This window comes from Sphingorhabdus arenilitoris (genome assembly GCF_042651485.1).
Lineage (GTDB): Bacteria > Pseudomonadota > Alphaproteobacteria > Sphingomonadales > Sphingomonadaceae > Sphingorhabdus_B > Sphingorhabdus_B arenilitoris.
In genome coordinates this window covers 283,874-341,544 of record NZ_JBHSDH010000013.1, presented here as the reverse complement: position 1 = coordinate 341,544, position 57,671 = coordinate 283,874, and the positions used below count along the sequence as shown (strand labels likewise).

General features: G+C 54.3%; 55 protein-coding genes and 1 pseudogene (2 of these 56 running past the window's edge). 24 read left to right on the top strand and 32 right to left on the bottom strand.

Annotated features, from left to right (window positions below; genetic code table 11):
• Positions 1-398 carry the 5' end (the start) of a 2-oxoacid:acceptor oxidoreductase subunit alpha gene (locus ACFOWX_RS05755; protein WP_381422177.1) on the bottom strand. 1,474 nt of this gene lie to the left of the window's left edge, so 398 of the gene's 1,872 nt are visible here — the first part of the coding sequence; it begins with the start codon at positions 396-398; its stop codon lies off the left edge, out of view.
• Between the two features lie 201 nt (positions 399-599).
• Between ACFOWX_RS05755 and ACFOWX_RS05750 the strand changes: the two genes are divergently transcribed.
• Both ACFOWX_RS05750 and ACFOWX_RS05745 read left to right on the top strand, forming a co-directional pair.
• Positions 600-1,547 carry an alpha/beta hydrolase gene (locus ACFOWX_RS05750; protein ID WP_381422175.1) on the top strand — a complete coding sequence of 316 codons (948 nt, stop codon included), beginning with the start codon at positions 600-602 and terminating at the stop codon, positions 1,545-1,547.
• A gap of 2 nt (positions 1,548-1,549) precedes the next feature.
• A complete protein-coding gene (locus ACFOWX_RS05745; RefSeq protein ID WP_381422173.1) occupies positions 1,550-2,029 on the top strand; it encodes an RNA pyrophosphohydrolase in 480 nt (159 codons plus the stop codon).
• A 28-nt stretch (positions 2,030-2,057) separates the two neighbouring features.
• Here ACFOWX_RS05745 and ACFOWX_RS05740 read toward each other — a convergent pair whose 3' ends face one another.
• Genes ACFOWX_RS05740 through ACFOWX_RS05725 form a run of 4 tightly spaced genes read right to left on the bottom strand, consistent with a single transcriptional unit; the run spans position 2,058 to position 6,821 of the window.
• Positions 2,058-2,624, bottom strand: coding sequence for a tetratricopeptide repeat protein (locus ACFOWX_RS05740; protein ID WP_381422171.1), 567 nt, complete (start codon positions 2,622-2,624; stop codon positions 2,058-2,060).
• Positions 2,621-3,802, bottom strand: coding sequence for an RsmB/NOP family class I SAM-dependent RNA methyltransferase (locus ACFOWX_RS05735; protein WP_381422169.1), 1,182 nt, complete (start codon positions 3,800-3,802; stop codon positions 2,621-2,623). Before ACFOWX_RS05735 ends, ACFOWX_RS05740 begins: the two co-directional genes overlap by 4 nt.
• 6 nt (positions 3,803-3,808) lie before the next feature.
• Positions 3,809-5,269 (bottom strand): IMP dehydrogenase, encoded by a 1,461-nt coding sequence (guaB, locus tag ACFOWX_RS05730; RefSeq protein ID WP_381422167.1) that lies wholly within the window; start codon positions 5,267-5,269, stop codon positions 3,809-3,811.
• A gap of 58 nt (positions 5,270-5,327) precedes the next feature.
• Positions 5,328-6,821 (bottom strand): M28 family peptidase, encoded by a 1,494-nt coding sequence (locus ACFOWX_RS05725; RefSeq protein ID WP_381422165.1) that lies wholly within the window; start codon positions 6,819-6,821, stop codon positions 5,328-5,330.
• A 258-nt stretch (positions 6,822-7,079) separates the two neighbouring features.
• Between ACFOWX_RS05725 and ACFOWX_RS05720 the strand changes: the two genes are divergently transcribed.
• On the top strand, positions 7,080-7,973 hold the full coding sequence (locus ACFOWX_RS05720; RefSeq protein WP_381424934.1) for an SPFH domain-containing protein: 894 nt from the start codon (positions 7,080-7,082) through the stop codon (positions 7,971-7,973).
• A gap of 16 nt (positions 7,974-7,989) precedes the next feature.
• Positions 7,990-8,445 (top strand): NfeD family protein, encoded by a 456-nt coding sequence (locus ACFOWX_RS05715; RefSeq protein WP_381422163.1) that lies wholly within the window; start codon positions 7,990-7,992, stop codon positions 8,443-8,445.
• 59 nt (positions 8,446-8,504) lie between these two features.
• On the opposite strand, the gene ACFOWX_RS05710 is transcribed toward ACFOWX_RS05715, so the two are convergent.
• On the bottom strand, positions 8,505-9,083 hold the full coding sequence (locus ACFOWX_RS05710; RefSeq protein ID WP_381422161.1) for a DUF937 domain-containing protein: 579 nt from the start codon (positions 9,081-9,083) through the stop codon (positions 8,505-8,507).
• Between the two features lie 170 nt (positions 9,084-9,253).
• On the opposite strand from ACFOWX_RS05710, the gene ACFOWX_RS05705 reads away from it, so the two are divergent.
• Entirely contained in the window at positions 9,254-9,670 is a 417-nt protein-coding gene (locus ACFOWX_RS05705; protein ID WP_381422159.1) for a DUF3597 domain-containing protein, read from the top strand.
• Between the two features lie 86 nt (positions 9,671-9,756).
• Here ACFOWX_RS05705 and ACFOWX_RS05700 read toward each other — a convergent pair whose 3' ends face one another.
• A complete protein-coding gene (locus ACFOWX_RS05700; RefSeq protein WP_381422157.1) occupies positions 9,757-10,119 on the bottom strand; it encodes a hypothetical protein in 363 nt (120 codons plus the stop codon).
• 126 nt (positions 10,120-10,245) lie between these two features.
• Here ACFOWX_RS05700 and ACFOWX_RS05695 point away from each other — a divergent pair, with 126 nt between their 5' ends.
• The 8 genes from ACFOWX_RS05695 (at position 10,246) to ACFOWX_RS05660 (ending at position 16,240) form a co-directional block, all read left to right on the top strand.
• On the top strand, positions 10,246-10,956 hold the full coding sequence (locus tag ACFOWX_RS05695) for a response regulator (protein ID WP_381422155.1): 711 nt from the start codon (positions 10,246-10,248) through the stop codon (positions 10,954-10,956).
• On the top strand, positions 10,925-12,514 hold the full coding sequence (locus tag ACFOWX_RS05690) for a sensor histidine kinase (RefSeq protein WP_381422153.1): 1,590 nt from the start codon (positions 10,925-10,927) through the stop codon (positions 12,512-12,514). Before ACFOWX_RS05695 ends, ACFOWX_RS05690 begins: the two co-directional genes overlap by 32 nt.
• 5 nt (positions 12,515-12,519) lie before the next feature.
• Positions 12,520-12,978 (top strand): HPr kinase/phosphorylase, encoded by a 459-nt coding sequence (locus tag ACFOWX_RS05685; RefSeq protein ID WP_381422152.1) that lies wholly within the window; start codon positions 12,520-12,522, stop codon positions 12,976-12,978.
• A gap of 26 nt (positions 12,979-13,004) precedes the next feature.
• On the top strand, positions 13,005-13,937 hold the full coding sequence (gene rapZ, locus ACFOWX_RS05680) for an RNase adapter RapZ (protein ID WP_381422150.1): 933 nt from the start codon (positions 13,005-13,007) through the stop codon (positions 13,935-13,937).
• 34 nt (positions 13,938-13,971) lie between these two features.
• A complete protein-coding gene (locus ACFOWX_RS05675) occupies positions 13,972-14,376 on the top strand; it encodes a PTS sugar transporter subunit IIA (protein ID WP_381422148.1) in 405 nt (134 codons plus the stop codon).
• Positions 14,373-14,651: an HPr family phosphocarrier protein gene (locus tag ACFOWX_RS05670; protein WP_381422146.1), complete on the top strand. Its 279-nt coding sequence runs from the start codon at positions 14,373-14,375 to the stop codon at positions 14,649-14,651. Before ACFOWX_RS05675 ends, ACFOWX_RS05670 begins: the two co-directional genes overlap by 4 nt.
• Positions 14,652-14,662: 11 nt before the next feature.
• Positions 14,663-15,466 (top strand): TrmH family RNA methyltransferase, encoded by an 804-nt coding sequence (locus ACFOWX_RS05665; RefSeq protein WP_381422144.1) that lies wholly within the window; start codon positions 14,663-14,665, stop codon positions 15,464-15,466.
• A gap of 66 nt (positions 15,467-15,532) precedes the next feature.
• Entirely contained in the window at positions 15,533-16,240 is a 708-nt protein-coding gene (locus ACFOWX_RS05660) for an META domain-containing protein (RefSeq protein WP_381422142.1), read from the top strand.
• Positions 16,241-16,284: 44 nt separating this feature from the next.
• Here ACFOWX_RS05660 and rmuC read toward each other — a convergent pair whose 3' ends face one another.
• The 4 genes from rmuC to ACFOWX_RS05640 all read right to left on the bottom strand — a co-directional run bounded on the left by rmuC (position 16,285) and on the right by ACFOWX_RS05640 (position 19,824).
• Entirely contained in the window at positions 16,285-17,667 is a 1,383-nt protein-coding gene (gene rmuC / locus ACFOWX_RS05655; RefSeq protein ID WP_381422140.1) for a DNA recombination protein RmuC, read from the bottom strand.
• A gap of 56 nt (positions 17,668-17,723) precedes the next feature.
• Positions 17,724-18,503, bottom strand: coding sequence for a CDP-alcohol phosphatidyltransferase family protein (locus tag ACFOWX_RS05650; protein ID WP_381422138.1), 780 nt, complete (start codon positions 18,501-18,503; stop codon positions 17,724-17,726).
• Positions 18,503-19,237 carry a phosphatidylserine decarboxylase gene (locus ACFOWX_RS05645; RefSeq protein ID WP_381422137.1) on the bottom strand — a complete coding sequence of 245 codons (735 nt, stop codon included), beginning with the start codon at positions 19,235-19,237 and terminating at the stop codon, positions 18,503-18,505. Before ACFOWX_RS05645 ends, ACFOWX_RS05650 begins: the two co-directional genes overlap by 1 nt.
• 98 nt (positions 19,238-19,335) lie before the next feature.
• Positions 19,336-19,824, bottom strand: coding sequence for a hypothetical protein (locus ACFOWX_RS05640; RefSeq protein WP_381422136.1), 489 nt, complete (start codon positions 19,822-19,824; stop codon positions 19,336-19,338).
• Between the two features lie 241 nt (positions 19,825-20,065).
• Here ACFOWX_RS05640 and ACFOWX_RS05635 point away from each other — a divergent pair, with 241 nt between their 5' ends.
• Genes ACFOWX_RS05635 through ACFOWX_RS05620 form a run of 4 tightly spaced genes read left to right on the top strand, consistent with a single transcriptional unit; the run spans position 20,066 to position 27,022 of the window.
• On the top strand, positions 20,066-21,286 hold the full coding sequence (locus ACFOWX_RS05635) for an NADP-dependent isocitrate dehydrogenase (RefSeq protein WP_381422134.1): 1,221 nt from the start codon (positions 20,066-20,068) through the stop codon (positions 21,284-21,286).
• Between the two features lie 52 nt (positions 21,287-21,338).
• Positions 21,339-22,997, top strand: a complete 1,659-nt coding sequence (locus tag ACFOWX_RS05630) for a GNAT family N-acetyltransferase (protein ID WP_381422132.1) — start codon at positions 21,339-21,341, stop codon at positions 22,995-22,997.
• A gap of 50 nt (positions 22,998-23,047) precedes the next feature.
• Positions 23,048-24,826, top strand: coding sequence for a cation:proton antiporter domain-containing protein (locus ACFOWX_RS05625; RefSeq protein ID WP_381422130.1), 1,779 nt, complete (start codon positions 23,048-23,050; stop codon positions 24,824-24,826).
• Between the two features lie 21 nt (positions 24,827-24,847).
• The gene (locus tag ACFOWX_RS05620; RefSeq protein WP_381422128.1) at positions 24,848-27,022 is read left to right on the top strand and encodes a prolyl oligopeptidase family serine peptidase; all 2,175 of its coding nucleotides are present in this window, start codon (positions 24,848-24,850) and stop codon (positions 27,020-27,022) included.
• Positions 27,023-27,076: 54 nt separating this feature from the next.
• Here ACFOWX_RS05620 and ACFOWX_RS05615 read toward each other — a convergent pair whose 3' ends face one another.
• From ACFOWX_RS05615 to dapA, 9 genes are all read right to left on the bottom strand, one after another.
• Positions 27,077-27,565, bottom strand: coding sequence for a hypothetical protein (locus ACFOWX_RS05615; RefSeq protein ID WP_381422127.1), 489 nt, complete (start codon positions 27,563-27,565; stop codon positions 27,077-27,079).
• Positions 27,562-30,210, bottom strand: a complete 2,649-nt coding sequence (gene alaS, locus ACFOWX_RS05610) for an alanine--tRNA ligase (protein ID WP_381422125.1) — start codon at positions 30,208-30,210, stop codon at positions 27,562-27,564. The genes ACFOWX_RS05615 and alaS overlap by 4 nt, the downstream gene beginning before the upstream one ends.
• Before the next feature lie 120 nt (positions 30,211-30,330).
• A complete protein-coding gene (locus tag ACFOWX_RS05605; RefSeq protein ID WP_381422123.1) occupies positions 30,331-30,957 on the bottom strand; it encodes a glutathione S-transferase family protein in 627 nt (208 codons plus the stop codon).
• 341 nt (positions 30,958-31,298) lie between these two features.
• Complete coding sequence (gene recA / locus ACFOWX_RS05600; RefSeq protein ID WP_381422122.1) at positions 31,299-32,381, bottom strand: recombinase RecA; 1,083 nt, start codon at positions 32,379-32,381, stop codon at positions 31,299-31,301.
• Positions 32,382-32,492: 111 nt separating this feature from the next.
• Complete coding sequence (locus ACFOWX_RS05595) at positions 32,493-34,820, bottom strand: hybrid sensor histidine kinase/response regulator (protein WP_381424932.1); 2,328 nt, start codon at positions 34,818-34,820, stop codon at positions 32,493-32,495.
• Between the two features lie 102 nt (positions 34,821-34,922).
• Positions 34,923-37,031, bottom strand: a complete 2,109-nt coding sequence (locus ACFOWX_RS05590) for a M13 family metallopeptidase (RefSeq protein ID WP_381422120.1) — start codon at positions 37,029-37,031, stop codon at positions 34,923-34,925.
• A 53-nt stretch (positions 37,032-37,084) separates the two neighbouring features.
• Positions 37,085-37,654 (bottom strand): DUF2062 domain-containing protein, encoded by a 570-nt coding sequence (locus ACFOWX_RS05585; protein WP_381422118.1) that lies wholly within the window; start codon positions 37,652-37,654, stop codon positions 37,085-37,087.
• Positions 37,641-38,123: an SsrA-binding protein SmpB gene (smpB, locus tag ACFOWX_RS05580; protein ID WP_381422116.1), complete on the bottom strand. Its 483-nt coding sequence runs from the start codon at positions 38,121-38,123 to the stop codon at positions 37,641-37,643. The genes ACFOWX_RS05585 and smpB overlap by 14 nt, the downstream gene beginning before the upstream one ends.
• On the bottom strand, positions 38,123-38,998 hold the full coding sequence (gene dapA, locus ACFOWX_RS05575) for a 4-hydroxy-tetrahydrodipicolinate synthase (RefSeq protein ID WP_381422115.1): 876 nt from the start codon (positions 38,996-38,998) through the stop codon (positions 38,123-38,125). Before dapA ends, smpB begins: the two co-directional genes overlap by 1 nt.
• An 89-nt stretch (positions 38,999-39,087) precedes the next feature.
• Between dapA and ACFOWX_RS05570 the strand changes: the two genes are divergently transcribed.
• Together ACFOWX_RS05570 and greB are read left to right on the top strand one after the other, a co-directional pair.
• Positions 39,088-41,106: a lytic transglycosylase domain-containing protein gene (locus tag ACFOWX_RS05570; RefSeq protein ID WP_381422114.1), complete on the top strand. Its 2,019-nt coding sequence runs from the start codon at positions 39,088-39,090 to the stop codon at positions 41,104-41,106.
• Between the two features lie 6 nt (positions 41,107-41,112).
• Positions 41,113-41,622, top strand: a complete 510-nt coding sequence (greB, locus tag ACFOWX_RS05565) for a transcription elongation factor GreB (protein ID WP_381422112.1) — start codon at positions 41,113-41,115, stop codon at positions 41,620-41,622.
• A 33-nt stretch (positions 41,623-41,655) separates the two neighbouring features.
• Here the strand turns inward: greB and ACFOWX_RS05560 are convergent, their stop codons facing one another.
• Positions 41,656-42,432 (bottom strand): polyphosphate kinase 2 family protein, encoded by a 777-nt coding sequence (locus ACFOWX_RS05560; RefSeq protein WP_381422110.1) that lies wholly within the window; start codon positions 42,430-42,432, stop codon positions 41,656-41,658.
• A 79-nt stretch (positions 42,433-42,511) separates the two neighbouring features.
• Positions 42,512-44,290, bottom strand: coding sequence for an aspartate--tRNA ligase (gene aspS, locus ACFOWX_RS05555; protein ID WP_381422109.1), 1,779 nt, complete (start codon positions 44,288-44,290; stop codon positions 42,512-42,514).
• A 104-nt stretch (positions 44,291-44,394) separates the two neighbouring features.
• On the opposite strand from aspS, the gene rnd reads away from it, so the two are divergent.
• A complete protein-coding gene (gene rnd / locus ACFOWX_RS05550; protein ID WP_381422107.1) occupies positions 44,395-45,570 on the top strand; it encodes a ribonuclease D in 1,176 nt (391 codons plus the stop codon).
• A gap of 165 nt (positions 45,571-45,735) precedes the next feature.
• Here rnd and ACFOWX_RS05545 read toward each other — a convergent pair whose 3' ends face one another.
• Together ACFOWX_RS05545 and ACFOWX_RS05540 are read right to left on the bottom strand one after the other, a co-directional pair.
• The gene (locus tag ACFOWX_RS05545; RefSeq protein ID WP_381422105.1) at positions 45,736-46,335 is read right to left on the bottom strand and encodes an ATPase; all 600 of its coding nucleotides are present in this window, start codon (positions 46,333-46,335) and stop codon (positions 45,736-45,738) included.
• Between the two features lie 30 nt (positions 46,336-46,365).
• The gene (locus ACFOWX_RS05540; RefSeq protein ID WP_381422103.1) at positions 46,366-47,529 is read right to left on the bottom strand and encodes a heavy-metal-associated domain-containing protein; all 1,164 of its coding nucleotides are present in this window, start codon (positions 47,527-47,529) and stop codon (positions 46,366-46,368) included.
• Between the two features lie 62 nt (positions 47,530-47,591).
• Between ACFOWX_RS05540 and purM the strand changes: the two genes are divergently transcribed.
• The 4 genes and pseudogenes from purM to ACFOWX_RS05520 all read left to right on the top strand — a co-directional run.
• Positions 47,592-48,698: a phosphoribosylformylglycinamidine cyclo-ligase gene (gene purM / locus ACFOWX_RS05535; RefSeq protein ID WP_381422101.1), complete on the top strand. Its 1,107-nt coding sequence runs from the start codon at positions 47,592-47,594 to the stop codon at positions 48,696-48,698.
• Complete coding sequence (purN, locus tag ACFOWX_RS05530; RefSeq protein ID WP_381422099.1) at positions 48,691-49,665, top strand: phosphoribosylglycinamide formyltransferase; 975 nt, start codon at positions 48,691-48,693, stop codon at positions 49,663-49,665. Before purM ends, purN begins: the two co-directional genes overlap by 8 nt.
• Before the next feature lie 208 nt (positions 49,666-49,873).
• Complete coding sequence (locus ACFOWX_RS05525; protein WP_381422097.1) at positions 49,874-50,278, top strand: hypothetical protein; 405 nt, start codon at positions 49,874-49,876, stop codon at positions 50,276-50,278.
• A gap of 121 nt (positions 50,279-50,399) precedes the next feature.
• A pseudogene (locus ACFOWX_RS05520) lies at positions 50,400-50,528 on the top strand (type II toxin-antitoxin system CcdA family antitoxin); the annotation flags it as partial.
• A 125-nt stretch (positions 50,529-50,653) separates the two neighbouring features.
• On the opposite strand, the gene hemN reads toward ACFOWX_RS05520, so the two are convergent.
• The 8 genes from hemN to ccoO form a co-directional block, all read right to left on the bottom strand.
• Positions 50,654-51,991 (bottom strand): oxygen-independent coproporphyrinogen III oxidase, encoded by a 1,338-nt coding sequence (gene hemN, locus ACFOWX_RS05515; RefSeq protein ID WP_381422095.1) that lies wholly within the window; start codon positions 51,989-51,991, stop codon positions 50,654-50,656.
• A 219-nt stretch (positions 51,992-52,210) separates the two neighbouring features.
• On the bottom strand, positions 52,211-52,372 hold the full coding sequence (gene ccoS / locus ACFOWX_RS05510) for a cbb3-type cytochrome oxidase assembly protein CcoS (protein WP_381422093.1): 162 nt from the start codon (positions 52,370-52,372) through the stop codon (positions 52,211-52,213).
• Positions 52,369-54,306: a copper-translocating P-type ATPase gene (locus ACFOWX_RS05505; protein ID WP_381424930.1), complete on the bottom strand. Its 1,938-nt coding sequence runs from the start codon at positions 54,304-54,306 to the stop codon at positions 52,369-52,371. The genes ccoS and ACFOWX_RS05505 overlap by 4 nt, the downstream gene beginning before the upstream one ends.
• A 188-nt stretch (positions 54,307-54,494) precedes the next feature.
• On the bottom strand, positions 54,495-54,974 hold the full coding sequence (locus ACFOWX_RS05500) for a FixH family protein (protein ID WP_381422091.1): 480 nt from the start codon (positions 54,972-54,974) through the stop codon (positions 54,495-54,497).
• Positions 54,971-56,431 carry a cytochrome c oxidase accessory protein CcoG gene (ccoG, locus tag ACFOWX_RS05495; protein WP_381422089.1) on the bottom strand — a complete coding sequence of 487 codons (1,461 nt, stop codon included), beginning with the start codon at positions 56,429-56,431 and terminating at the stop codon, positions 54,971-54,973. The genes ACFOWX_RS05500 and ccoG overlap by 4 nt, the downstream gene beginning before the upstream one ends.
• The gene (ccoP, locus tag ACFOWX_RS05490; RefSeq protein WP_381424927.1) at positions 56,415-57,341 is read right to left on the bottom strand and encodes a cytochrome-c oxidase, cbb3-type subunit III; all 927 of its coding nucleotides are present in this window, start codon (positions 57,339-57,341) and stop codon (positions 56,415-56,417) included. Before ccoP ends, ccoG begins: the two co-directional genes overlap by 17 nt.
• Positions 57,331-57,495, bottom strand: a complete 165-nt coding sequence (locus ACFOWX_RS05485) for a cbb3-type cytochrome c oxidase subunit 3 (protein ID WP_381422087.1) — start codon at positions 57,493-57,495, stop codon at positions 57,331-57,333. Before ACFOWX_RS05485 ends, ccoP begins: the two co-directional genes overlap by 11 nt.
• Positions 57,492-57,671: the 3' end of a cytochrome-c oxidase, cbb3-type subunit II gene (gene ccoO, locus ACFOWX_RS05480; RefSeq protein ID WP_381424926.1), read on the bottom strand. Its footprint extends 585 nt past the window's final position; 180 of the gene's 765 nt are visible here — the last part of the coding sequence; its start codon lies beyond the right edge, outside the window; its stop codon occupies positions 57,492-57,494. Before ccoO ends, ACFOWX_RS05485 begins: the two co-directional genes overlap by 4 nt.

Sequence of the window (57,671 nt, the reverse complement as noted above, 5' to 3'; positions counted from 1 at the left end):
GTCTCATATTTGGCCTTATCGAGGTTACGCTTTGAAAACTCACCCGAATCCGCGATGATAAGCCCGCCTTCCCGCAAAGCAGGAACATTGGTTTTGAGCGCAGCGGGGTTCATTGCGACCAGCACATCTGGCTGATCGCCCGCGGTATCAATCGCCTCGCTGCCGAAATTAATTTGGAAAGCCGACACACCAAACAGCGTCCCTTGCGGCGCGCGGATTTCTGCCGGAAAATCCGGGAAGGTCGCAAAATCATTGCCTGCCAGTGCCGATGACAGCGTAAACTGCCCTCCGGTTAACTGCATCCCGTCACCGCTATCGCCGGCGAAGCGGACGACGACGGCATCGGATTGTTGTGTTTTTGGGGTCTCGGGCGCTTCTTCTTTTAACGCAGTGGCCATTTAGGGAACCTGTTTCCTGTTTCTATCAATATCCAAAAGCCTAGGCCGTTTCTGGCACAAGCGCAATTTAGAAAAATGTGTGTCTGACAAAGCAAAACTGATGTGAAAAATTTAGTGCGGGTTTTTCCCTAATGGCGTTAAGGCTGTCATGACCATACCAAAAATGATAAGCCGAATAACGGAATTGAGGGAGATTTAGCGATGGGTGATCACGGCGAAAGAGATGATGTTGCGGCTTTTTTGAAATTTCTGAATGCGCTGCCCGGGCCGCGCACCCATGAAGTTCCGCCAGCAGAAGCACGAACAATGATGGCAGCGATGCGCGACGTGGCCGATGCGCCGGTTGGCGAATTGGCAGTAAACCGCATCATCGAAATACCGGGCCCCGCTGGCCCAATGAAAGCGCAGATTTTCGATATAATGGAAAACCGAGGACCAGGGCCAGTGATGGTTTTTTACCATGGTGGCGGCTTTGTCATTGGCGACTTGTTTGTGTATGAGCCTTATTGTGCGGAGGCCGCGCGGCAACTCCAACTGCCGGTGATATCAATCGACTATCGCCTCGCCCCTGAACATCCTTTTCCCGCCGCCACCGATGATTGCGAGGCGGCGACGCGCTGGATTGCGGAAAGCCCGCCGGAACTGGGTTTTCAGGTGACGGGCTTAATTACGTCAGGCGATAGTGCGGGCGGCAATTTGACCATCGTAACCACTATGGCCCTGCGCGATAAACCGGCGGCGGTTCCGGTAATATTGCAGCATCCGATTTATCCCGTCGTATCCGACCATGGCGATTGGCAAAGCGTGCGCGATTATTCCGAAGGTCATTTGCTGACCAAAGATATGATGGATTGGTTCACTCGCCAATATGCAGCGGACATGACCGACTATCGCGGCGCGCCATTGTTATTTGACCAAAGCGGAATGCCGCCCAGCGTTGTGACCACCGCCAGCCTCGATCCGCTTCGTGATCAGGGTTTGGCCTATGTCGAGGCGCTCAAAAACGCGGGTGTCAAGGTGCAGCATGTTAGCGCCGATGGCAATATTCACGGCCATATCAACCTGCGTAAGGGCATCCCGTCATCGCAGGCTGACATTGACAATTATATGCAGGCGGTAAAGGCGATGCTGTCAGAGGTTACGGCTTAGTTATGGCGGACTTTGACTCATTACCCTACCGGCCATGCGCGGGCATCATGCTGGCGAATGAAAATGGTCAGATTTTTGTCGGCCGGCGCATTGACAATCCGGGCAGCGAAGCATGGCAAATGCCGCAAGGCGGAATTGACGACGGCGAAACAGCAGATGACGCAGCTATCCGCGAATTACAGGAGGAAACCGGAATTGCGCCCGCATTGGTCGACGTGATCGCGCGAACCAAAGAGGAATATTATTACGACCTTCCCCCTGAATTGATCGGCAAATTATGGCAGGGCCGCTGGCGGGGGCAAAGACAATATTGGTTCCTGATGCGGTTTCGCGGTAATGACGCCGACATAAATATTAAAACCCGCCATCCCGAATTTTCTGCTTGGAAATGGAGCGAGCCTGATATGGTCCCCAAGTTGATTGTCCCATTCAAACGTCATTTATATGAACGGGTTATCGCGGAATTTTTGGACCTTATCTAGGTCAGAAGGAAGTGTCCTGACCCTCGGCTCAATTATCCGCTTTTTCTGGTTCTTCCGCGACGGGTTTAATGTCGACTGCGCTAGCTTGCATAACTGGTTTTTTGCCAGCTTTATCTATTGCAACCGCCAATTTGTCGACAGCAGTGCAGTTGGTCTGGCACAGCAATTTTAACCGAGCGAGATTATTTTTGGCTTGATCAACCGCCCCCTTGGCCAACATGGTTTCGGCTTGTTCAGTGAGCGCAATCTGATCATTAGGTTCAATTTCAAGCACTTCTTTATAAAATCTAATCGCTTTTCCATTCAGACCTTTTGATCGAACAACCCGCGCCATTTCCAGATAGGCTCCGCGATTTCGCGGATCGACGGCCAGCGCGCTTTCATACCAGCTAACGGCCTCCTCCAGCTCATTGGCCTTTACGGCAGCATTGCCCTGCTCCATCAAAGAAATGGATATGGGATTTATGTCATCGTCGGCTTTTTTGCCAATACCCGCGCTCGACAGCATGGCGAGGCATAGCGACAAAGCGATTGCAGCAGGCGAAAAGCGCATGATTTTTTCCCAAATGGTTTCTCTATCGGATTTTGCTATCATAGCTTTTGCAGCCTTGCCATGAAAAACCCGTCCGACCCATCATGAAATGGGGTCAGGATGATGCCCTCGCCCGACGCCCTGCCCGCTCTTATCGCGGGGTCTTGCGCTTTCCAACCCGGGTTGGCCGATAAAAACTGCGCGATTTGACCGGCGCCCTCAACCTCCAACAAGGAACAAACCGCATAGACCAAATGACCAGCGGGGCGAACCATTTTGGCGGCATATTCCATAATTCTCGCCTGTTCCGCCACGACAGCACCCAGCCGTGATTCATTCAACCGCCAGCGGGTTTCGGGGTTGCGCCGCCAAGTGCCGCTGCCCGAACAAGGCGCGTCGATCAGGACCACATCGCACTGACCGGTATAGTCGGACAGCATGGCCGCCTCTTGCTTTGGATTAAGCAACCGCGTTTCGACATTGCCTGCACCTGCACGCTGTGCCCTTGGTCCAAGCTGCGCCAAACGGTCGCGGTTTATATCGGCGGCGATCAACGTCCCTTTACCGCCCATATGCGCCGCCAGCGCCAATGTTTTACCTCCGGCCCCTGCGCATAGGTCCAATATTGTCATACCGCTTTCGGCGCGGCAGGCGGCCGCGATCAGCTGGCTACCGACATCCTGAATATCCACATGGCCGTCTGTCATCAACGCATGTTTCTCAATCGGAAAACCTGTGGGCAAGCGGAGCGCATCGTCACACAGCGCCAACCGCTGCGCCTCCGGTAACGCGGTCATCACGATGTCCACACTGGCCTGTAACCGGTTGACCCTCAGGTCCAGCGGCGCACGGCCAAGGAGCGCTGTTATTTCTGCTTCGTCCAACAGCTCAGGCAGATAGCTTTTGATCCAATCCGGAATCACGCCGCCTACCGCGCGAGGCTCATCGGCGGTTAACACTGCCGGACCATAATCGCTGCCATCGAACAAAGCCGCCAATTCGGCATCCGCATCCGCCATGGCAGCAAAGGCAGAACGCGCTGTGGCAGGGCGTTCACCAAAGCGCCGGATCGCCGACCAGGTCAAATCACGGATCGCCCGGCGGTCTTTTGATCCCGCATAGCGCCGTGCCCGAAAAAAAGCCGAAGCCAACATATCAGCTGATGCACCGCCGTCCCTTGCTGCGGCGATGATTTCGTCGAGCAATGTGATGGCAGCTTGCAATCGGGCGGCGGGCCTCATGTGGGATTAACGTGTCGGATAATTGGGGGCTTCGCGCGTGATGGTCACATCGTGCACATGACTTTCGCGCAGACCAGCACCCGTTATTCTCACAAAGCGGGCATTTTCTTGCAAATCAGCGATCGTCGCCGAACCAGTATAGCCCATCGCCGCCTTTACTCCGCCAACCAATTGATGCACGACGTCAGCCGCTGGGCCCTTAAATGGAACCTGGCCTTCAATGCCTTCGGGAACCAATTTAAGCTGGTCTTTGATGTCTTGCTGAAAATACCGGTCTGCACTGCCCCGCGCCATTGCGCCGACGCTGCCCATGCCGCGATAGCTTTTATAGGCGCGTCCCTGATAGAGGAAAGTATCGCCCGGGGCTTCTTCAGTGCCCGCGAGCAAAGAGCCGACCATAACGCTTGATGCGCCCGCCGCCAGAGCCTTCGCCACGTCACCCGATGTCCGCAGACCGCCATCGGCAATCACCGGAATACCGGATTTTTTGGCTTCGGCGGCGCAGTCGATTATCGCGGTTAATTGCGGGACACCAACGCCAGCGACAACGCGCGTGGTGCATATAGAACCCGGGCCAATACCAACCTTAATCCCATCCGCGCCCGCATCAATCAGCGCTCGTGTTGCTTCGGCGGTGGCGACATTGCCTGCGATAATTTGTACGTCGGCGGATATTTTCTTAATCTCTCGCACCACATCCGACACCATTTTACTATGGCCATGGGCGGTGTCGACAATGATCACATCACAGTCCGCGTCGATTAGGGCGCGGGTCCGCTCCAAGCCTTTTTCCCCAACCGTGGAAGCAGCTGCAACGCGCAGCCGTCCGGAAGCGTCCTTCGTCGCATTCGGATAATTTACAGCTTTTTCAATATCCTTGACCGTAATCAGGCCGATGCAGCGATAATTGTCATCGACCACCAACAGCTTTTCAATTCGCCGTTGATGAAGCAATCGCCGCGCCTCTTCTTGCGAAACGCCAAGGCCGACAGTCGCCAAATTATCCTGCGTCATCAATTCGCGAACAGGTTGCGCCGGATGTTCGGCAAAGCGCACGTCTCGGTTGGTCAATATGCCGACCAATTTGCCGCTATCCTCTACCACAGGAATTCCTGAAATCGCATGGGTAGTCATCAACGCGCTGGCATCGGCCAAAGTCGCATCGGGGGTGATGGTGATGGGATCGACGACCATGCCTGATTCAAACCGCTTGACCTGACGCACAGCGGCACATTGCTCTTCTATCGATAAATTGCGGTGCAAGACGCCAATCCCGCCCAATTGCGCCATGACAATCGCCATGCGCGCTTCGGTCACCGTATCCATCGCGGACGACAAAACCGGAATATTTAGTCCGATTGAAGGTGTGATATAGGTCCGCGTATCGGCTTGGCTCGGCACAATTTCGGAGGCCGCAGGCTGCAGCAATACGTCATCGAAAGTCAGGCCTAGGGGTATCTCTTTCATGTGCCACCATATTCTGTAATATTTTGATTCGTGGCGGCCCATGTAAACAGTATGCGGGTCAACTGCCAGTCTTGTCTCTGCGATATTTGCGTGCGTTGGCAAAAAATTTCCCGAGTTCAATATGGAGGTCCGCATCCTGTGCCGCGCCGCCCAATGGCGTCGACGCCGTCAACTCATCCTCTGGCCCGTGATAATCGCCCTCTAAAAAACGCTGGAGCAGGTCAATATCCGCAAATGCCCCGCCGACCATTACGGCTGGAACGCCCTTTTGCGCCAGTGCCCAACCATCCTGACGCCGGATAAAGGCGTTGGCGTCATCGGACCTTTCAATTTTTCGGCCAAGCTTTTCGGCGATTTTTTCAATCATCGGGTCGAGCGATGTCGTGCCTCGGCCAATAATGGCAACCTTCGCCCCCCGGGGCGCAACGGCAATCGTATCGACATTCAGCGCGATCACAATATCCTCCAAAGGAAAAACTGGTTTCTCGGAATAAGCATAAGCGCCAAGTAGCCCGCTTTCCTCTGCCGTAGTGGCGAGAAAATAAATATCCCTGTCATGCTTTTTCTTGCGCAATGCTTTGGCAACTTCGGACAGCACCGCCAGCCCGCTGGCATTATCGACCGCGCCATTGCATATCCTGTCTTCGGCGGATTCTGGACGGCAAATACCCAGATGGTCCCAGTGACCCATATATAGCACTGCGCCGTTGCCTTTTTTCCGCCCGGCAATTTTGCCGATCACATTATGGCTGTTGAACCGTTCAACGCGCGTGCTGACTTCCAAATCAGCAGTAATTTCAAAATCAACCCCGGGAAAATCAGCCTTATTCGCGTTCCGCATCAATTTATCCCAGTCGCGGTTTGCGGCTGTCGCAAGGCCGACAATATATTCCGCACTTGCCGCCCCTTGCACCGCCGCCCGGCTGTCTCGGCTTACCAGTTCGAGGCGCGGCAGTGCAGATCGGCGGCGGATGCTGTTCCAGCTACCTGGTTCATTATCGGCGATCAGAACAACAGCCTCTGCACCCGCATCAATCAAGACATCGCGCCGTGCTGCGGCAGATTTCATTTCTTCGGACAAAAAGTCGGCCTCGGCCAGCAGCATGAACACCAGCTTCCCTGATACATCGCCAACTGGTTTCCCATCCGCATTCACACCATGCCCTGCAAACATAACCGATAGCCGCTGTTTGCTATAATTTTGATCGCGGCCGATCATCACGATTTCGTTATCGGCAAATTTCAGCTTTCGTCCTTTTTGCGTGAAGGATAGCTGGCTACTGCCCAACGAACGGCGAACCAATGGAACCGGTTCAAACCAGCTGCCGTCAGCAGCGGCTGGCTTCAATCCTGCTTTGGCCCAATCGGCGGCAATATATTCAATCGTTTTGGCTTCGCCTTCGGTGCCCGGATCCCGTCCGGCAAATTCATCGCTAGCCAAAATTTCTATATGCGCGCGCAATTGCTGTTCACTGACACCCGCTGCGTGCGCGCATACAGGTGTCAACACCATCGCTATAGCCGCAAATAAATTTACGGATTTACGCATCATATCACTCCAATTTTGACCGGTGCCCTGTTTGCCGCATCGAACGATGCCGCCTGCCCCGAAAGCCGTACCTTCATCATTTACATATTCAGGGCGAGGTTGCGAGACAAAAGATGACGGGTGATTTTCATTAAACAGGACGCAATGTTCCGATTTTGCTTGGCAAGCCGGGTAAATTTGGCGACACTATGTGTAGGAAGCGTATGTTTCCCATCAACAGGAGGATATTTAATGGCTGGTTTTACCTTAGCGTTTATTGTGATGATCGCCGTGATTGTTTATTTGCTGGCGAGCGTAAAAATCGTGCGTCAGGGTTTTAATTACACCATCGAATATTTCGGCAGATTCCAGACCGTTGCGCAACCCGGATTCAATTTCTTTCCTGCATTTTTCTATCGCGTGGGCCGCAAGGTCAATATGATGGAGCAGGTTCTGGATATTCCGGGACAGGAAATCATTACAAAAGATAACGCGATGGTAGCCGTCGATGGCGTCGTATTTTTTCAGGTCCTTGATGCAGCAAAGGCGGCCTATGAAGTGTCCGACCTGTTCGTCGCATTGATGAATTTGACGACAACCAATCTGCGGACGGTTATGGGTTCGATGGATTTGGACGAGCTATTGTCGAAACGCGACGAAATTAACGCACGGCTCCTTCTTGTCGTTGATGAAGCGACAACACCCTGGGGCATTAAAATCACCCGCGTTGAAATTAAGGACATCCGCCCGCCAGTAGATATCAGCAACGCCATGGCGCGGCAGATGAAAGCGGAGCGCGAAAAACGGGCGCAAATCCTCGAAGCAGAGGGCCTGCGCGCTTCAGAAATTCTGCGTGCCGAAGGTGAGAAACAAGGCCAAATTCTGCAAGCCGAAGGTCGCCGTGAGGCCGCCTACCGCGACGCCGAAGCTCGCGAACGTGAAGCCGAAGCCGAGGCGAAAGCGACATTGATGGTTTCCGAAGCAATTGCCAACGGCAACGCGCAAGCCATCAATTATTTCATCGCACAAGATTATGTTGCGGCGATCGGCAAATTTGCCACCTCACCCAATGCCAAAACGATATTATTCCCGGTAGAAGCAACGCAGCTGATGGGCACGCTGGGCGGTATTGGTGAATTGGCCAAAGAAGCGTTGGGCGACGGTAAGAAATCATGATTGAAGGTGCCTGCTTATGAACGTGATCGAAGCTTTTTTGGGCCTTGAAGGACAGTGGCTATGGTTCATATTGGCCGCTTTATTGGCCATTATCGAAATTATCGTGCCGGGCATATTTTTGGTATTCATTGCCATGGCGGCGGCGCTGACCGGGCTGGCTACGCTGCTGATTGATATCAGTTTGCCGGCGCAGTTGATCTTGTTTGCGATCTCTTCGTTGATCGCGGTATATGGCGGAAAACATTGGTATAATCAGCAAGATGTTGAAAGCAGTGATCCGATGCTCAATAATCGCAGCGCTAGGATGGTTGGCAAAACGGTGACGGTTGTGGAGCCGGTTGACGCCAATGGCGGCCGCGTTCGCGTCGGCGATGGCGAATGGCCTGCACGCGGGCCTAAGATGCAACCAGGTGAAAAAGCCCGCATCGCCGCTGTTGTCGGCGGTATCGTTGAGATTGAAGCGATTGACTGAACAGGCTTAGAACCGGCATGAAAGCGGCGCTGCGCACAATCACAGCGCCGCCTGCAGCGTTATTTCATCATTTTACCGGCCATGCCGATAATATCGTCGAGCGGATTGCCATCCCCATCCAGATCAAGCAGTGACCCCAGACCGCCACCAGCAGCTGCCGTTCCGCCGCCGCCTAACAGGCCGCCCAAGATACCTCCCAAACCACCGGCATTTCCGCCGTCACCGCTATTGTCGCCGCTACTCTTGGCCATATAGCCCGCGACCAACATCGCCAAAATCGGCAACATTTTTTTCAGGATTGACGGGTCAATGCCGGTTGAGCTGGATGCATGGGTTGCGACAGACCGGCTGACATCTTTCGAACCAAAAATCTGTCCCAGTATGTCGTTGCCCTTGTCCACCGGCGTCGGCTCCGGTGCCACCACCGAATCAAACAATCCGCCGCCGCCCAATTGTCCCAATAACCCGCCGAGGCCCTCCAAGCCAGACGGCTGCGCCTGTGTTTGCTTTTTGAAACCGCCCAAAATTGACGGCAACAGGGCTTCAGCGCCCATTTGTGCTATTTGTTCATTCACACCCAATTGTTGTGCAATCGATCCAATTGCGCCAGATTGTTTCAAAATATTGGCAATATCCATGTCACCCTCCCTTAGAAAAAACCAACTTGGCGGTGAAACGAATGCGGCACAAGGTGGGAAAAGGTAAAATAGGATAACATTCTTCGATTTATGGTTATGAACAATCGAACGGGATCGCTATAGTCTGACCACGGCAACCCCATATCTATATCAAATAAGAGGAGAAAAATATGAGCATTTTTGGCAAAATAAAGGATGCAATTTTCGGCAAAAAAGCGGTCGCTGCTACTGGTTCCGCGCCAGCGGCGCCAGTCGGCGCGGCAATTGAGGCGGCGGTTGGGGCAGCGGCCAGTGTAACCGCTGAGAATTCTGCGCCCGCACCGATCAGCGAAGTAGATGTGATTGCTCACTTGGAAGAAATGGCTGCGGCCAATTCCCAAACATTAAATTGGCGCAGCTCTATTGTGGACTTGATGAAGCTGGTCGGTATGGAAAGCTCTCTGCAGGAACGCAAAGATTTGGCGATGGAGCTGGGTTATACCGGCACATTAGAAGGCAGCGCAGAAATGAATATCTGGCTGCACAAAGCGGTGATGAAAGAGCTCGCAAAAAATGGCGGCACGGTGCCTGCTGACCTGCTTGATTGAGGTAAGCGCGCGCAACAGACTCCAACGCTAACCTAAATCGAAAAGCCCGGCCCAATTTGGCCGGGCTTTTTCATCTAGCTGCAATATTATTTCTTACCAAACAGCCCCGATGCCATAGAAGTGATGTCGTTGAGCGGGTTGCCGTCGCCGTCACGGTCCAAAAACCCACCAATCTTGCCCAAGATGCTATCATCCCCCTGCATCATCGTGGAAATTTTGCCGAGCACACCTTCCCCGCCCATTTGCTCCATAATCTCGCTCACCTTCCCGCTGTCCAAACCAGTTTCGGCAGACGCGGCCGCAACCGTATCACCAGGCGCCGAATGAGATTTGGCCAGCGACGCCACCGCACCTTCAACTTGCGCCGGGTCCAAACCGACCTTCGCCGCCAGCCCTTTAATATCCACATTGCTCGATACTTGGCTTAACAATCCATCTAAAATACTCATATCATTCTCCTTTTTCAATGTCTCACGCGCCTTCATACCACGGAATATCATGTTCGTCATCTTCCGGATCAGATTATCGTGTAGCAAATCATTGAAGCTACAGCCGCTGCTTTCTATAGAGGCAAGATGGAACCCAGCATTGCTCTTGTCGATGACGACAAAAATATCCTGACCTCTGTGTCGATTGCCATGCAATCCGAAGGGTTCACCACCCGTATCTATTCGGATGCAGAAACGGCATTAAAGGCTTTGATCGAAAAGCCGGCTGATTTGGGTATTTTCGATATTAAAATGCCGCGTATGGACGGGCTGGAGCTGCTGCGCCAATTGCGCGAAAAATCATCCATGCCGGTTATATTCCTGACGTCCAAGGATGAAGAATTGGACGAAGCATTGGGCCTCGCCATGGGGGCTGATGATTATATCACAAAGCCGTTTTCGCAGCGCTTGTTGATCGCGCGGGTCAAAGCCATATTGCGCCGTGCGGCATACGACCCCGCAAAAAACGGCAGCGACAATCAACCGGAAGAGAGCGAGCCAATGGTTCGCGGACGTTTGCGGATGGACCCTGCACGGCATCATGTCCAATGGGACGGAAAAGCCGTTACGCTGACGGTCACGGAATTTTTGATATTGGAGGCGCTTGCCAATCGTCCAGGCGTTATCCGAACGCGCGATCAATTGATGGATGCCGCCTATCAGGATGATGTCTATGTCGATGACCGCACAATCGATAGCCACATAAAGCGACTACGGCGCAAATTTAGGGAGGTTGACCCCGAATTTTCTGGAATAGACACATTATATGGGGCCGGTTACCGTTTTGCCGACGATTGAACCCGATGACCTACGCCTGTCTTGGAGCCGGGGGATTTCGCTGACCGCCCGGATATTGGCGGTCAACCTGTTCGTGCTGGCATTATTTGCGGGCGGATTGTTTTTCCTCGACAGCTATCGCGGTCAGCTTATCCAAAACCGGGAAGCCGATGCGATGAGGCAGGCGGTCATCATCCGCGACACCTTGCCCAAATTGGACGAAGACGGTCAAAAGGCATTTCTTCTGAAATTCGGTCAACTTAATCAATCGCGTATCCGGGTATATGGAGCGGATGGGCAAAAGCTGAGGGATAGTTTCGAGCTTGGCAAGCCGGCCTATGCATTGAACGACCCAAGCCAGCAAAACTGGCAAAAAAAGATGGCACAACGGTTGGATCAAGGGTTCGACTTCCTCGTCATGGCGCCGCGATTGGAGGTTTTTGCTGAGCCTAAATCTGACAGCAGCGGTGATTGGCCGGAATTATCGAACAAGGCAGGCGGCGTTAAAACCATTACGCGTCTGGCCCCTGATTTCACCCATATAATCAGCACCGGTACCATGGCGTCCGATGGCAGCTATAGCATTTTATCCACGACCAACGCCCGGGATATTCGTTTGTTGGTGCGCGCCGAACGGTTCCGCATCGCCATGTTTTTCCTACTGGTTTTGGGCATCGCGATATTGCTCTCGCTATTTTTGGCGCGAACTATAGTGCGTCCGCTGCGCCGCCTCGCGCATGCTGCGGTGCGGGTGCGGCTTGGCCGGGCGCAGGAAGTAACAGTGCCGCGCCTACCATCGCGCCGCGACGAAATCGGCATGCTCGCCCGGGCATTATCGGATATGAGCACCGCCCTGCGTCAACGGATCGACGCGACAGAGGCATTTGCGGCGGATGTCGCGCATGAGATAAAAAATCCGCTCGCATCGCTGCGTTCCGCGCTGGATGGGATGGACCATGTCAAAGATCCCGCTTTAAAAGCGCAGTTGATGGATGTCGCGAAAGCCGATGTGCTGCGCATGGACCGGTTGATTAGTGATATTAGCGAAGCGAGCCGAGTAGATGCGCAGCTCGCCAAGGCTAAATTTGAGCTTATCGATGTTGGCGATATGGTCGAGCAGTTGCTTCAGGCCCGGGAACATCGTGGGGGCGGGGGCGGCGGCGATGGCGATATCCGCATCGCCTTTGCTCGCCCGCGCAAAGGCGTCGCCATGATTTGGGGTGAAGATATTCGCTTGGAACGCGTGCTCAACAATTTGATCGACAATGCCGTGTCCTTTTCGCCGCCCGGCGGGCTGGTTGAAATCGCCGCAACGCGCACCGAGGAACATATCTTGATCCGCGTCAGCGACGAAGGCCCCGGCGTCCCTAAACAGGAACGCGAAGCGATATTTCGCCGTTTCCACAGCGAACGGCCCGCCGGAGAGGCCTTTGGCAAGCATAGCGGTCTGGGTCTTGCCATCGCCCGAACCATCGTTGAGGGACATGAAGGCTCAATCAATGTCTATGACCGTGAGGACGGTAAATCAGGTGCCTGTTTTGAAATTGCCCTGCCAACGCCCGAAGCGCGGCTGGAATAGCCTGAATGGCGCCTTCGCCCCCTGCCCGTTCGCCTGCTCATCATGCCAGCGCCGTTGCGATTGGCGATTGGGGTGTCATCATTACCGGCCCCACAGGCAGCGGGAAATCTGACCTTGCGCTGCGCCTGATCGATAGAGGCGCGATATTGATCGGTGACGACTATATCTACCTAAACGCGGCACACGGCGGCCCCGTGATCACTGTGCCAGATAATATCGCTGGAAAATTGGAGATCAGGGGGATTGGCATAATTGAAATGCCCCATAAAAGCCGGGTTGTCGCGAAATTGCTGGTGCGCCTTACTGGCGAAGGCGAGCGGTTCCCGGGCAGTCTTCCTATAACCGATTTTGCGGGATGTTCCCTGCCAACGCTATCCATCGACGCTTTTCATTACAGCAGCCCGATCAAGATCGAATATGCGCTCAAGTCCCTAGTTGACCGCGATCTGCCCCCGGTGGCATGACAGTAGTATGAGACAGATTTTCACGCATGACTGACAATTTCGCGCCCGGAAAAAAACATATCTTGTTGGTTACCGGCCTTTCGGGTGCGGGCAAAACCACCGTGCTGAAAACACTGGAAGATTTGGGCTGGGAGGCGGTGGACAATTTCCCAATTCGTTTGGCCGGGCCATTGCTTGAACTCCCATCTCCCGAAGGGCGCGAAGAGGGTAGCATCCCGCTCGCCCTTGGTTTTGACAGCCGTACCCGGGGGTTTCAGGCGGAAAAGCTGATTAGCCAGATAAAGCGCCTTCAAAAACGGAATGATTTAGAAATTATCACATTATTTCTGGATTGTAATGGCACCGAAATTGAAAGGCGCTATTCCGAAACACGGCGGAGGCATCCATTGGCGCAGGACCGGCCAGCGGCGGACGGCATTGCGCAGGAACGCACATTGATGGGCCCGCTGCGCCGCTGGGCCGATTCGGTGATCGACACCAGCAAATTATCGGCCAGCGAATTACAAGCCGAAATTCGTGAGCGTTTTCGCAAAGACAGCAAAGCCGTTATGAATGTCACGATTAGCAGCTTTGGCTTCTCGCGCGGCGTGCCCCACAATGCCGATTTGATTTTCGATATGCGATTTTTGCGCAATCCCCATTGGGATGCCGCGCTCCGTCCCCTCACCGGACAAGATAAACCGGTCGCCGAATATGTAGCAGCCGATCCTCATTTTGATGAAACAATCGCAAAAATCCGTGATTTGCTGATGACGTTACTGCCGCTATATGATGCGCAGGGTAAAGCCTATGTCAACATCGCCTTTGGATGCACTGGCGGCAGGCATCGCTCGGTTTTTGTAACGGAAACTTTTGGCAAATGGTTGCGTGATGCGGGCTTTTCCCCCACGATAGTTCATCGCAACTTGACGTCCCGGCCAATAGATGCACTGGAAGAACCAGTGAAAAAGCCGGAATGAACCACAGACAAATGACACAGGGTAATGGAATAGGATGATTGGACTGATTTTGGTCACACATGGGCGGTTGGCAGAAGAATTTGTCGTCGCCATGGAACATGTCGTCGGTCCGCAAAAAGATATTGCGACGATTTGCATCGGTCCTCGTGACAATATGGAGGAGCATCGCGACCAGATTGCGGAATCGATCCGCTCTGTCGATACCGGCGAGGGTGTGATTATCTTGACCGACCTATTCGGAGGAACGCCGTCAAACCTTGCTATTTCCTTGCTTGAACCGGGTAAAGTGGAAGTCATTGCCGGGATCAACCTGCCGATGTTGATCCGTCTGGAAAGCGCACGCAAAACCATGAATGTCCGGCAGGCCGTTGCCGCTGCGAGAGAGGCAGGCCGCAAATATATCAGCGTCGCGTCGGAAGTGTTGGAGGCATCAAAATGACCCAGATCAGCAAAACCGTTACCATTGTGAATGATCGCGGGCTTCACGCCCGGGCCAGCGCCAAATTCGTGACCTTTGTCGCACGGATGCCCCCCGGCCTGTATGTCGAGGTCGAAAAAGATGGGCAGACCGTCACCGGCAGCTCGATCATGGGACTCATGATGCTCGGCGCAGCAAAAGGCAGTGAAATCACGATCAGCGTGGATGGCCCCGATGCTGAAATGGCGCTCGAAAAATTGGTGGGATTGGTCGTCGACGGTTTCGGCGAAGATTAGGATTAGCGCTGATGCGCCGCGAAATTACTGGATTTTCCAACCCCCTGCTGAAACAGGTTCGCGCCTTGCGAGAAAAAAAGCACCGCAAACGGGCCGGCTTATTCCTTGCCGAAGGTCTGCGGATTATGACCGAGGCACGCGAGGCCGGATTTCTGCCCGAAATGTTATTCGTGACACTGGGACGCGATGATCATGACCTGATCAGTGCATTGGAAAATGATGTGCTGACGGCTGGCGGTGATGTGATTTCGGTTTCGGCGGAGATCATGTCGAAGTTGTCGGGTAAGGACAATGCGCAGGCGATTGTCGGCATATACCGCGACCATGGCGTGCAGTTGACCGATATTGACCGCACATCTGCGCCTATATGGCTCGTGGCACAGGCAATGCGCGACCCGGGCAATCTGGGCACAATGCTGCGCACCGGCGATGCCGTGGGCGCAGGCGGTTTGATCCTGATCGACGATTGCACCGATCCGTTTAGCGTAGAGGCCGTGCGCGCAAGTATGGGCGCAGTGTTTACGCAAGCGATTGTCCAATGCCGCTGGGACGAATTTACCGCTTGGCTGCGCAGCGGCGACGGGCAATTGGTCGGGACCAGCCTGCAAACCGATACTGATTATCAAGATTGCCGCTACACAGCGCCCTGTTTTATCCTAACCGGGAACGAAGCACAGGGCTTACCCGAAGCCTATGAAGCCGAATGTGACGCACTGGTCAAAATGCCTATGTATGGCAAAGCCGATAGCCTGAATGCCGCAATTGCGACAGCGGTCATGGCCTATGAAGTGCGCGGGCAGATGCGCCGGGGATAGGGGCGAATATTCATGGCTCGCTCATCTCGTTGAAAATAATATCCTATCGCATCGCAGGGAGTTTTTATGAAACAGATTATCGCCATTTGTCCGCTTTTTTTCGCGCTAACCGCTTGCCCCGCTTCAATCGGGCTACCGCCGCCACCCACCGATAATGCACGCCCGTTTACGGCCTCGGGCAACGAACCGGGTTGGACGCTGACCATCAATGCCGATGAAATGATTTATGTCGGCAGTTATGGCGAAACGAAAATCACCACCGCCACCCCTGCCCCCATATATGAAGGTAAAGACCGGGTTTACTCAAACGGTTCCATGTCGGTTCGCATTGCCCCTGGCCCATGTGCGGACAGTATGGTTGAACGCGAATATGCAAGCCGGGTCACGGTGACCGTGAAGGGCCAGACAGTATCTGGATGCGGCGGAGCGATATATCCACCACGAACACTGACCGGCACAAATTGGCAAATTATCGCCATTGACGGTCAGGAGATCAGCGATCCCCGCCCCGAAAATATGATCATATTTGAAGCAGCAGCTATGTCGGGCTTCATCGGCTGCAACCGTTTTTCGGCTGATTATACACAAAAAAATGGCGTACTACGCTTTGGCCCGGTTGCGGCAACTCGCAAATATTGCCCGGGCATATTGGGGCAGAATGAAGCCATATTGCTGACCATATTGGACGGCGCACCAAGCTCCCAATTTGATGATGAGGGAAATATGACTTTGCGAAGCGGTAATCATACCGCCCTACTGGCAAGACGATATTGATGCCAAAGGAACAGCGGCACCGGGCCTAAACAGCGGCACCGGGCCTAATCGCTCTTGCCATCCTCAATCAACGCCTGTTCGGCCTCGCTACCATAACGAGGGACAGCCTCTATCATCGGCACATCTTCCAATTCGCGTTTGCCGGTTTCGATGTTGAGTTCGGCGAATTTTTTACCAGTGGACACGACATTGCGTTCAAAGCTGCCGACGAATTTGTTATAATTGTTGACCGCGCTATTGAGCCCGGAGCCAACCGACCGTAAATGCTGCGCCGCAACTGCGATCCGGTCGTACATTTCCTTGCCCAAAGCGCCAATTTGCTTCGCCTCACGCGCGATATTTTCCTGTCGCCATACCCCCGCCACGGTCCGTGCTATCGCAACCAGATTGGTGGGCGTGGCCAGCAACACCTTCTTTTCAAAAGCAAAGTCCCACAGCTGCGGATCATGCTCCAGCGCGGCCGCAAGGAAATGTTCGCCGGGCACGAACATGATGACATAATCGGGGGCATCGGCAAACTGATCCCAATAGGCCTTGCGCGAGAGGCCATCGACATGACTTTTCATAGAGGCGCAGTGGCGTGACATGGCGATATTGCGCGCGTCATCGTCATTGGTGGCAAAGGCGTCCTGATAATCATTGAGCGATACTTTGGCATCGATGACAAGGCTACTACCGCCCGGAACCCGTAATATCGCATCTGGCCGCATCCGGCCTTCGCCGCTATCGACGCTCACCTCAGTCACAAAATCGACATGTTCCGACAGGCCGCAGCTTTCGAGGACATTTTTCAGCTGTTGCTCGCCCCAACGCCCCCGCGCTTTGGGCGCATTGCGCAGGCTATTGACCAGCTTGGCTGCCTCGCTCTGCACCCGTTCCTGCCCTTGTTTCATCTCACCAATCAGACCTTTGAGGTCGCCATAGGCTTCGGTCCGGTCCTTCTCAACGCGCTGCACCTGCGCCTCATAGGCTTTCAGCTTTTCACCGACCGGTTCGAGCAGTAATTTCAACCGCTCCTCATTTTTCTCTCCAGCTTGATGGAAACGTTCATCGGCGCGTTGCAGAAACTGTTTTTGCGCCTCGCCCAAGACGCGGCTACCGATTTCGCTAAATTGCGCGGACAGCTGTTCTTTCGCCTCAATCAAATCGCGCTTTTGCTGTTCAAAGGACCGCTCACGCTCTTCGGCATAGGCCTCTAACCGCGCGGCTGCTTCCTTGGCCGCGTTACGCTCTGCCGTTACCTCCTCCAGCTTCGCCTCTACCTTTGCCAGGTCGCCGGAAAATTTGTCGATCGTTACCGTCAGCGTTTCGACTTTATCCTGTGCGCGGGCGGCGCGTTCGTTGCCGCTATGGCTACCCAAATACCAGCCCAGCCCGCCGGTTAGCAGCGCAATTAAAAGAGCGATAATGACAAAAATAGGATCCACGGAACAACCTTAACGACAAAGAACGAAATGCGAACATACTGAATAGTCCGCCGCCGTCAAGCAGATTGACTTGTCGCCGCTTTGCGCCGCTTTTTAACGCGTGCATAGCTGATCATACTGAACGGAATGGTCAGCGAATAACAGCTGATAAATAGGATCAGCCCAATCCACGGCTCGGCAATCAAAAGCGCGAAATATAGCCCGGCGATGGCCAGCGCGGGGAACCGATATGCCCTGCGCAGCCGGATCGACGTCCAGCTATAGGTCGCGACATTGGACACCATCATCAGCGCGACGAACAACATCCAAGGCCCCACGATCCAATGGTCGCGCGCTATGTCCGCCCCCGTTTCCACCCAGATGAGCAGCGGCAATAACGCCATCCCTGCACCGGCGGGGGCAGGAACACCGGTGTTAAAACCGGCGGATTTATGCGGCTGATCCTCAGTATCGATCCGTGCGTTGAACCGCGCCAGACGCAGCGCTTGGCAAAGCACGAAAAACAGAGCGATGGTCCAGCCAAAACGGGGCATATCCTGCAATGTCCACATGAAAGCGACCAACGCGGGGGTCACGCCAAAGGAAATAACGTCGGATAGCGAATCCAGCTCCGCCCCAAAACGGCTTTGGCCGTTGACCATGCGGGCAATGCGCCCATCCAGACCATCCAGAACCGCAGCAACCGCAATCGCCGCCAATGCCGCTGGCCAACGCTCCTGTGAGGCGAACCAAAAACCAGAAAGGCCCGCACATAGCGCCATTGCTGTGACCATATTGGGTGCAAGCGCCCTGAGCGACAGCCCTTGCAAAGCAGCAGAGGGCGGCTTTTCAGACATCAGGCATTTACCGCAAAATAATCTTTATCCACGCCGATTTCGGCAATGATAGTTTCGCCGGCAACGCATCTTTGCCCTTTGATGACGCGCGGAGCCGTGCCAGCGGGAAGGTAGACATCAACGCGGCTGCCAAAACGGATCAGGCCAATACGCTGTCCGGTTTCAACATCATCCCCCGGCTTGACGAAGGTTAATATCCGCCGCGCAACGAGTCCAGCAATTTGGGTAAAGCCAACGCGCACGCCGTCTTCGCGCTCAACCAGAAAATGCTGCCGCTCATTTTCTTCGCTCGCTTTATCAAGGTCGGCGTTCAGGAATTTACCGGCAATATAGGCAACCCGCTTCACCGTGCCGCGAATAGGCGTGCGGTTTATGTGGACATCGAACACGCTCATAAAAACCGACACACGGGTCAGCGGCTCAACGCCCAGCCCATCTTCTCCAGCCAGTTCAGGCGGCGGCGGCACTTTTTCAATCAATGTCACAAGCCCATCGGCCGGCGACACGATGAAACGGTCATCCAGCGGCGTCGTGCGCGCCGGATCGCGGAAAAATGCGAGCACCCAGATGGTCACACCGACCAGCGGCCAAGCCCAAAAACTGCCCGCCAAAAAATAGGTAGCTGCGGTAACTGCGGCGGCAATAAGCCCGAATTTGCGGCCTTCGGGGTGGACCGGCGGGAAGGACCATTTGGCAACACCATCCCCGCGATTGGACAATTGTATCTTACTCATGCCCCCTAACTAGTCGCTGTATTGTAATGTTACAACAGGTGAATGGAGTGAATATCAGGTTAAGTTTACTCCAAGCATGACAGCGTCATGGGCACATCCTACAGCCCCTTGCGGCCAAATCCGCCCATGACCCTATTATTTGATGGCGCAGGATCACTATCCAATATGTCGGCGCCATTTGAGGGCCGAGGCGGCTGGCTTGTCCGCCGTTCGGGCGCAGCAGGTTGTTCATAATCAGGAATTTGGTCTGCGCCAGCATGGCGATGGAGCAATTTCTTTAAGGCGCCAAATGCAAATAACGGAATGATAATCAACCATCCCCAAATATGCTGCCACGCATTAAATTCATAGCCCGCCGTCGGGTCCACGCCCAAATCACGTTTCAACTCTGCGATCGCCGCATCGTCCAATTCCATATATCGATCGCCGGTGAATAAAATGAAGCGGCCATTGGAACTGCTGACAAAAATCGGCAGGAAGAAGATGTTTTTTTCTTCGTAAATATAACCAACGTCCAGATAACCATCGTCGCTTTCATAAGCAGGAGTATCGGGCAGATTATATACCAGATCGATATTTTCCCCCATTGCGCGCGCCTCAGCATTTTGCACGGTGCAAAATATGGCCGTAGCTATCATTATGAATCTAAATAACATTCTTCTTTCCCTTCGCCTTCCAAAGCGAATAAAAACTTACCGTGGGTTGGTTAATTTTCGGTTTGCGCGATTTTGCTCTCGGGAAAGGACATCCAAATAGTTGAACAAATCGCCAAAATTGCTATGGCCGCCACCAAAGAAGGAAAAAACCCAACAGGAAAGCAATCTACTCATGGAAAAAATCAAGGTAAAAACCCCCGTTGTCGAGCTTGACGGCGACGAAATGACGCGGATCATCTGGCAATGGATACGCGAAAAGCTGATCCTGCCCTATCTCGATATTGACCTGAAATATTACGATCTTTCCATTCAAAAACGCGACGAAACCGATGATCAGATCACGGTCGACAGTGCGAATGCGATTAAACAATATGGTGTTGGCGTAAAATGCGCGACCATCACACCGGATGAACAACGGGTGGAAGAATTCAGCCTGAAAAAAATGTGGAAATCGCCAAATGGCACCATCCGCAATATTTTGGGCGGTGTCGTTTTCCGCGAACCAATCGTGATCGACAATGTCCCGCGGCTGGTGCCGGGTTGGACCGATCCAATCGTTGTTGGCCGTCATGCCTTTGGCGACCAATATCGTGCGACCGATACGTTGATCCCCGGCCCCGGCACATTGCGCCTCGTCTTTGACGGGGATGATGGCGAAGCGATTGACCTGGAGGTTTTCAAATTCCCCAGCCCGGGCGTGGCAATGGCCATGTATAATCTGGACGACAGCATCCGTGATTTTGCGCGTGCGTCGATGAATTATGGCCTTAGCCGAGGCTGGCCGGTTTATCTGTCCACCAAAAATACCATCATGAAAGCCTATGATGGCCGTTTCAAAGATTTGTTTGAAGAGATTTATCAAAGCGAATTCAAGGACAAGTTTGATAAAGCAGGTATCACTTATGAACATCGCTTGATCGATGACATGGTTGCCAGCGCGCTGAAATGGTCGGGCAAATTTGTGTGGGCCTGTAAAAATTATGACGGCGATGTCCAATCCGATACCGTCGCCCAAGGTTTTGGTTCGCTCGGCCTGATGACTTCGGTTTTGATGAGCCCAGATGGCAAAACTATCGAGAGCGAAGCGGCGCACGGCACTGTCACGCGCCATTTCCGCCAGCATGAACAGGGCAAGGCGACGTCAACCAATCCCATCGCATCCATCTTTGCATGGACAGGCGGATTAAAGTATCGCGGCGAATTTGATGGCACACCAGATGTGACCCGCTTTGCCGAGACACTGGAACAAGTTTGCGTGGAAACTGTAGAAAATGGCCATATGACAAAGGACCTCGCGATATTGATCGGTCCTGATCAGGCATGGATGACCACTGAACAGTTTTTCGAAGCGGTTCGCGTCAATCTGGAAAGCAAAATGGCGAGCTGGAGCTGATCTCTGCTTATTTTTAAGAATTGATTGAAGAAAGCCCCGGGCCTGTTAGGCTTTGGGGCTTTTTCAATTTAGGAGACGAACCATCCCCACTGCTTCCAAAAAAGCGCGCCTCGTTGTTCGCGAAGCAAAAATAGCGGACATTCCGCAAATCGCATCGCTCACTAAACGGGCATATAAAGGCTTTCCCCCCTATACGCACAAAGAATTACGCGGACAGATTAACAATTTTCCCGGTGGTGTTTTTGTAGCGGTAATGGACGACAAGGTGGTCGGCTATTGCGCTTCGCTGCGTATCACCGAACAATTTGCACTTCGCCGCCATAATTGGGAAGAAATTACCGGCAATGGCCTTGGTTCGCGCCACATGCCCACTGGCGAATGGCTATATGGTTATGAAATGTGCGTCGATCCGGCGCAGCGGGGCGTCAGAATTGGCCGCCGCCTCTATGATGCGCGGCGGACATTGGCCGAACGGCTTGACCTGCGCGGGATCGTATTTGGCGGCCGCATGCCGGGCTATGCCAAAGCGAAACGGACCAAAAAAGTCACCGGCGTCCGCGATTATCTGGAACAGGTCCAGCAGGGAAAAATTCGTGATCAGGTAATTACATTCCAACTGGCCAATGGTTTTGAACCGATTGGCGTTCTGCGCGGATATTTGCCCGAAGATGCCGATAGCATGGGCAACGCCGCGCATATGGTATGGCGCAACCCATATGACGACGCGGACGAACCAAAGGAATTCCGTGTTCCCCGTGATGTAGAAGGCGTGAGGCTGGCGACGGTTCAGTTACAGGCGCGGTCGGTGAAAGATTATGACGATTTCATGCGCAATATCGAATATTTTGTCGACGTTGCCGCTGATTATGAATCGGATTTTGTCGTCTTCCCCGAACTGTTCACGCTGATGCTTCTATCATCTGAGGATAAGGAGCTAAGCCCTCAGGAATCGATTGAAGCGCTCTCGCGCTACACACCGCGTATCCGTGAAAGCCTGTCCGAAATGGCGATGCGCTACAATATTAACATCATCGGCGGCTCTCATCCGACACGGACCGAGGATGGCGAAATTCAAAATGTTGCCTATATCTGCCTGCGTGATGGGGCGGTGCATGAACAGGAGAAAATACACCCGACCCCCAATGAGCGTTATTGGTGGAATATTCAGGGCGGCGATAATATCGGAGTGTTTCAAACCGATTGCGGCCCCATTGGCGTGTTAATTTGTTATGATAGCGAATTTCCGGAGCTAGCCCGCCGTCTGGTGGACGAAGGGGCGCGCATCATCTTCGTGCCCTTCTGCACCGACAGCAGGCAAGGCTATTTGCGCGTGCGCTATTGCTGTCAGGCGCGGGCGATTGAAAATCAATGCTATGTGGTGATGAGCGGCAACGTCGGCAATTTACCCAATGTGCATAATATGGATATTCAATATGCACAAAGCTGTATCCTCACGCCGTGCGACTTTCCTTTTGCCCGCGATGGGATAGCGGCGGAAGCCACCGAAAATGTTGAGACTTTGACCATTAGCGACGTGAACCTGTCCGACCTTAGCTGGGCCAGAAGCGAAGGCACGGTCCGTAACCTGGCTGACCGCCGGTTTGACTTATACCGCATCGACTGGGAAACGCGCGAGGGTAGCGCGCATGATGGCGAGGAAGCGGGCGTCGGTGCTCGCCCTATGGGGACATCCAGTCCGGGCGGCGGATAAAAATCATTTCCCTGCATGACAATGCCACATTCCTGTCTTAGGGATAGGAAATGGCAGCAGAATTACAGACAAGTCAGGGGCTAAACGACCTATTGGTCATACTGGGCGCAGCTGGGATCGTTATTCCCGCCTTTGCCCGTTTTCGGATAACACCGATTATCGGTTTCATTCTGGTAGGGATATTGGTCGGCCCCATGGGTTTGGGGGCGCTTTCGTCGCAATATGAATGGCTGAAATGGATCACTATCTCCGATGCAAAAGGGATAGAGCCGGTCGGCGAATATGGGATCATATTGCTGCTATTCTCCATCGGGTTGGAACTATCTTTCAAACGGCTTTGGACCATGCGCCGGCTCGTCTTTGGCGTCGGTGCGGCGGAGCTGATCGGCAGCGGTCTGATTATCGGCATTGCGCTTTATATGTTCGGTTACGGCGTCGCGGCGGCGCTTGGCATAGGGATAGCGCTTGCCTTATCTTCAACGGCGCTGGTCCTTCCCATTTCGGGCACGAAATCTGCCGTTGGGCAATCAGCGCTCGCAATGCTGTTGTTCGAAGACATTGCCATCGTCCCGATCATCTTCATCCTCGGTGCTATCGGCCCGCAGGCGGAAGCAAACGGTTTTGACGGGTTGATCACGACATTATGGCAAGGCGGTTTGGTCATTGTCGCGATGCTGGTTTTGGGACGATTTCTGCTCCCGGCTTTGTTCGGGCAAGCGGCCCGCACGAAAAGCCCCGAACTATTCCTCGCGGCCAGCTTGCTCGTCGTTATTGTATCGAGCCTGCTGACCGGTTTTGTTGGCCTGTCGCCTATTGTAGGCGCGTTGATCGCAGGATTGCTGATTGCGGAAACCAGCTATCATGGCGAAGTCGAAGTGATGACTGCGCCGTTTAAGGGACTGGCGCTTGGCGTATTCTTGATCAGCATCGGCATGTCCATTGACCTGCAGTTTGTTGCCAAAAACTGGATTGCGTTATTGGGCGCGGTGACCGGCGTTATCATCGTCAAAGCATTGGTGACAGGCGCATTGCTGAAATTATCCGGTGCCAGAACTGGTACAGCGGCCGAAGCCGGAGTGTTGATGGCCAGCCCATCGGAAACAACGCTGATCGTGTTGGGCGCGGCTGCCTCTACCTATTTGATCGACCGCGACACCGCCAATTTCTGGCAAGTGGCGACCGCAATCGGCCTGACCATCACCCCGATACTGGCACGTATCGGCCATGATATGTCGCGCCGTATCGAAATGCGCGGCAATGATGATATGGTTGCAGAGACCATGTCATCGGGTGAGGACCGCACCGTCATAATCGGATTTGGCCGAATTGGCCGATTGATTGCTGATATGCTGAAAAAGCATGATCAGCCATTCGTTGCGGTGGAATCCGACATTGATGCCGTTGCCGCTGGCCTGCGCGATGGATATCCAGTAATTTTCGGCGATATTTCGCGACCAGAAACGCTGGATAAGCTGCAACTCGGTCATGCCAAAGCCTTGATCCTGACCATGGATGAACCGGTTCTGGCGGCCCGCACGGTACAGCGCGTGCGCGGGTGGCTGCCCAACATTAAAATCGTTGTGCGCGCGCGCGATACCGACCATGCGGCTGAACTATACCGTGCCGGCGCATCGGACGCGGTGCCCGAAACGCTGGAAAGCTCGCTTCAGCTGTCTGAGGCTGTGCTGGTCGATTTGGGTGTCCCGATGGGGCCTGTTATTGCTTCAATCCACGAAAAGCGGGATGAATATCGGCGGCAGATTATGGAAGCTGGCGGTCTTACCGAAGCCCCGCGTCTGAAAACACAGGAAGCTTTGAAAAGCGTATAATATTTGGAAAGAGAGCCAATTATGACCATCAAAACATTATTGCTATCTGGCGCAGCGTTGTCGCTTTTTACCGCCACAGCGTCACCCATCCTAGCCAACGACAATGCCGACACCACCAACATAGCAGGGCCTGAAATGAGCATAAATGAAACCACCGGGCAAAGTGATGCCGACCATCTATATCTTGAAGACGTGCTTGGTGAAAAAGCGCTGACGGAGGTTAAAGGGTGGAATGAACGCTCGCTGCAGCGGCTAACCTCCGACCCGCGCTTTGCCCAGATGGAGGCCGATGCGCTGGAAATATTGAACAGCAAGGACAAAATTCCCTACGTGTCCTATCGCGGCGGAGAGGTGCATAATTTCTGGCAAGATGCCGATCATGTTCGGGGCCTGTGGCGCAAATCGACCTTGGGCAGCTATTTATCAGATAATACGCAGTGGCAAACGGTGCTGGATTTCGACGCATTGGCCGAAGCTGAAGATAAAAATTGGGTGTATAAAGGCAATGATTGCCTTGCGCCTGATTACGAACATTGCATCGTCAACCTGTCCGATGGCGGCAAAGATGCGGTTGTCCGCCGGGAATTTAACACGGTTAGCAATAGCTGGGTCGAGGATGGATTTGCCACACCGGAAAGCAAGGGCGGATCGACTTGGCTCGATGCAGATACGCAACTGGTGGGCATTGATTTTGGCGAAGGCACCATGACCGAATCCGGTTACCCCATGACCGCGCGCCTGTGGAAACGCGGGCAGCCGCTCTCCGAAGCCACAGAGATTATGCGCGGCAAACCAGAGGATGTGGCGCTATGGGCCGGCGCACATGAAAGAGCCGACGGATCAAGAGAGATTGTGCTTGTCCGCTCGACTACATTTTATGACAGCGAATATTATTGGGTGCCGCGCAAAAACGGCAAATTGCAAGCCCCCGTCAAATTCCCAATCCCTGTAAAATCAAGCTTGGGCGCAGAGTTTAAGGGTCAGATGCTATTGACGCTCAACGAAGATTGGCGCGACTATAAAAGCGGCGACCTTGTCAGCTTTGCCCTCGATGATTTTATGGCAAGCGGTGAAATCGCCAATGTTAACTTGGTCTTCCGCCCCGATGAACGCAGCTCGATGAACGGATATGGACAGACCAAGTCAAAAATCCTGATGAGCATTTCGCGCGATGTGAAAAGCAGCGCCTTTGCCTTTGACTGGGATGGTAGCAATTGGACATCGCAGCCGCTTGATTTCCCCGAAGGCGGCACCGTGTCAATCGGCGCGACGAATGACAAAGAAGACATTGCTTTTATCAGCAGCGAGACATTCCTGACCCCCGACACGTTATGGACCTATAACAGCGCGACCGGCGAAAAGACAAAGGCCAAGTCCCTGCCCGATTGGTTCGATGCCAGCTCTATGGTGGCCGAACAGTTTTTCGCTACATCAAAGGACGGCACGCAGGTCCCCTATTTTGTTGTCCATGCCAAGGACATCAAATTGGACGGCACAAATCCGACCTTGCTTTATGGCTATGGCGGTTTTGAAGTATCGCTTAACCCAAGCTATTCCGCCACGCGCGGCAAACTGTGGTTGGAACAAGGCGGCGTTTATGTGCTGGCCAATATTCGCGGCGGCGGCGAATATGGACCGAAATGGCATCAAGCGGGGCTGAAAACCAACCGGCAACGTATCTATGACGACTTTATATCCGTCGCAGAAAAGCTGATCGCCGATAAGGTTACCTCACCTAAACATTTGGGTATAGAGGGCGGATCAAATGGCGGATTATTGATGGGCGTCATGTTTACGCAGCGGCCCGATCTGTTCAACGCTGTGATCTGTGCGGTGCCTCTGCTCGACATGCTACGCTATGACAAATTGTTGGCCGGTGCGAGCTGGGTCGGCGAATATGGCAGCCCAACTGATCCAGTGGAAGGCGCATTCCTGAAAAGCATATCCCCCTATCACAATATCCGCGCCGATGCCGACTATCCTGAGGTTTTCTTCGTCACCTCAACCAAGGATGACCGAGTGCACCCGGCACACGCCCGTAAAGCCGCGAAACGCATGGAGGATCAAGGCCATGATTTCCTCTATTATGAAAATATCGATGGCGGACATAGCGCAGCGGCGAATTTGAAAGAAACAGCCAAACGGCTGGCTTTGCAGCATGTCTATTTGATGCAGAAATTGAAGGACGCAGATTAAAGGGCGCGGCGCTGTTAGACCCTAGGTGTTCAGTCCCGGCAGCGTCCACGCACCTTAATCGCCGCAGGTCTTCTCGCCATCTGGGGTGATGCGGCATCCGGGTGCCAGCGCCCAATCATAAACGCCCAACAGCCCGAAAGGCTCTTTCAACAAAGAGAGTTTTTCCTTCATCCAGCTATTATTTTCGCCCTGAATCCAGACGGTACGCTTCACCTTCCAAACGCGAAAAGTAACGGGATCGTCGCTGGGGCGCCGCGGGTTTTTCCATGTAAATCGAAATCCATCTGCGGTTGGCCTTACGTAATAGCGTTCCCCTCCATTACATTCCGATTCGCATAAGACAGCATCAACATAAGGCCGCGCTGCCTCCGCATAGAGCCGAAACTCTACGCCGCCACGATCGCCTGTTTGCTCGCTCTCGCTGACCGAACTGTAAATACCGGAATGGATGCCCCCGATCTGCGGCCCCGGTTTTGGTTTGGCCAAAACAGCCGAAGAAGAGACCGCCAAACAGCCTAGCAAAAGCAAGCCGAACCGCTTCATCCCGCCAACAGTGCTTTGATGGCAGCTATCGCGTCATTCGCCTGCGCATCACCAGCAGGCCCTCCGCCTTGCGCCATTTCTGGACGTCCGCCGCCGCCCTGCCCGCCCATTGCGGTTGTTGCGGCGCGGACGAAATCGGGTGCGTTGAAACGGTCCAGCAAATCAGCGGAAACGCCAACCACCACTGTGTTGGCATTTTCATTTGCTGCAATGATGGTCACAATGCCCGAACCGATGGATTTCAACTGCTCATCCGCCAAACCACGAAGTGCCTTTGGTTCAATACCCGCAATGACTTGGCCCAGATACTTCACACCATTTATCTCTTCGGCTTCTGCTTTAGGTCCGCCCGCATTGCCCGCCATCGCCAGCTTGGTTTTGGCATCCGCAAGCTCTTTTTCCATCTGCTTGCGCTCCGCCAAAAGCGTTTCGACCCGGCCTGCTACTTCTTCAACTCCGGTTTTTAGCAGGCCTGCAACGCCCTTCAACTGCGCCTCTCGCCGCGCCAGATGTTGCCGCGCCGCTTCTCCGGTCAGCGCTTCGATCCGCCGAATACCGCTTGCAACTGCGCCTTCGGATATAACAGTGAACAGCGCAATATCGCCCAGTGCCTTCACATGAGTACCGCCGCATAGCTCAACCGAATAATGCTTGGCATCGCTTTGGCCCATCGACAATACGCGCACTTCGTCGCCATATTTTTCGCCAAACAGCGCCAATGCACCTGCCGCCACTGCATCATCCGGCGTCATCAGGCGGGTGGTCACCTCTTGGTTGCCGCGTATCTGCGCATTAACTTCGGCCTCAATTGCTTCAATCTCTGAAAGCTCCAGCGCCTTATTATGGCTAAAGTCAAAACGCAGCCGGTCAGGCGCAACCATGCTACCTTTTTGGGTGACATGGCCGCCCAATTTGTTGCGCAATGCGGCGTGCAGCAAATGGGTCGCGCTATGGTTGGCGCGAACCGCATCGCGGCGCGGCGCATCAATATGCAGCTGCACGACATCGCCTACCGACAAAGCGCCTGTTTCAATCTGCGCATGATGCGCATGCAGACGCCCGAGCGGCTTGGTCGTGTCCGACACCGATGCCCGCAGGCCCTTGGCGGTGCTGATCACACCCGCATCGCCATTTTGGCCGCCAGATTCGCCATAAAAAGGCGTTTGGTTGGTGATGATCGTAACCTCGTCGCCAGCGGCCGCGCTGTGTACTTCCGCGCCGTCCTTCACGATAGCCAAAACCTGCCCCTCGCCTTCATTGGCGGTGTAACCGGTAAATTCGGTGGAGCCGGTGCGGTCGGCAATGTCGAACCAGATCTCATCCGATGCTTTTTGCCCGCTGCCTTTCCATGCGGCGCGGGCGCGTTCCTTTTGTTCCTGCATCGCGGCGTTGAAACCGTCTTGATCTATACCAAAACCCTGAGACCGAAGCGCATCCTCGGTCAAATCATAAGGAAATCCATAAGTATCATAGAGTTTGAACGCGGTTTCACCGGGCAAAATATCACCTGCCGCCATTTGTGCGGTCGCCTCATCCAACAGCTTCAACCCTTTATCCAGCGTTTGCCGGAACCGGGTTTCCTCCTGATGCAGCGTCGCTTCGATAAGCGGCTGTGCGCGCAGCAATTCAGGGTAAGCGGCCCCCATTTCGGCGGTCAATGTGCCGACGAGCCGGTGCATCAACGGCTGTTTCGCTCCCAGAATATGGGCATGGCGCATGGCTCGGCGCATGATCCGGCGCAGGACATAACCGCGTCCTTCGTTCGATGGCATCACGCCGTCGGCAATCAAGAAGCTGACTGAGCGCAGATGATCGGCAATCACGCGGTGGCTGGCCTTTTGTTCGCCTTGCGCCTTGGTGTCGGTCAGCTCTTCGGACGCTTCGATCAGGTTGCGGAATGTATCAGTATCATAATTGTCGTGGACACCCTGCAAAACGGCGGCAATCCGCTCCAGTCCCATCCCGGTATCGATGCTGGGCCGCGGCAGATCGGTCTGGCTGCCATCTTCATGCCGTTCATATTGCATGAAAACCAGGTTCCAGATTTCCACAAAACGGTCGCCATCTTCATCTGGGCTCCCGGGAGGACCGCCGGGAATATGATCGCCATGGTCAAAGAATATCTCGCTACATGGCCCGCATGGTCCAGTGTCGCCCATCGACCAGAAATTGTCATTGGTTGCAATGCGGATAATCCGCTCTTCGGGAAGACCTGCGATTTTCTGCCACAGAGCAAAGGCTTCATCATCGGTGTGATATACCGTTGCGGTTAACCGAGCCGGATCAATGCCCCAAACCTTTGTCAACAACGTCCAAGCATGGCGGATCGCATCTTCCTTAAAATAATCGCCGAAGGAAAAATTGCCGAGCATTTCAAAAAAAGTATGATGCCGCGCGGTATAGCCGACATTGTCGAGGTCATTATGCTTTCCGCCTGCCCGCACGCATTTTTGCGACGATGTCGCGCGCGGCGTTTCGCGGCTCTCAAGGCCGGTAAAAACATTCTTAAATGGCACCATTCCCGCATTGACGAACATCAATGTCGGATCATTATAGGGAACCAGCGGTGCAGACTGCACCGGCTCATGGCCTGCGCCCGCGAAATAATCGAGGAATGCGCGGCGGATATCATTGGTCGAACTCATGGAAAGCGACTTAGGCGACGTCTAAAAAGCTTACAAGGGGAAGATGATGCTGCGCCGAGGATTAGACAGCAAAAAATGCATCATATCCCCAGCCAAGACAGCTATTTCCCGATGGGAGCGTCAAGCATATGCGTAAGGCCCGCCCTTTGCCAGCGCGGCCTGATAACTGGGCATGGCATGGACCATTTTCACAAAGGCCGCCAATTTTGGCATTTTCGCGCCATAGCCTTGCATGATCGCAACTTCGGCGGGGAAAATCATCATAATATCCGCGCCGGTTAAACTGTCGCCGACAAAATAACCCGATGGTTGAATCGAATCCTCCATATATTGGAAATGCGACTGTAGCTGCTCGCTTATACGCGGTTCCAAAGGAGCTGCCGCTTCACCCAATCGCGCAGTATAGAGCCGCAGCAAGATTGGCGTCATCGCAGAGCCTTCCGCAAAATGCAGCCATTCGAGATAGCGGATATGCTTTTCTGTGCCCTTTGCCGGGACAAGATGTTCACCGCCATGACGTTCACACAAATATTCGGTAATCGCACCCGACTCGCAAACCAGCATGCCATCATCATCGATCATCGGCGATTTGCCGAGCGGATGAATTGCGGTCAGGCTCGGCGGTGCGAGATTGGTTTCAGCGTCGCGTTGGTGGTGGATAATTTCATAATCCGCGCCCAATTCCTCCAACAGCCATAAAATGCGCTGTGAACGGCTATTATTCAGATGATGGATTTTCAGGGTCATGATGGGGCTCCTCTTTCATTATTCGGCGGTCATAAACGCCGCAGCAGCAATGGCCAAGCGATAAAGGCCCGCTTCGGGGTGGGGTCGAAGCGGGCCAGTTGCGCAGCCTCGTTTACCGAAGCGCACGTCCGCCTCCTCCGGGGAGAGGAGGCGGGGTTAAAAAATGACTATTACAAGCGTGCGCCCAGCCGGATATCGGTCGAGTCTAGTCTAGTCCGGCCTAATCGGGCACAGCCAAGACGGAACGAGCCTAGTCCAGGACACCCAGCACGTCATATCCGATAAAGGAAATGACGCGCTGGATTACCCATAATCAAGCCTATGCAATCAAGAGCTTGAACTTACTCACTATCATCCGTGTCCATTTCCGGATTGGTCAGCATTTCTTCGGCAACAGCATCGGTTTTACCGCGAATAGCAGCTTCCAACTTGTCAGCCATTTCCGGATTGTCGAGCAGCCATTGCTTGCTGTTTTCGCGGCCTTGCCCAATGCGAACCGAATCATAGCTGAACCAGCTACCTGATTTTTCAACTAGCCCAGCCTTGACGCCCAGATCGAGCAGCTCACCGGTTTTGGAAATACCGGTGCCATACATGATATCAAATTCGACCTGTTTGAACGGCGGCGCCACCTTATTTTTTACCACTTTGACGCGGGTGGCATTGCCAACAATATCTTCCCTGTCTTTCACCTGCCCCGTGCGGCGGATATCCAGACGAACCGACGCATAGAATTTCAGCGCATTACCACCCGTCGTGGTTTCGGGCGAGCCGTACATGACGCCAATTTTCATCCGTATTTGGTTGATGAAAATTACCATCGTGTTCGACCGGCTGATCGATCCGGTGATTTTCCGTAACGCCTGGCTCATCAAACGGGCCTGCAGGCCGACATGACTGTCGCCCATTTCACCCTCAATTTCAGCGCGCGGGACCAGCGCCGCGACCGAGTCGATGACCAAAATGTCTATCGCGCCCGATCGTACCAAAGTATCGGCTATTTCAAGCGCCTGCTCGCCTGTATCGGGCTGCGATACGATCAAATTATCGATATCTACACCCAATTTTTTCGCATAAACGGGATCAAGTGCGTGTTCCGCATCGATGAAAGCCGCTGTCCCGCCCAGCTTTTGCGCCTCGGCAATCGCGTGCAAGGTCAATGTCGTCTTGCCCGAGCTTTCCGGACCGTAAATCTCAATCACCCGTCCTTTCGGCAGACCGCCGATGCCAAGCGCGATATCCAACCCCAAAGAACCAGTGGAGATCGCATCGATCGTGATAGCTTCCCGGCTGCCCAGCTTCATTGCGGAGCCTTTACCAAAGGCGCGGTCAATCTGCGCCAATGCAGCTTCAAGCGCTTTTTCCCGTTCCGAATCCTTCATTTTCTGCTTCCCCGTTTCTATCACTTTAAGGCTTGCTGCCATTGTCCATCTCCTGTCGTTGCGGTCATGGCCCACCCAAGCCGCCTAAAGGAGTTTGTATACGCTTTGTTCCAAAAGAACAAGAGCGGAACAAATATTTTATTTGTTTATTTTTCAATCCATTTCCGTTGTCAGTGCGTCGCGTACTGCTTCGGATATCTGTTGTACCGAAAATGGCTTGGGAAGAAAGAATATATTGTCAAGATTGATCGATTCGCGCAGCTGTTCTTCGGCATAGCCCGACATGAATAATATGCGCACATCGCCATATAATTCACGCAATTTACGGCCCATTGCGGGGCCATCCATGTTGGGCATCACCACATCCGACACGATCAAGTCATAGCGTTTGCCCTCTTTGAATAGCTCTAGCCCTTCTTCACCATCGCGGGCGGTTTCCACAACATAGCCCTGCCGTACCAGCGCCCGTTCGGCGACCGCGCGGACCATATCTTCATCCTCGACGACCAATACACGGCCGCTGCCCCATAAATCGCGCGGCTTTTCGGCGGCACGGCGCGCGGGTGGCTCAGCAGGAGCGGCGCTACCCACATGCACCGGAAGGTAAATGTCAAATCTCGTTCCCTTGCCGATTTCCGATTCGGCAAAGATGAATCCGCCCGATTGCTTGACGATGCCATATACCGTCGACAAGCCAAGGCCCGTGCCCTTGCCCACCTCTTTCGTCGTAAAAAAAGGTTCGAATATTTTAGCCAGATTTTCTTTCGAAATACCGGTGCCGCTGTCGCTAACCGACAGCAAGACATAATCACCGATCGGCAATATCTCACTGCGCATGGCTCGCACTTCGGCCTGCGTAACAGGGCGGGTTTCGATATGCAGCACCCCGCCGCCCGGCATGGCATCGCGCGCATTGACGCCCAAATTGATTATCACCTGCTCCAATTGTCCGGGATCGGCGCGCACTTGCCCGGCACCGCGCCCATGATGAACCTCCAGCCGCACTTTTTCTCCTAGCAGGCGCTTGAGCAGATTGGACACTTCCGCCACCACATCGGGCAGTTGCAATATCTGCGGGCGCAGGGTTTGCTGCCGGGAAAAGGCAAGCAATTGCCGCGTCAGGCTGGCCGCGCGGTTGGAGTTATTCTTTATCTGTTGAATATCGTCATAGTCGCTGTCGCCCGGTTGATGGCGCAGCATCATCAGGTCGCAATAACCAATGATCGCGGTCAGTATATTGTTGAAATCATGCGCCACGCCGCCGGCAAGTTGACCTACCGCTTGCATCTTTGTCGCCTGTGCCACTTGGCGCTTCAGTTTGGTTTCCTCGCTATTGTCTTTCAGACCGATCAGCACCGCCGCCTCGCCAAGGCCCCGCACTCCGGCAATGGACAGGGCAATTACCTCGTCCGGCTGATCCTTTAACCGAACCGCAATATCGCCCGACATTGCCTGCCCCTTGGCATAGCGGCGAATGCTTTCAGACACAGCAGCCTTGTCCTCTTTAATCACCAAGTCGCCGGGGTAAGGCGGCAATTTCTCGACCGGCAAATCAACCGCGCGAACAAAGCTTTCATTGGCAAACAGGAACCGGCCGTCGCGGTCGACCAGAGCAAGGCCTAGCGGCAGGGTCGACAATAGCTGTTCCACATGTCCCAGCGCCGATGCCCGGTCGATTGTCGATCCGTCATCATCAACGGCAAGGAGCATCGCGGCGCCCTGCTGCCCTTCGGCAGCCAGCGGAATATGGATCAGCCGAATGGGCAGTCCCTTGCGCCCTTCACGTTCGAAGAATATCCGGCCCTTGTCATCCATCCGCATGAAAGCCGCAAATTCACGGCTGATAATATTGCTATTTTCCTCGCCAGTCGCACGCATGGCAAAGGCGGCATTGGCCGAACGGATTCGCCCATCCTCACCGATGCTGACCGCCATCACACCCGAACGCGCCATCGCATAGCCCAAACGGCCGCTAATCATCTCTGCGGCCCGCGCGCCAATATCGCGCCGCTCGATAACCGAAAACCACCAGAGCAGATATTCATCGCCCGCGCCGGAGCGGATCGCCTTAACCGAAAATTCCCGCGCATCTTTGCGCATACCGTCAATCTGCGCGTTGCCATCGCGCCAGGCGTTACGGGCAAGTCTGACCAGCATTTCATGCCCGGCCTCGTCCACCGTAATATCGGGCGGTGCTTTCAATGTTTCAAACCAGCTGGTAAAATTGCTGTTAGCACAAACGAGCCGTCCCGCCCGGTCGCTGATTGCGACAGCGGCACCGGATAGCTCGGCTGCCGTGCGCATAACCGACCAATCGGGGGGCAAGGTTCCTATTGGCGCGGGCGCCGGTGCACTGCGGCGATAAAAGTCTACCGCCCCCCATAAAGCGACCTGACCAGCAGCAAAGCCGCCAATCAGCAACAGATTATGGGTGGTAAACCACAATATCGCCAGCGACGCCAATATCGCCGCCGCCAACATTAGTATCAGATTGCGTTTCTGCGCAGGAGCCTCCGGCCCCTCCCCGCCAAATAGCTGCAACTGTGAAGGCGCGGATGGACCGGACAATGTAACTCCTATTCTTTACCAGATACGAACCCTGTCTTCAGGATTCAGAAACAACTTATCATCTTTTTCCGGATTGAACGCATCATACCATTTGTCAAGGTTTCGCACCACCCATGCACGCTGTTCCGACGGGCTGTGCGAATCGGTGATCAGGCGGCGCTGCAATTCGGCGTCGCGATATTTGCGCCGCCAAACCTGTGCCCAGCTCAGGAAAAAGCGCTGATCGCCCGTCATTCCATCGATCACGGGCGCTTCTGCTCCGTTCAATGACGCGCGGTAGGCGTCATAGGCAATGGTCAATCCAGCAAGATCGCCAATGTTTTCGCCTAGCGTATATTCCCCTTTGACAAAGGCTCCGGGGAAAATTTCATAAGCATCATATTGCGCAATCAGCTTTTTTCCGGCCGCTTCAAAAGCTTTCACATCGCTCGGCGTCCACCAATCGGACAGCCGCCCTTTCTCGTCATATTTTGCGCCCTGATCGTCGAAATGATGGCTAATCTCGTGCCCAATGACCGCACCGATCCCGCCATAATTCACCGCTGCATCGGCTTTTGGATCAAAGAAAGGCGCCTGCAATATCGCGGCGGGAAAGACGATTTCATTCATGCTGAAATTGGCATAGGCGTTGACGGTTTGAGGCAACATGCCCCATTCCCAGCGGCGAATGGGCGAACCGAGCTTTGCCATATTGTCATCATAGTCAAAATTATTCGACCGGATCATATTGCCGAACAGGTCATCGCGGCGCACCTCTAGCGCGCTATAATCGCGCCATTGGTCGGGATAGCCGATTTTCGTGGTGAAATTGGCCAGCTTCTGCCGTGCCTTCGCTTTCGTTGCGGGCTGCATCCAGCTTAACCCTTCGATGCGGCGGCCCATGGCGGCAAGGACATTGTCCACCAGCTTTTTCATCTCCGCCTTGGTTTCTGCAGGGAAGAACCGCTCGGCATAGCTTTTGCCGACATCTTCTCCTACTACGCCTTCAGTAAAGCCTACGCCGCGTTTCCAGCGAGCCTCGCGTTCAGGCGTACCGCTCAGCTTGGTGCCGTAAAAAGCAAAATTCCGGTCTGCAACCTTGTCCGGCAGAACATTGGCAAAGCTGCGCAGACTGTTCACGAGCATCTGATCTTTCAGCACGCCCAGATCGGCCTCGGCAAATAACTTGGCGATGCCCTTAATGGCGCTCGGCTGCGCAACAATGACATGGTCAATTTTCAGGCTGCTCGCCTTCAATATCGCTGTCATGTCCATGCCCCATGCCATGTCGTCCAGCTCTGCTAGGGTCATTTTATTATAGGTTTTGGTGGAATCCGAACTATCTTCACGGGTCCATTGCACCTCGGCAACCGATTTTTCGAACGCGAAGATTGCCTCAGCCCGGGCAATGGTGTTTTCTTCGCCTGCCAGTGCCAGCATATCGGCCAGATATACCTTATAAGCGGCGCGAATATCGGCAAATTTCTCATTTTCAACGAGATACATATCCCGGTCCGGCAGGCCTGTTCCGCTTTGGTAAATGCTGAGGATGTAATTATCGGGGTCCTTGTCATCTTGACCTACATAGCCGCCAAAAACGCTGCCAACGCCGTTGCGGGCGGCAACCGGTATCAATTGCTGCAATGCAATTTTATTCTGCGCGCCGCGGATGCTATCGAGCCAAGGATTAACCGGGGCCATTCCCAGCTCTTCCACCAAATCAGCATTCAAATAGCTGTCATATACCGCGCCCGCCTTGCTGGTTTCGATATTGCGTTCTTCTTCCAACACTTCGCGGACACGGTCATTTGACAGGTCGGCAAGCACCGTAAACATCCCATAATTGGATTTGTCCGATGGGATCGCTGTATCGTCCAGCCATTTGCCATTGGCATAGCGGTAGAAATTTTCACCCGGTGCGGCGCTGGTATCCATGCCGGCGCTGTCAAAACCATAGCTACCGAGCACAGGCCCATCCTTATCGGGCGAATAAGCCGCAGCGCGGGCCGCTTTCGCCGCTTCCTCGGTATCAGCCGGAGATGCCGAGGCCGCAGGCCCACTGCTGGCATCCTGCGCGATCGCGGATGCGGACAATGCCCATAAAGATACGGCACCGGCCAATGCGAATTTGGTTGCGATTTTCATTAATGCTCCCCTTGAGTCTTATTGCGTTAAGCCTGTGTAACAAAATTTCAATATCACAGCTGTTTTTCTCTACGAGCCGCAAGCAGTTTCGACCGGCGACGTGCCCGCTTGGTTCGAATGCGCGCGTCCCATAGCCAAGAGGACACAAAATAGCCGATCGCAGAGCTAACTATGGCGAGCATCACCAGCCCGATCGCAGTTAGCCCCGCCTCCTGCGCCAGCCACGCAAACCATTCCCATCGGCCACTCCCGCCCGCGGGCACCATCGGCTCACCTGTCAGTTGCTCCACCCGCATGACAAAGCCTCCAATTTGGTTTGCGACATAAAACCAAAAGGGAAAGGTCAGCGGGTTGGTGATAAATGTGGTCAGCACCGCAACTGGCACATTGGCCCGTAATGGCAACGCCATAAAGGCCGCCAAAAATATCTGCCCCACCGGAACGATGAAGGCTGAAAACAGCCCCAGTGCGACACCGCGCGGGACCGAACGACGGGTAAACCGCCACAATTCGGATCGCAGAAACCGATTGGAAAATGGCTTTAGATATTTATTTTCCGCTAAACCCTCGCGGGTCGGCAAGTTGCGGTCAAGCCATGTTTTTTTTGCCTTATCCTTTTTCACGCAGCAGCCGTCCTTGCTCGCGCTTCCAATCGCGCGCTTTTTCGGTGGCGCGCTTATCCGGCGCTTTCTTACCCTTGGCCAGCGCCAATTCAACCTTTGCCCGGCCGCGTCCGTTGAAATAGATAGATAGCGGAACCAATGTCATACCCTTGCGCATGACTGCGGCATAAATCCGGTTTATTTCACGGCCGTTTAGCAACAATTTGCGCGGCCTTTTCGGTTCATGATTAAACCTGTTGCCATGGCTGAATTCAGGGACGTTGGCATTGATCAGGAACACCTCGCCATTTTTTACTTCGGCATAGCTTTCCGCAATCGTGCCTTCGCCAAAGCGCAGCGACTTTACTTCGGTCCCGGTCAGCGCAATGCCCGCTTCAAAAGTTTCGTCGATGAAAAAGTCATACCGCGCCCGCCGGTTTTCAGCGACCGTTTTTACCTTGTCAAATGTACCATGTTGGGGACGCGCCATTAAATTAGACCTGCATTCTCCAGCGCGGCATCGACCAGGTTGCAACTTGCCTCGCTGGGCGGTGTCATGGGTAGGCGCAGCTCGGTTGGAAAGCCGGTTATGACTCGCGACATGGCATATTTAATCGGCCCGGGTGACGCATCAGAAAATAACGCTTTATGAAGGGGGTAGAGCCGGTCATTCAGATCACGTGCCAAATCATAATCACCGCTTGCACAGGCCGCTTGAAATTCTGCACATAATTTCGGTGCGACATTGGCCGTCACTGAAATCGCGCCAACGCCGCCCGCCGCGTTAAAGGCCAGCGACAGCTCGTCCACGCCCGACAACAGGCAAAAATCGGTGCCGCAATCGAGCCTATGCTCGGTTATCCGGCTTAAATCGCCGCTCGCATCCTTAATCCCTGCAACCGTCGGCAGCTTCGCCAGCTCCGCCACTGTTTCAGGTTTAATGTCCGTCACCGTCCGCGCAGGCACGTTGTAGAGAATTAAGGGCAGATCATTCTTTTCGGTTAGCATTTTGAAATGCGCGTAGATCCCGTCCTGATTGGGCCGATTATAATAGGGCGCCACGACAAGCCCCGCAGCCGCGCCGCATTTCTTGCTGAAATTCAAATGCAGCAGTGCATTGGTGGTGTCATTCGACCCGCATCCAGCAATCACCGGCACGCGGCCTGCCGCCTGCTCGACGCATATTTCGATGACGCGGTGATGTTCGGCATTGGACAAGGTAGAGCTTTCGCCCGTGGTGCCGCAGGGGACAAGCGCACTGCTGCCCTGTTCAATTTGCCAATCAACGAGCGTGCGAAAATGCTTCTCGCTAAACGCTCCGTCGCAAAAAGGAGTCACTAGAGCCGGTATCGATCCGGAAAACATGGATTTATTCCTCGATAAGAATCAAAGCAAAGCGTATATCTTCACCATATAGTTATTGTTCAGCGCCTGATAAGGATACACGACCTAATATGTCCAGCATGATAAAACATCTCTTTGCCACTACCGCCCTCATTATCCCTGTCTCCATTGCGAGCACGTCACCTGCCAATGCGCTGCAAAATGATCAGGCTATTGAATGGACAGCAGGCACAGGCACCGGACAGATTACCGTCCCGACCGCGCAGGTTGATCCCAGCAATGGCAGCATCCCCGCCGCGTTGCAGCGTTGGCGCACGCTCAGCGCGTCGGGCAATTACAGCTTTGGCGAATATGCCGGCTTTCTGATGACCTATCCCGATTGGCCGGGCAGCAATGGGATGCGCAAAAATGCGGAACAAGCAATCGATCTCAACAGCTATTCCCCCAGTCAGACCGTCGCCTATTTCGACCGCCTGCCCCCTGTGACCAACACCGGCCGCGCCAAATATGCGATTGCACTCCACGCATCGGGTGACAAAGACAAGGCCGCGCTTTGGGGACAGAAAGCATGGCGCGGTGGTCCGCTGACCGATGATGATGAGGCACGTTTGCTAAGCATCATGGCCGGAAAGCTGACCCCTGACGATCATGATGCCCGGGTTGATAAGCTGTTATGGGCCAAAGCCACCCGAGCGGCGGAACGCACCCTACCCTATACATCGCCGCAGCGCAGGCCGTTATTCGCCGCGCGGCTTGCCATTAAATCCAAATCGCCTGAGGCCGACAGTTTGCTGACCAATGCCGGTGCCGCCGCAGGTGCCGACGCCGGTGTCTTGGCCGAACGCGCCATGTCTCTGCGCAGTAGCGGCAGTGGGTGGACCGCGCGCGAAATGCTGGCCAACCGTTCTGCGCTGGCCGTGCCGCCAACCGATGCCGAGGAATGGTATGAAGTCCTGCTGACCCTTGCACGCGAAGCCGAAAATGACGGCCAGTATGACACCGCCTATAAAATTGCATCCAAGGTTGATGACGGCATCCCCGCAGGGGTAGCAGTGGTTGAACAAGAACTGGGTGTGCGTGATGATTATACCAGTCTGACCTGGCTTGCCGGTATGACAGCCTATTTCAAATTAAATCGTCCGCAAGATGCCATTGGCATGTTTGACCGTTATGGCAAGGCCGCCAAATCCCCGCAAACCCGGACCAAGGGCTTATATTGGGCTGGCGCTGCTGCGAAAAAAGCGGGCCAAACAGAGTTGGCCAATGCCTATTTTGACGAAGCAGCCGAATATGTGGATCAATTTTACGGCCAATTGTCGAACGAAGCGCTTGGCCGCCGCCTGCCCAAGGTCATTACCGGCGCGCAGATCCCGGCGGTGCCCACAAAAAATGATTCTTCGGTATTCCAGGCGGCACGCCTTGCTGGCACTTTAGGCAGCCATCAGGAACAATCGCTGTTCCTGCGGGCTATTGCCAACGGCGCTGAAAGTGAGGCCGATTATATCGACGCCATCTCGCTATCACGGGCCATTGGCCGTCCGGACCTTGCCGTTATGGCAGGCCGCAATGCACGGGTGGACAGCCACAGCAATTTGATCGCCCATGCCTTTCCCGTCATCAGCATTCCGCCCGAGGAACGGGATAACTTCACCCTGATCCATGCTATTACGCGGCAGGAAAGCCAATTTGACCGCGAAGCCATCAGCCACGCTGGCGCGCGCGGGTTGATGCAATTGATGCCGGGTACAGCGCGCGAGACATCGGGCCGGATTTCGATGAGCTACAGCCGCGCGGCGCTCACCACCGATACGGATTATAATATCCGTTTGGGTTCGACCTATATCAAATCCATGCTCCGCTATTATGGCGGCAGCTACCCGCTTGCCGTTGCCGCTTACAACGCTGGGCCGGGTAATGTGAATAAATGGCTGCGGGCCAATGGCGACCCGCGCACGGGCCAAATTGGTATATTGGAATGGATTGAGCGTATCCCCATTTATGAAACCAAAAATTATGTGCAGCGCGTGCTCGAAAATGCGGTGATGTATGACTTGCAAAATCCGGACCGAGCAGAGGTGACTGCGACGATGCCGCTCAGCGTCTATCTGGGTAAGTCGGCGCCGGGCTGATCCACATTGATCCGGCTTCGTCCCGAACAAAAGCTCGCCGAACGTAGCGTGCCGATCACGCCTGCGGGCTATGCCGCGCTTCAGGCGCGTTACAAGACGCTGTTCGAAGACGAACGGCCAAAGCTGGTTGAGATTGTCAGCTGGGCGGCGGGTAACGGCGACCGCAGCGAAAATGGCGACTATCAATATGGCAAAAAACGCCTGCGCGAAATTGACCGCGAAGTGCGGCATTTGTCGAAACGGATGAAGGCCGCCAATATCATCGATCCGGCCGAGCAACCCGACAAAGCGCGCATCTATTTCGGCGCGACCGTCACACTGGCCGACGAAGATGACAATCAGCGTTCCGTGACCATCGTGGGTGATGATGAAGCCGATGCGGGAGCGGGCCGAATTGGGTGGAATAGCCCGCTGGCCCGCGCCCTGCGCAAAGCAGAAATTGGTGATCTGCGTATAGTTACCCTGCCGTCAGGGACAAAGGAATGGGAAGTTATCGCGATCCGCTATCCTGAATAACGGCGAACTGCTGGCACCGACTGCAGCAACGGCCTATTCGCCCTTAAACGCTTTTTTCGCCAGCTTTTTAATATCTGCGTTCAACTCCGGAAACTCTGGCGGCACATGGGCTTCCAACTCCGCAATGACATATTCCAGCACGGCTATCCGCGTTGCTTCTTGGTCATTGGCGTCAAATATCTTCCACGGGGCCCAGCGCGTATCGGTCTGCGCAAACATCTCGCCAATCGCCGCCAAATAGTCATCTCGTTTTGCGCGGTTGCGGAAATCTTCTTCGGTAACTTTCCACCTTTTGCTTGGCGTTCTCAGCCGCTCTTTCAAAACGCGGTCCTGCGTTTCTTGCGTGACATGGAGGAAAATTTTGATCAGCTTCGTGCCAATTTCCACTTGCTGCGATTCAAACTCGTTAATCTCGTCATAGCCGCGCCGCCAGTCGGCCTCGCTGCAAAATCCTTCGACCCGCTCGACCAGTACCCGGCCATAATGGCTGCGGTCCCAGATATGAATTTCCTTTGGTCCCGGCAGCTTATTCCAAAAACGCCATAGAAAATGCTTTGCCTTTTCCTCGGCAGTCGGCGCACTGATCGGATATACTTCAAAATAGCGCGGATCCCAATATCCAGTCAGGCGCTTAATCGCGCCGCCTTTACCCGCCGCGTCCCATCCTTCCATAACGATGAGCGTACGGCACCCATGCAAAATATGCAGCGATTGCAGCTCCGCAAGCCGCTTCTGGAGCTTTTTAAGCCGCTTATTCGCATTGCCATTGTAGGCCGCGCCCGTTTCATAATCGGATAGGTTGATCGTCATGATGCGCAGCTTTGCCGAAGATACGCCAAGGGAGCAAGGGCATCATTGCCCCTGTCCCTAAATGGCATAAAAAGGCGGCTTATTCTTTCGGAGGTTCGACCACGCGCAGGTTAAGTTCGCGCAGCTGTTTCGCGGTTACGGGACCCGGCGCGCTCATCATCAAATCTTCCGCTTTTTGGTTCATTGGGAAAACGATGACTTCGCGAATATTGGGCTCATTGGCAAGGAGCATGACGATCCGGTCTACTCCGGGGGCCGAACCACCATGCGGCGGTGCACCCAATTTGAACGCATTGATCATGCCAGAGAAATTCTCATCAACATCGGCCTGCGAATAGCCGGCAATTTCAAAGGCTTTATACATGATTTCGGGCCGGTGATTCCGGATTGCACCAGAGGATAGCTCAACGCCGTTACAGACAATGTCATATTGATAGGCGAGAATATCAAGCGGGTCTTTGCTTTCGAGCGCCTCCATCTCACCCTGCGGCATGGAGAAAGGATTGTGGCTGAAATCGACCTTTTTGGCTTCTTCGTCATATTCGAACATCGGGAAATCAACGATCCAGCAAAATTCGAAGACATTTTCGTCAATCAACTCCAACTGTTCCGCGACGCGGGTGCGGGCGGCACCAGCGAGCTTGACGGCTTGCCCTTCTTTACCAGCGGCAAAGAAACAGCCGTCATCGGGGCCAAGTCCCATGGCATCATAAAGCGCAGTCATGCCCGCTTCACCGTGATTTTTCGCAATAGGCCCGCCAAACTCTCCGCCCTTGCGCGTGACATAGCCCAGACCGGCGTGTCCTTCGCTGCGCGCCCATTCATTCATATCGTCGAAGAATTTACGGCTTTTTTCTGCGGTGCCCGGCGCCGGAATAGCGCGCACTACGCCGCCTTCGCCAACGATCCGTTCAAACAGGCCAAAACCGGATTGGACAAAATGGCTGCCAACGTCATGGATGATGATGGGGTTGCGCAAATCAGGTTTGTCGCTGCCATATTTCAGCATGGATTCGCGGTAAGGAATACGCGGAAAAGGAGCGGCGCTGACTTTGCGGCCATTGGCGAATTCTTCAAATACGCCGTGTAGCACCGGTTCAATTGCGGCGAAGACATCATCCTGCGTGACAAAGCTCATTTCAAAATCGAGCTGATAAAATTCACCGGGACTGCGATCGGCGCGGGCGTCTTCGTCGCGGAAACAAGGAGCAATTTGAAAATAGCGGTCAAAGCCAGCTACCATCAACAGCTGTTTGAACATTTGCGGTGCTTGCGGCAGGGCATAGAATTTGCCGGGGTGAACGCGGCTGGGAACCAGATAATCCCGCGCGCCTTCGGGACTGCTGGCGGTTAGGATCGGGGTTTGGAACTCGGTAAAGCCTTGGTCAATCATCCGGCGGCGCAGCGAAGCGATGACGTTGGAACGTAGGATGATGTTATTATGAAGCCGTTCACGGCGCAGGTCGAGATAACGATATTTCAGCCGCGTTTCCTCTGGATATTCGGCATCACCAAACACGGGCATCGGCAAATCACCGGTGGCCGATTGCACCGACACCTCCATGGCTTTCACCTCAATCTCTCCGGTCGCTAAGTCGCTGTTCACGGTTTCAGCATCGCGGGCGAGCACTTCACCGGTGATTGTCACCACCGACTCGCTGCGCATCTTGTCGAGTATCTCAAATGCCTTTGATCCGATGGGCGGAACAATTTGCGTAATGCCAAAATGGTCGCGCAAATCGACGAACAGGACGCCGCCCAAATCCCGTTTGCGGTGCACCCATCCCGACAGGCGGACCTGTTCACCGACATTCGATGCGCGCAATTCTGCGCAATTATGGGTACGATAGGCGTGCATGACGTAAAAATCCGTGGATAAATATAAGGAATGTGTTGAACGCCGCGCTACACAGGCCATTGCGTTATTTGTCAAGATTAGATTGGCTGCTAAAGGGTTGGCCTATGAAGATTCATCCACTTATCACTGATAGCGGTCAGCTTGCCGAATTATGCGCCCGGCTGTCGCAGTCGCCCTTTGTCATTGTTGACACCGAATTTATGCGGGAAAACACGTATTATCCCGATTTATGCTTGGTTCAGCTGTCCGATGGAAAGGAAGCTGCCGCCGTCGACCCCAAAGCAAATAACATCGATTTAAGGCCGATGCTCGATCTTCTGACCAATAATGAAGATGTGCTCAAAGTCTTTCATGCCGGCGGGCAGGATATTGAAATTTTCTTCAACATGACCGGCAACACCCCGCATCCGATGTTCGACACACAAATTGCCGCAATGGCACTGGGACAGGGTGAACAGATTGGATATTCCAACCTTGTTGACCTTTGGCTGGGGATAAAGCTGGATAAAGGCGCGCGTTTTACCGATTGGTCGCGGAGGCCGCTCGATAAGCGGCAACTGGACTATGCCATCGCCGATGTTACGCATTTGGCAGACATATTCCCCAAAATGCTCGATAAACTTCGGGAGCTTAATCGCGGCAAATGGTTGAATGAAGAAATGGAGCGCATTTCGGACGCGGAAAATTACCGGAACGATCCTGACAAAGCGTGGCAGCGGGTAAAGATACAATCACGCAAACCCGATGTGCTTGGACGGCTGCAAGCCTTGGCCGCTTGGCGGGAACGGGAGGCACGGCATAAAAATATCCCGCGCGGGCGCATAATGAAGGATGAAACACTCGCCGATATTGCGGCTCACCCGCCAAAAGCGCAAAGCGATCTGGCGAAAGTTCGCGGGCTGTCAGCTGCTTGGCGAGACAATGAAATTGGCGACCGGTTGATGAGCGCGATAGCGGGCGCCAAACCGCTGTCCCGCGCCGATATGCCCGAACGCGAACGTGGCGGCACCAATGGTAAAGAAGGCGCTTTGGTTGCTGATCTGCTCAAACTGTTGCTGAAAATTCGTTCGCGTGAGATAAATGTCGCCTCGCGTCTGATCGCCAAATCGGATGAGATGGAGAGGCTAGCGGGCGGCGAACGAGAGGGATTGGCGCTGCTGACCGGATGGCGATTCGAACAATTTGGCAGCGACGCGCTCGATCTGGTTGAGGGGCGCATGGCCTTTGCCGTAGTCGACGGAAAACTGAAAATGACCCGCACCAGCAGCGGGGATAGTTAGAGTCCGTCACCGAAGCTGTCGGTATAAACTACCAACCTAGCTCAAAATTAGCTATCGGGTGATAGATTCCCGCTTGCGCGGGAATGACGAATTTATGATTTACAGCGTCATTGCTGTTCGAACCTCAATAGACATTAGATCACCGTTGACAAACCGGTCACGCTTTCACCGCTCCTCACCGTTCAAAATCTGCTTTACTCGCTTCAGATTGACCGGACCGCCCTCTGCCAATGCCATCGCATTGGCTTCCCGTGCGAAGCTCTCAATTGCGCTATAGCTGCGGTCAATCCGCCGAGTGACATAGGCGAGCGCTTCTGTCCCTATCGCTGTTCCTCGGTCGGCAAGATGTTTTTGGATCAAATGGCCGACCAGCTCGTCATCGGGCGGCGCGATTTGCAGCAGCAGCGCCGCACCCAAGCGTGACCGTAAATCGGGAAGCGCAATATGCCAATCGGCCGGCGCAAAACGCGATAGCAGCAATAGCGCCCGCGCCTCTTCCTGTGCGCGGTTCCATGCGTTGAATAATTTTTCTTCGCCAACGCTATCGGCGTCTTCAACGATAATACCGCCTGATTGCCCCTTGAAATAGCGGGCGAATAGGCTTTTACCTGATCGCGCTGGCCCGACCAAAATAGCGCACCGTCCCGGCCAATCGCCATATCGCCCAAGTGCCGCCGCGATATGTGCGTTGGATGGGGTCAGGATCAGGCTGGAAGACGCACCCGGGCGCAGCTCGTCCAAGGGCAAGGCAATTTGGCGTTTCATCTGTCCGTTGGCCCATTGGGATCGGTCCGGTCAGTTGCCATTGGGCTGTTGCGGCGGATTGGGCGCAGGGCGAGCGGGTGCCGGTGCAGGACGCGGCGGAGGTGCAGGCGTTGGCGTAAGCCGGTTTTGCGGCGGTGGCGCTGGCGCAGGTGTGGGCGCAGCTTGACCGCTAATGTCACGCACCGCTCGGTCCAATACATCCAGCGGTTCAGTTTGCAGCGTCGCTGCTTCACCATCACCGGGCGATGGTTCAGTGGTCGGCGGCGGAGCGGGTTTTTCCAAATCCTCTTCTTCAATCAAATCGGATTCAAACACCAATGAGCTTTCCGAACGCAGCCGCCCGGCGGCCAGTGCTGACTGGTAGATACCGTCCAGCCGCTGCACGCCCTGCGCCATCATGCCGGGAATGCCTTTGCTGTCACTGACTTGCAGAGTGAAGCTGCTTAGATATTTATTGTCGGGGCCGTAGCGGGCGCTGAATATGCCCTTGACCGGGCCGCCGGGCCACGACCGCTCGATCCGCACAATAGGCATGATCACATCGGCCGCGCCAAATTGTTCCAATATTGTCCGCCACCAGATGCGGCTGCGCCGGTCAACCTGCCCTGCATTCAGCAAAAGCGATTCGCCGCCCGCACCGCTGGGCCGGATATAATCGATCCGGCTTTCTGATGTCCGGAATTTGGCCCAAGCATTTTGCCATGCGTTGCGCTGTTCATACACGATCGGCGCGCCGCCGTCGATCATCACTGGCAGGATCATCAACGGTGCAGATTTGCTTGTCACCCCGCGCACGCCCAAAATCTGACCAGCGCGGGCACGGTCAAATACAACGCCTAGCCGCGCGACATAGCGGCGCGGTCCGATTTGTTCTTCTTCGACCACAATGGCCGACACAATCCCGTCTAGCACCGAATCGGATATACCGCCGCCGCTGCCGCCGCGATTTTTCTGCCACAATTTTTCCCAGGCAAGCCGCTGCGCCTGTTCCCACCCGTCGCGCCGGGCCTCCTCGGCATTGTCGCCTTTGCCCTCTACCTCTATGCCTTCGACTTCAAAGTCACCGGTGCTGGCGATCGGCGCGATTCCTCGCTTTGGCCCCTCAATTTGCGCGAGCAATACCGCACTAGCAAGCAGCGCAACCGGGGCGGCAATGGCCAATATGCGGCCAGTTTTCGACAGACTTTTCTTCATTACCCCGCCTTTTGGCGACATTGGCATGGAAATCCAAGTCCCTTCTCGCTAGCAGCGTAAAAATGACCGATAAAAATGATCAAGCCGAATCGTATACCTATGCCAAGGCAGGTGTATCCATTGACGCCGGAAACGCGCTGGTCCGCGCAATCGCTCCGCTGGCCAAGGCAACGCGCCGCGCCGGGGCTGATGCAGACCTTGGCGGATTTGGCGGTTTTTTTGATTTGAAAGCTGCGGGATTTAACGATCCATTGCTGGTCGCCGCCAATGATGGAGTGGGAACGAAGCTAAAACTGGCCATTGAGTCGGGCCGCCATGACGGCGTTGGTATCGATCTGGTCGCGATGTGCGTCAATGATTTGATCGTTCAAGGCGCAGAGCCGCTATTCTTCCTCGATTATTATGCCACCGGAAAGCTGGATAACGATGTCGCCACCGCTGTGGTCGCAGGGATAGCCGAGGGCTGCAGGATGGCGGGCTGCGCACTGATCGGCGGAGAGACGGCCGAGATGCCGGGCATGTATGCCGATGATGATTATGACCTGGCCGGATTTTGCGTCGGCGCGGTTGAGCGCGGCGATGTCCTAACCGCCGATAAAATAGCGGAAGGCGATGTGCTGCTGGGCCTTGCCTCGTCGGGCGTGCATAGCAACGGCTTCTCTCTGGTGCGCAGGCTGGCGGCGGATAAGGGTTGGAAACTGAACCGCCCCGCCCTGTTCGATCCAGACATCTTGCTGATCGACGCATTGATGGCACCCACCAAAATCTACGTCAAATCGCTGCTGCCGTTGGTGCGCAGTGGTCTGGTTCATGCCATGGCACATATTACCGGCGGCGGGTTGCTGGAAAATCTGCCGCGCATTTTGCCCGGTAACCTGCATGCCTTTATCGATGCCGGCGCTTGGGAACAACCGCGCCTGATGGCCTTTCTTCAGGCGCAGGGTAATATCGAGCCCGAAGAAATGGCGCGGACCTTCAACTGCGGTGTTGGCATGGTGATCGCCGTGGCAGAAACCGACGTTGCCGCCGTAACGGCGGCGCTGGAACACGCGGGCGAGATTGTCCACCGCGTCGGTCATATCGGCGCAGGTCCAAAAGGCTGCACCGTATCGGGCAGCGCGGAAACATGGAGCGCCCGGGCCGATTGGAGCGCGGTGCATCATGGCTAAAGCCCCCTCGCGGGCCAAAGTCGCCATCCTGATTTCAGGCAGCGGCACCAATATGGCCGCGTTGCTGTATGCGGCAAAGCATCCCGAGTGCCCCTACGAGGTCGTGCTGGTGGGGAGTAATGATCCAGCGGCGGCGGGTTTGCAACTGGCCAAGGCTGAAGGGATAGCGACCTTTGCCCATCCGCATAAAGGCATGGAGCGCGCCGCGCATGACGCGGTGATGGACGAAGCGATCCGCGCGGCGGACGCGGAATATGTCGCGCTGGCCGGATATATGCGGATATTGACGCCCGAATTTGTGGCCCAGTGGGAAGGCCGGATGCTGAATATCCACCCATCGTTGCTGCCCAAATATAAGGGGCTACATACCCATGAACGCGCCCTTGCCGCAGGCGACAGCCATGGCGGCGCATCGGTACATCTGGTCACGGCAGAGCTGGATGACGGGCCGATATTGGGGCAGATGTCCGTCGCAATCATCCCCGGCGACAGCGCCGATACGCTGGCCGCGCGGGTGAAATTTGCGGAGCATCAACTTTATCCCACAATATTGTCCGATTATGTCAGCCGCTATGACAATCCCGATTGGTTGCTGGCAAAGGTGGAGGCGTTGGCGCTCGCCCTGCCCGAAACCCACGCCCGCACCAGCCACGGCTCACCGGGATTTCGGGTCGGCAGCGAAAAGACCGGCAAATATTTTGCCTATTTCGCGGATCAGCATCACGGCAGCGACGCCATCGGCGTGCTGGTCAAAACCGGCGGTATGGACGAGCTGGAAACGCTATGTGAACAGCAGCCGGATATGTACTGGAAACCAGCCTTTTACGGCGCATCTGGCTGGGTCGGATTACGCCTCAACCGCCCGGGCGTTGATTGGGACCATGTGCGCGAATGGCTAGAACGCAGTTGGCGAGCCGTCGCACCGAAAAGCGTAACAAAGCTGATGGATGTGGCGGCAGAGTTTTAGGCAGGTGCCGGTGGACAGTTATCCGCCAAATCCCCAGCCGCGTCATCCTGAACTGATCCAAGATAACACAGTTTAATATAACGAGTATCTATTCATCCAGCAACTCCTCATCGCGTAAATAAAGCGGCAAACCCGTTTACCCCGTATTAACCATAAAATGTTTACACAAGCGTCGGTGAGGATTACCTTTATCGCGAAAGGAAAGATTATGAAATTATTGCAAATATGCGCGGCGATTGCGCTCGTTACCTCTTCGTCGTCGCTGATGGCCGATCCATCGTTAAATTCATACAGTGTCACGATGAAAATCGAGCATGGCGGTACAATATTGGCAGAGCCGCGAATGCTCGTCAAAGCGGGTGAAAATTCCAAGATCGTGCTTCAAAAGCCAGATGGCACCGCGTTCAGCATGGATTTCAGCGCCGCCCCCACAAGCAACAATGCCATCGCTTTTAACAGCGCGATAAATTTCACTGCAGCGGCGGGATATAGTTACAGCCTAAATCCAAAAATGCTTGTGACCAACGGCGAGCAAGGGAAAATTGTATATGGATCCGACGATGGCTTAACTGTCCATCCGATTAGCGTTTCCTTCGTGGTGAGCGACCGGTAAGCGCATATTTTATGCGCATAAAACATAATGCTCCGCGCCAGGCTGCGAATATCTCGCTTGATCCGGTTACACTGACTGAGGCCAAGCAGATGGGATCAATACATAGCGAGCGTGCGAGTTTGGGCTCGTCCGAGAAATTGCCAAAAAGAAGGCCGCGCAGTGGCGTAAGGACGATGCTGATGCAGTCGCATCATCTAATAATCGGGTTGCCGAGCATGGCATTCCGCTCGGTCGCCACCGGGAATTTTAATAGCTCGATTTAATGTGTATAGGCTGCAACCAGACAGCCTATTAGTGGCGGATTGTCAGGAAAATTTAATCAGGAGTTGGGGCCCCAATTATCTCGTGCCCGGTTGTCGCTGTGCAATATAGTCCTCACGTCAACGCTTGCGCGATATAGCGGCTATAATGGCGACCGCTTTCTGTAATATGGAGGCTTGCTTCATTTTGTTTGATTAGCCCCAATCGGCAAAATTCAGCGAGCCGCGCATTCTGTTCACTGGAAAGCTGTAACCCGTTGAGATCGGTGTTCAGGTTGCAGAGTAAATGTTCGATTTTTTGGGCCGTTTTCTTGTCGGCATCAGATAAGCTGACCCCCTGCGCGATTGGCAGCTGTCCGCCGTTGATCAGTTCCCGATATCTGCCGACATTTTTTTCATTCTGAACAATCAGGTCTGGAAATTGGCTAATCGCGCTGGCACCAAATCCGAGGAGTATTTGGCAAGCATCCTCAGTGAAGCCTTGAAAATTGCGGCGGACATTTCCTTTTTCCGCTGCGATCGCCAAACTGTCCTCGGGTAGCGCGAAATGGTCAAAGCCCACAGGCACATAGCCCATATTGATAAGCTTATTATATCCCAACTGCGCCTGCAAAAACCGGTCGTTCAAATCGGGAAGCAGATTGCCGTCAATGCGTCGTTGACGCGGGATCATCTGCGGCAAATGCGCATATCCGAATAGGGCAATCCGTGACGGTAGCATGGCCGCTGCTTGGTCAATCGTATCTTCCAAATCGGCAAGCTGTTGATGCGGAAGGCCGTACATGAGGTCAAAATTGATATCACCAATCCCGCGCAGACGCAGCGCCGCCACACAGCTTTCGATCAACTCGGCTGGCTGAACCCGGCCTATCGCCGATTGCACATGCGGCGACAGGGTTTGAACGCCTAGGCTGACCCTCGACACTTTACAGGCGGCGAGCGCCAGAGCCCATTCCATAGTGAAACTGCGCGGATCAATTTCAACCGAGATCGCCGGATCGGTAGCATCGAACAAGGTTGTGATACGGTCAGCAAGCCTGACGAATTGCACAGGTTCAATAGCATTGGGGCTACCCCCGCCAAAGGCGATATGGCGTACCCGAACGCGCCCGCCCAAAATTGCCGCCACCGCCGACAATTCCGATTCCAATGCGGATATATAGGCGTCCAGCCGTTCCTTTCGTCCCGCCGCGCCGGTGTTGCATCCGCAGTACCAGCAGATTTGCTGGCAAAAGGGAATATGGATATAGATTGAAACTTCGGTTGCAGGCGCGATGTCATTCAACGCCTGTTGATATTCGGGTGCCGCAATCGCAGGATGAAAAGCGGTAGCCGGAGGGTAGCTGGTGTAGCGCGGCACCGGCTGTGTCAATAAATCGGGAATATACGGCCAGTCACTGCGTCCAGTTGCAGAAGCGATAGCAGGTGTTTTCACATGTTCAGCAACAGCCATCGGCTTTTCCTTTCTTCTTGCGGTCACCAGCAGCATGGCAGGCATTCTTACAGCAATCATGCCCGCTTGGCGGCGCATCCTTTTTTGCCGGAACATCGATTGCGACCGGCGGCAAATCTCCGCAGCTTGCCAATAGAATTTGTGAACCCGCCGTCTGCATTGGAAGAACAGGGAAAATCAACGCTGCCGACGCTATGATTGATATGTAGGATCGCATGCTTATTCCTTATCCTTATCGTGATCTTCGTCGTCGAGCAGAATGCGCAGGGCCGATCCATCCGGGTCATCAAACTGACCATTACGCAAAGCCCAAAAAAATGCCGCCAGACCCGTTAAGCCAAGCCCCAACGCTATTGGGATTAAGAGGATCAGGCCGTTCACCGAAAAGTCCTTTTCAGCCTTAACGCGTTACCGACCACGATCAGCGAAGAGCCCGACATAGCAATCGCGGCAATTAACGGAGTGACAAAACCCATTATCGCCAGCGGCACCGCGATAATATTATATCCAATGGCGAGCGCGAAATTCTGCCGCACGATTTGTTGACAGCGGCGGGCCATGGAAATCGCATCAATGACGGGCATTAAGCTGTCCCCCATCCACACAAGGTCAGCGGCATTTTTGCCCGCATCGCTGGCGCTAGCAGGTGCCATAGACGCGTGGCCAGCGGCAAGAGCGGGGCCGTCATTCAGCCCGTCACCAACCATCAACACCCGGTGCCCCGCCGATTGTTGCTGATTCAAAATGGCGAGCTTTTCTTCCGGGCGCAATTGCGTTTTTGCGGTTATGTTCAGCCGATTGGCAATTGAGGTAACGGCGGCCGTGCGGTCGCCCGATAATATCGATGGCGCAAAACCCTGTGCTTTTAACTGAGCAATTGTTTGCTGCGCATCGGGGCGCAGTGCATCGGCGAATTTCAGTGTATATTGGTCATCCCCGATATTCAGCTGAGCTGCCAATATATCTCCGTCGACGGCGCTTGTGGGCCGGCCCAGGGAAACCAGCTGACCGCCATATTGACCACAAACCCCCTCTCCGGCTATTTCAGACAACTGGCCAACAGATGCTGCTTTAATGTCGCCATTATCCAGCGTAGCAACCATCGTCTTGCTCAGCGGATGGCGGCTGGAGCGTGCAAGGGCAATTGCGATGGATGTTGCATCTGCGTCCAATATCTCTGCATTCTGCAGAACGGGCTGGCCCAGCGTTAACGTGCCGGTTTTGTCAAAATATATGCGGTCAATTTCCGATAGACGTTCCAGCGCGCTCCCATCTTTAACGAGCACGCCCCGGCGCAGCAGCGAACCCGATGCAACAATTTGTGCAGCCGGAACCGCTAGGCCAAGCGCACAAGGACACGTAATGATTAGCACCGCTACCGCGATCAACAAACTGTGATGCCAGCCCGCGTCTGCCAGCATCCATCCGGCAAAGGACAGCAATGCAAGGCTGTGCACCGCAGGCGCATAGAGCCGCGCCGCACGGTCGGCAATTCGAACATAGCGTGATTTGCCCTGAGCCGCATCCCCCATAAGCCGGGCAATATCGGCAAGCGCGGTGTCGGCACCTGCTGCTGTTATTTCTACTTTTACCGGGCTACCCACGTTCAGTGTTCCGGCAAAAACAGCTGCGCCTGGCTCGGCGGTTTCCGGCTTACTTTCTCCGGTCAGCAGCGCTTTATCAATCTGGCTGTGGCCTTCGATAATTTTGCCATCGGCGGCAAATCGCTCACCAGCTGCGACGAGCATTATCATTGCCGGTTTCAACGCGGTGCTTTCGGTCCAATGGGCGCTGCCATCTTGGCGCAGCACCATGGCCCCTGTTCCCATATTTTTAAGCAGAGAAGTCACACCGTCGCGCGCGCGGTCACGCATGATACTATCAAGATAGCGCCCAACCAGAAGGAAAAAGAGCAACATCACCGCACCGTCAAAATAGGCATGGGCGCCGCCCGTAGCGGTTTCATATAGGCTAAGCCCAGTGGCCAGAAAAACGCCAATGGTGATCGGGACATCCATATTCGTCTGCCGGTGGCGCAGCGCCGTCCATGAGGAACGGAAAAAAGGTCGGCCCGAATAAACGACGGTTGGCAACGCAATCAGCGCGGAAATCCAATGGAATAAATCGCGCGTAATGCCCGCTGCGCCGGACCAGATCGAAACCGACAGCAGCATGATATTCATCATCGCAAAACCGGCCACAGCCATGGCTTTCATCAACGTTCGGCTGTCTTCATTATGTTGCTCACCAAATGCCTCAGAAAGCGGATGTGCTTCAAATCCAAGCTCCAAAAATGCACCCAGCATATCGGGCATGGTGAGTGCGGCATCATGATCCAATGTGACGCGTTTTAGCGTGAAGTTGACCCGTGCCGCCATTATGCCGCGATGATGGGGCAATCCATTTTCAAGCTTTGATATACAGCCGGCGCAGCGGATATCGGGAACAGAAAATTCGTCCCGCACAATGTTTTGCTGAACATGATCAAAGGCGGCGACAGCGTTCAACGTAGGTCTTTCAATATATGTGCGCTTTGCCCTGCTTTCGTTATAGTGAGGGCCAGTTGCCACCGGCCAAGCGGCAGCGGGCGACTGCTTAGAAAATCACCTTGAGTGCTGGGTTCAAAATCGATTGAGACGGATTGCTTCTGCCCTAATGGATGCACCGCGACAGCCGATAGCTTCGCCGCCGATAACGGTCCGCTCCGGTCGCTCACCTCAACCTGCAAACGGCCATCAACGCGCCTTTTGACTTGCACGGTCCAGCCCAGTTTTTCTTGCGCGTCAGCGGCATTGAGCCAGCTGTTAAAATTCTGGCTCGCGACATAGCTATTATCCACCACGGTCCCTGAAAAACCAGTGACAGCCAGACGGGCCATGGTGAAATTAACCGCCATGATGATGCCGAAAAATACGATTAGGATCATCGTCATATGGCGTCCGTTAAAACGGCCAATTTCTGTCGGTGAGCGTTTTGGGGTCATTGTTCATCCGGCCTTTCGAAAATCAACGTGTCACGGTCGCCTTGCTGTTCCCCGGACGCGCCGCTGCCTGCCACAGACAAAGCGAACTCCTCGCGGGCAATATTGGCACCCGGAGCAGCAACAAACAGCCGCAATTTGTGAATACTATCGGGCGCCACCTCAACAGTGGTTGATCGACCGGCTTGGCTTCGGCTGCTTCCTTCGGTCCACATCTCGCCGCCCTTAAGCTGATCGAGGGACAAGCGGACGGTGCGCGGGCGTGTTTCCATATTGCGAATTTTAACGGTATAGCTGTTACGGACCGATCCGTCGGATAGCTGCACGAAAACCGGATTGCGGTCATGCTCCGCCGCAAGATCAAGCCGAGTCCGGCTGCCCAAAACAAACAGCATTCCAAGGCCAATCGCGCTCCAAAGCCCCAAATAAATAAATGTGCGCGGACGCAGCAGCGTTTTCATCGCGCCCTGCGGCTTTTCGCCTTTTTTTTCCGCTTCCGCATCGTCCAGTGTGCAATAATCGATGAGGCCGCGCGGACGTCCGACCTGTGCCATCACGCTGTCACACGCATCGATACATAGCGCGCAAGTGATGCAGCCTATTTGCGGACCTTCCCGAATGTCGATTCCCGTCGGGCAAACGGCTACGCATTGATTGCAGTCGATACAGTCGCCAAAATCACTGGGATTTTTTTCCGCTTTTTTCACACTGCCGCGCGGTTCGCCGCGCCAATCCTTATAGGTCACGAGCAATGATTTTTCATCCATCATCGCGGTTTGTATGCGCGGCCATGGGCACATATAGATGCACACTTGTTCGCGCATGAAACCGCCAAAGATAAATGTTGTAGCTGTCAAAATCGCAACGGTAATATAAGCGGCCGGCGCAGCGTTTCCGGTCCAGAAATCGACCACCAATGTCGGCGCATCGGCAAAATACATGATCCACGCGCCGCCGGTCCAAAAAGCGATGAATAGATATATCCCGTATTTGAAAGCCCGCTTTGTCAGTTTGCCGGCAGACCAGGGTGCATTGGCAAGGCGTATCTGGGCATTACGGTCGCCGTCGATGAAACGATCGACATGTTGGAACAAATCGGTCCACACCGTCTGCGGGCAGCTGTAACCGCACCAGGCACGTCCGACCGCACTGGTGACCAGAAACAGACCAATTCCGGCCATGATGAGCAGGCCTGCGACATAATAAAATTCATGCGGCCAAATCTCTATCTGGAACATATAGAAACGGCGATTTGCAAGATCGATCAACACTGCCTGATTGGGAGCATAAGGACCACGATCCCAGCGTATCCAAGGCGTCACATAGTAAATCGCGAGGGTGATAGCCATAATCGCCCATTTGAAACGCCGGAAAAAGCCATCCACCGCTTTGGGATAAACACCTTTCCGGGCCTCATAGAGCGGGCTGCCAAGGCCAGCAAGTTCACTGAGCTGCGACATCGCCCTCTGCACTTTCTTTGGTCAATGGGCTTCTGGTTGCCAGCACTGGCATTTGTTCGCCGCCACCGCGTGACCAGACATAGGCCGCCAGCATCTTGATAGTGACGGGGTCAAGCTTATCATTCCAACGCGGCATGACGCCTTGACGGCTATTTGCGATCGTCATCTGAATATCGCTTTCTGTACCGCCAAAAAGCCAAATACCATCGGTCAGGTTAGGCGCGCCCTGTTTCCGATCACCTTTGCCCGCTGGCCCATGACAAACGGCACAATTTTGGGAGAATATTTCCGCCCCCTGCGCATTGCCCCTTGATTTACCCGACAGGCTCAGCACATGGCTCGTCACTGCGTCAATATCGGCTCCGCTTAATATCTCCCCGAATGCAGGCATTTGCGAAAAGCGCGTTGCTTCATGGTCAGGATTGCGGATCCCATGGGTTAATGTGTAATTTATATCAGCAATATTGCCGCCCCATAGCCAATCATCGTCATTCAAATTGGGATAGCCTTTGGATCCTGCACCACCCGATCCGTGGCATTGCACGCAATGCACTTTAAATGCCGCTGCACCCCCGGAAATCGCCCGCTGCATCAATTCGTTATTGGCTGGCAAAGCTTCAATCGGGATCGCGGATAATGACGCCATAATCGGCGCGCGCCGTTTTTCTTCGGCCTGTAATTCTGCTTGCAATTGGCCGCGGCTGCTCCACCCCAATATACCCTCTGTAGCGCCGCTGACCATTGGCCAAGCGGGATAGAGCACAACGTAAACAATGCCCCAGATGATGGTGAGGTAAAATGTCCACAGCCACCAACGCGGCAGCGGCGTATCCAATTCTTCGATACCGTCCCATTCATGGCCAACGAAATCGGTCCCCGTTGCTTCATCAACACGCATATTATCTGACATCATCTTCATCCTTGAAAATCATCTGCGCGGCGTCTTCGTGCTTTTCATTCGCGCCTTTCCGGAAAGTCCAACCGATAAAAACACCGAATAATATGAGCATTGCGAGTAGCCCCCAACTGTCTGCAAAATGGCGCAGGCTGTTATAGTCCATCATTCGCCTCCCTTTACCGTCAGCTTCCCGTCGAGCGGTTGCTGCGCCTTTGCTTTTTCCACATCGACCAACGTCCCCAGCATTTGCAGATAGGCGATCAGCGCATCCATTTCGGTCAGGCGCGATGGATTGCCATCGAAATCCCTGATCTGAGCTTTCGCATAACGCTTCGCGACATC

Coding starts and splice junctions, on each gene's coding strand:
- ACFOWX_RS05750 (WP_381422175.1), top strand. CDS start 600: ATGGGTGATCACGGCGAAAGAGATGATGTTGCGGCTTTTTTGAAATTT.
- ACFOWX_RS05745 (WP_381422173.1), top strand. CDS start 1,550: ATGGCGGACTTTGACTCATTACCCTACCGGCCATGCGCGGGCATCATG.
- ACFOWX_RS05740 (WP_381422171.1), bottom strand. CDS start 2,624: ATGATAGCAAAATCCGATAGAGAAACCATTTGGGAAAAAATCATGCGC.
- ACFOWX_RS05735 (WP_381422169.1), bottom strand. CDS start 3,802: ATGAGGCCCGCCGCCCGATTGCAAGCTGCCATCACATTGCTCGACGAA.
- guaB (WP_381422167.1), bottom strand. CDS start 5,269: ATGAAAGAGATACCCCTAGGCCTGACTTTCGATGACGTATTGCTGCAG.
- ACFOWX_RS05725 (WP_381422165.1), bottom strand. CDS start 6,821: ATGATGCGTAAATCCGTAAATTTATTTGCGGCTATAGCGATGGTGTTG.
- ACFOWX_RS05720 (WP_381424934.1), top strand. CDS start 7,080: ATGATCGCCGTGATTGTTTATTTGCTGGCGAGCGTAAAAATCGTGCGT.
- ACFOWX_RS05715 (WP_381422163.1), top strand. CDS start 7,990: ATGAACGTGATCGAAGCTTTTTTGGGCCTTGAAGGACAGTGGCTATGG.
- ACFOWX_RS05710 (WP_381422161.1), bottom strand. CDS start 9,083: ATGGATATTGCCAATATTTTGAAACAATCTGGCGCAATTGGATCGATT.
- ACFOWX_RS05705 (WP_381422159.1), top strand. CDS start 9,254: ATGAGCATTTTTGGCAAAATAAAGGATGCAATTTTCGGCAAAAAAGCG.
- ACFOWX_RS05700 (WP_381422157.1), bottom strand. CDS start 10,119: ATGAGTATTTTAGATGGATTGTTAAGCCAAGTATCGAGCAATGTGGAT.
- ACFOWX_RS05695 (WP_381422155.1), top strand. CDS start 10,246: ATGGAACCCAGCATTGCTCTTGTCGATGACGACAAAAATATCCTGACC.
- ACFOWX_RS05690 (WP_381422153.1), top strand. CDS start 10,925: ATGGGGCCGGTTACCGTTTTGCCGACGATTGAACCCGATGACCTACGC.
- ACFOWX_RS05685 (WP_381422152.1), top strand. CDS start 12,520: ATGGCGCCTTCGCCCCCTGCCCGTTCGCCTGCTCATCATGCCAGCGCC.
- rapZ (WP_381422150.1), top strand. CDS start 13,005: ATGACTGACAATTTCGCGCCCGGAAAAAAACATATCTTGTTGGTTACC.
- ACFOWX_RS05675 (WP_381422148.1), top strand. CDS start 13,972: ATGATTGGACTGATTTTGGTCACACATGGGCGGTTGGCAGAAGAATTT.
- ACFOWX_RS05670 (WP_381422146.1), top strand. CDS start 14,373: ATGACCCAGATCAGCAAAACCGTTACCATTGTGAATGATCGCGGGCTT.
- ACFOWX_RS05665 (WP_381422144.1), top strand. CDS start 14,663: ATGCGCCGCGAAATTACTGGATTTTCCAACCCCCTGCTGAAACAGGTT.
- ACFOWX_RS05660 (WP_381422142.1), top strand. CDS start 15,533: ATGAAACAGATTATCGCCATTTGTCCGCTTTTTTTCGCGCTAACCGCT.
- ACFOWX_RS05650 (WP_381422138.1), bottom strand. CDS start 18,503: ATGTCTGAAAAGCCGCCCTCTGCTGCTTTGCAAGGGCTGTCGCTCAGG.
- ACFOWX_RS05645 (WP_381422137.1), bottom strand. CDS start 19,237: ATGAGTAAGATACAATTGTCCAATCGCGGGGATGGTGTTGCCAAATGG.
- ACFOWX_RS05640 (WP_381422136.1), bottom strand. CDS start 19,824: ATGGGGGAAAATATCGATCTGGTATATAATCTGCCCGATACTCCTGCT.
- ACFOWX_RS05635 (WP_381422134.1), top strand. CDS start 20,066: ATGGAAAAAATCAAGGTAAAAACCCCCGTTGTCGAGCTTGACGGCGAC.
- ACFOWX_RS05625 (WP_381422130.1), top strand. CDS start 23,048: ATGGCAGCAGAATTACAGACAAGTCAGGGGCTAAACGACCTATTGGTC.
- ACFOWX_RS05620 (WP_381422128.1), top strand. CDS start 24,848: ATGACCATCAAAACATTATTGCTATCTGGCGCAGCGTTGTCGCTTTTT.
- ACFOWX_RS05615 (WP_381422127.1), bottom strand. CDS start 27,565: ATGAAGCGGTTCGGCTTGCTTTTGCTAGGCTGTTTGGCGGTCTCTTCT.
- alaS (WP_381422125.1), bottom strand. CDS start 30,210: ATGAGTTCGACCAATGATATCCGCCGCGCATTCCTCGATTATTTCGCG.
- ACFOWX_RS05605 (WP_381422123.1), bottom strand. CDS start 30,957: ATGACCCTGAAAATCCATCATCTGAATAATAGCCGTTCACAGCGCATT.
- recA (WP_381422122.1), bottom strand. CDS start 32,381: ATGGCAGCAAGCCTTAAAGTGATAGAAACGGGGAAGCAGAAAATGAAG.
- ACFOWX_RS05595 (WP_381424932.1), bottom strand. CDS start 34,820: ATGTTGGCGGCGGCGATATTGGCGTCGCTGGCGATATTGTGGTTTACC.
- ACFOWX_RS05590 (WP_381422120.1), bottom strand. CDS start 37,031: ATGAAAATCGCAACCAAATTCGCATTGGCCGGTGCCGTATCTTTATGG.
- smpB (WP_381422116.1), bottom strand. CDS start 38,123: ATGGCGCGTCCCCAACATGGTACATTTGACAAGGTAAAAACGGTCGCT.
- dapA (WP_381422115.1), bottom strand. CDS start 38,998: ATGTTTTCCGGATCGATACCGGCTCTAGTGACTCCTTTTTGCGACGGA.
- ACFOWX_RS05570 (WP_381422114.1), top strand. CDS start 39,088: ATGTCCAGCATGATAAAACATCTCTTTGCCACTACCGCCCTCATTATC.
- ACFOWX_RS05560 (WP_381422110.1), bottom strand. CDS start 42,432: ATGACGATCAACCTATCCGATTATGAAACGGGCGCGGCCTACAATGGC.
- aspS (WP_381422109.1), bottom strand. CDS start 44,290: ATGCACGCCTATCGTACCCATAATTGCGCAGAATTGCGCGCATCGAAT.
- rnd (WP_381422107.1), top strand. CDS start 44,395: ATGAAGATTCATCCACTTATCACTGATAGCGGTCAGCTTGCCGAATTA.
- ACFOWX_RS05545 (WP_381422105.1), bottom strand. CDS start 46,335: ATGAAACGCCAAATTGCCTTGCCCTTGGACGAGCTGCGCCCGGGTGCG.
- ACFOWX_RS05540 (WP_381422103.1), bottom strand. CDS start 47,529: ATGAAGAAAAGTCTGTCGAAAACTGGCCGCATATTGGCCATTGCCGCC.
- purM (WP_381422101.1), top strand. CDS start 47,592: ATGACCGATAAAAATGATCAAGCCGAATCGTATACCTATGCCAAGGCA.
- purN (WP_381422099.1), top strand. CDS start 48,691: ATGGCTAAAGCCCCCTCGCGGGCCAAAGTCGCCATCCTGATTTCAGGC.
- ACFOWX_RS05525 (WP_381422097.1), top strand. CDS start 49,874: ATGAAATTATTGCAAATATGCGCGGCGATTGCGCTCGTTACCTCTTCG.
- hemN (WP_381422095.1), bottom strand. CDS start 51,991: ATGGCTGTTGCTGAACATGTGAAAACACCTGCTATCGCTTCTGCAACT.
- ACFOWX_RS05505 (WP_381424930.1), bottom strand. CDS start 54,306: ATGCCCGATATGCTGGGTGCATTTTTGGAGCTTGGATTTGAAGCACAT.
- ACFOWX_RS05500 (WP_381422091.1), bottom strand. CDS start 54,974: ATGACCCCAAAACGCTCACCGACAGAAATTGGCCGTTTTAACGGACGC.
- ccoG (WP_381422089.1), bottom strand. CDS start 56,431: ATGTCGCAGCTCAGTGAACTTGCTGGCCTTGGCAGCCCGCTCTATGAG.
- ccoP (WP_381424927.1), bottom strand. CDS start 57,341: ATGTCAGATAATATGCGTGTTGATGAAGCAACGGGGACCGATTTCGTT.
- ACFOWX_RS05485 (WP_381422087.1), bottom strand. CDS start 57,495: ATGATGGACTATAACAGCCTGCGCCATTTTGCAGACAGTTGGGGGCTA.